This window comes from Marinomonas posidonica IVIA-Po-181 (assembly GCF_000214215.1).
GTDB classification, from domain to species: Bacteria; Pseudomonadota; Gammaproteobacteria; order Pseudomonadales; family Marinomonadaceae; genus Marinomonas; species Marinomonas posidonica.
Window position 1 is genome coordinate 2,821,922 of the sequence record NC_015559.1, and the last position, 57,671, is coordinate 2,879,592.

Sequence of the window (57,671 nt, forward strand, 5' to 3'; positions counted from 1 at the left end):
GCCCATCTTACCATCCATTGATGTGCAACCGGATAAAGATACCTACATTGTTGGGTTAGACGAAACCATTGTTGACGTGGTTGCCAATGTTTCTGATGAATTTCTGTCACAGTTTAGCATTCACAAAGGGCTATCCAATCTAGTGGATACTGATACGGCCTCCGCCATCTATCGTGAACTTGCCGCTCAAGGCTGTATTTCCGATCATTTTGCAGGTGGCACCATCGGCAATACCATACATAATTACTCCGTCCTTGCCGATGATAAGTCTGTGTTGCTCGGCGTGATGTCAGCCAATATCACCTTAGGCTCACCTGCTTACCACTACATTTGTCATACCAGTAGTAAGGTAGACATGAACCATTTACAAGGCGTGTCTGGCGACATAGGTCGAGGCATCACCTTAATCACGCCAGATGGGGAACGCACCTTTGCCATTGCACCAGGAGATATGGATGAGCTCAATGCTGAACACATTCCTGAGAACATCATTGCAGGCAGTGCGGCATTGGTTACCTGTGCCTACCCATTACGTCACCAAGGCAAACCCATCAAACAAGCCATGTTGACCGCATTAGAACACGCCCATCAACATCAAGTACCGACCGTTCTTACCCTTGGCACCAAGCATCTAGTGGAAGAAAATAAAGACGAGTTACTGGATTTGATCAAGCGTCATGTCAATGTCCTAGCAATGAATGAGCTAGAAGCCGAAGCGCTAACAGGTCTATCTGATCCCCTGCAAGCAGCCGATCAAATTCTAGAGTACGTTGATATTGTGTTATTAACGGCCGGTCCTGATGGTATGTATCTATGTGGATATACTGACGATACAGTAAAGCGCGAAACCACAAACCCAATTAAGTCTGGCCGCCTTGCGGATTTCAATCGCTGGGAATTTAGTCGTCCTATGCTACGTTCTGCGTGCCAAAACCCCATCAAGGTCTTTTCTCATATCGACCCTTATATGGGTGGACCTGAAAAAATCCGCAACACCAACGGCGCGGGTGATGGTGCTTTATCGGCGTTATTGCACGATATCTCAGCCAACCACTTCCACAAAGACAGCTTACCGAATTCCAGCAAGCACGCTGCGCCTTTCCTTGCCTACTCTTCGTTTGCCCAGATTTGCAAATATTCGAATCGAGTAAGCTATGAAATCCTTGTGCAAAATGCACCTCGTCTCTCTCGTGGTTTGCCCGAGCGTGAAGACAGTTTAGAAGAAGCGTACTGGGAAAGATAACGGAAAAGTTCAGCCTTTCTAAACGTAAAAAAGCCATGCAGACTCTCATCTGCATGGCTTTTTTCGTTAACAAGCTTTTGCTATTAACTCATTGCTTCAATGCCAAGCGCATCATTACGCTCAAACATACGATCCAATTCCAGCAAGATAACCAGCTCTTCCTCTTTTTGGTAAACACCTTGGATAAACATCAAGGCTTCATCATTACCAACGCTAGGACTCTGTTCAATCTCACCTTGATACAGATAGAAGACTTCTTGCACGGCATCAACAAGCAGACCAATCTGCTCTCCGTCGTGTTCCACTATAATAATACGTGTATCATCTGTGATGGTGCATTCTGGCAGACTAAAACGAACACGTGTGTCCACTACCGTGACAACATTACCGCGTAAGTTAACGATACCAAGCACATAAGAAGGCGCACCCGGGACAGGAGCAATTTCGCTGTAACGCAAAACTTCCTTAATCTGCATGACGTTGATGCCGTACGTTTCGTCAATTAGTTTAAAAGTAAGGTACTGAAGCAATTCACCTTTCTTGCTTTCAGTAACGCCTTTACCCGTTTCGTTAATAGGTGCTAATTCCGACATGGCTCATATCCATATTCAATTTAATAAAGAAATACTCTAGAACTCATCACAAGCTTTGTCTAGCTTAGCCAAATTGCGATGAGTCTTCGAGCTAATTTAAGTAACAATTAGTTGTCTTGTTGTATACCAACGATAACCCAGTTACCGCTTGCAGAAGATAGATTTTTCTCTAAATGCCAAATTTCATTGGTTTCAGAGGTTTCATCTCCCTCTTTAATCCATCCTGAAAATTGCAAAGAAATCGACGCAGTGGATCCTGACATTTCACCGCGCACTAACTCTACCATTAAAGAAACAACTTCTGTGGCTGGCTTATTGTCACCATGTTTAGCACGCTCAGTTACCAACATATTGTAAAGCTCAGGGCTAACATAATCCAAGATGGTATCAAAATTGTTGTCATCCCAGGCTTTTTGCAGCAACACATAATGCTTCTTCGCTTCCGCGACAAAGGCTTGCTCATCGAAACCAGGTGGCAACTGCATGTCTGGCATACCACCAAAACCGGACAAACCAGGCATGGCGGTCGGTTGAGCAGGTTGAGACGCACCTGACATATCACGGTACATGCCACCAGCTTGCGCCTGTGCTTGAGCCGCCTGACGTTTTGGCGCAATGAAAAACTTGTAAATCAAGAAGCCAATCAAGGCAAATAACAAGATATCTCCGAACGAAATACCATCAAAAGCGCCGCTGCCTAACAAGGCTGCAAATAGGCCGCCAGCAAGCAAACCACCCAACAGACCGCCACCTAGACCACCCAAAAAGCCTTTGCTTTTAGTCGAACTATTCGTACTGTTAGTTGCTTTAGAGGTCGAATTAGTCGCACTTTTTTGCTTGGAAATAGAGAAGCTTTTACCAAAGCTTTTACCACCACCAAACTTTTTAGCTTGCACTTCAGCGCTGTACCCACCCGCGCCGATTGCTAAAATAAACGCCATAAACATGGCAAATGCAGTTGTTTTCACAGTTCTTCTCCGATTATTTAAAATTCACTAGACCAACCGCGTTGCGTAGGTCTGAAACCATACGACGTGCACGTGCACGTGCTTTTTCAGCGCCAGCTTGAAGTACGTCTTCGACATACGCTGGATTCGCCATCAATTCATGATATTTTTCACGAGACTCAGCCAGTTGACCATTAATCAAGGCAAAGAGTTCCTTCTTCGCTTCACCCCAAGCAATGCCATCGACAAACTTCTGACGCATCTCAGCGGTTTGTTCAGGTGTCGCAAACGCTTGGTAAATATCAAATACCGTTGAATCGTTTGGATCTTTCGCTTCACCAGGTTCTAACAAGTTGGTTTTAATCTTGTTGATGCCTTTTTGCAGCTTCTTCTCTGTTTCAAACAATGGAATCGTATTGTTGTAACTCTTACTCATCTTACGACCATCAAGGCCTTTTAGGATCGATCCTTCTTCCCCAACCACTGCTTCGGGCAACACAAAATGCTCACCAAACAAATGATTAAAGCGACCAGCAATGTCACGGGCCATTTCGATATGCTGAATTTGATCGCGCCCAACAGGGACTTTGTGCGCATTAAACGCAAGAATGTCCGCCGCCATCAACACAGGATAACAAAACAGTCCCATGGTGATGCCGAAATCTGGATCCTGTTCATTGGCTAGGTTTTCGTCTACTGCCCCTTTGTAAGCGTGTGCACGGTTCATCAAACCTTTCGCTGTCACACAGGTCAGCAACCAATTCAATTCCGTAATTTCTGGAATATCCGATTGACGATAAAAAGTTGCTTTATCCGTGTCCAATCCACAAGCTAGCCAGGTCGCTGCAATTTCCAAACGAGACTGTTTCACACGTTCGGGATCCTGGCATTTGATCAAAGCATGGTAGTCCGCAAGAAAAAAATAAGATTCGGTATTTTCTTGACGGCTTGCTTCGATCGCAGGACGAATCGCCCCCACATAGTTGCCTAAATGAGGAGTGCCTGTAGTGGTCACACCGGTTAAAACAATTTCTTTTGCCATTAGTGTTTACTCTTTTCCTACTTTACAAAGTGTCAAAATGTGCGCTTACCTTATCACAAAACCTTGCCTTAGCACTGCTTGCAATAGAATATTTAATTCAATGTTTTCATACACTTTTTTGCTTTACGTATTGATGGCGTCAAAACCTATAAAATCAAGTCATCCCCAGTCAGGCTTACAACTGTTTACCCCATAACGCTTCAAGCAGTCCCGAATAACGTTTAATACGAGATTCCGCCGCCAAACGAATGAGTGAACGGCGGCCCCACAAGGTAAAACGTTGCTTTGCCCTTGTAATGCCGGTATAGACAAGCTCTTTTGTCAAAACTGGTGACGGTGTCATAGGCAACACCAGTGCGACCTCTGAGAATTCAGACCCTTGAGATTTGTGTACTGTCATCGCAAACACCACTTCATACTCATTTAATCGACTTGGCAACAAGCCAACAAACTCACCATCAGGTTGCATAAACCAAACCCTAAGCCGCTGCTCTTCATCGGCCAGACAAATTCCTATATCGCCATTAAACAACCCCAGTGCCGCATCATTACGGGTCAGAATAATGGCTTTCCCCGGATACCAAAGATGAGGGTCACGCAGCAAACCACGTTGATAAAAATATTGCTCAAAATGAGCATTTAGACGCTCAACCCCAAACTCACCTTGTCGTACCGCCGTCAAGATTTGGTATTGAGAAAACCTATGATAAACCGCCTTAATGTCTGCGCCTTCGCCAACCGCTTGCCAATAATCATCATAGCCTTTGGCCAAACGCGCTATGTCTGGTTTGGTTTGATGATCATCCGGTTCATGCCATTGCACGTCTTGATAATCTTGATCAAGACACGCCATCACATGATTCGCCTCACCGGTGTTCATGGCTTTCGCTAAATGACCAATGCCACTGTTGGCATCAAAGCGATAACTTTTACGCAATAAGGTTAGTACTCGACTGATCGGCGGCGCCGTCGAATTGGCAAAACGCATCACCTCCTCTCCTGTACAAGCAAACAAGTGATCCGCCCAATTCGGTTGAAAATACGCTTGTTCAATACCATAGGACAAATCACCGAGCACACTGCCAGCTTCAACCGAAGCCAGCTGATCTTTATCTCCCAACAAAATCAAGCGAGCGTGGCTTGGTAAAGCATCAATCAATTTGGCCATCATTGGCAAATCAACCATGGACACTTCGTCGACCAGTAACACATCCAGATGCAATGGATTATCACTATGATGCTTAAAACGGCTGCGCCCGAAGTCGCTCCCTAACAAACGATGCAATGTGCTCGCCTGCTCTGGAATAGCATGTTTAATGTCATCACTTAGGGGCAAAGAAGCCTTAGCTCCAGCAATCGATTCGGTTAACCGAGCCGCCGCTTTTCCTGTGGGGGCTGCCAGTTCGATGCGCAGTCTTTGACCTTGTTGCTGAGATTCCGCCACCAGTAAGGCTAATAATTTGGTCACTGTGGTGGTTTTCCCGGTTCCCGGACCACCGCTAATAACGGAAAATGGCAAGCTTGCTGCATTGGCCACCGCCACTTTCTGCCAATCAAGCTCGTGGCTATCAGCGGGAAATAACGAACCAATCAAAGCATGATCGAATGGTCGAGTTGGCGCCGACAGTTGACGATTAATATAACTTAAGACCGACTGTTCATATTGAAAATAACGGTAAAGGTACAAGCGAGTTCCTGCTAACACCATCGGCTTCTCTGTTATGGCTTCGGCTTGGCAAACCAGGTCTGATTGCCATAATTGTTGACACCATTGCTCAACAGAATGCACACCTGACGTCATTAAAACTTGCTGCAACTCATTAGCTCGAATGCCTTCCGGTGGCTGCAACCACACATCGGCTAAATCCATACAGATATGTCCTGCTCCCAATGCCGCACTGGATAATGCGCCAGCCATTAACACCGCCACATGAGATTCACCAGCATGAGTGGCCAATTGCTCAATCCATTGCACGTCAATGGCCTTTAACATACCTCGGTTTCGCCAATCTGCCAAGCAGTGAACCTCATCAGAGAGAAGATCCATATCGGCGTTCAACCAATCCAATTGCTTAGAAGAGTCCATACTGTATTGCCTCTTGAGAAGTCGATTGACCACGTGTGTCATTCTCACCGATAGGTTTCCCTTGAAACAGAGCATCCATGGCATTGACGTGCGCTAGAGTCAAACGCGTACGGAACACACCCGTTTCCTTTTGTGGCGACATACCACGCAAAAAGCCATAAACCACACCACCTATATGGTGCTCATAATCATAGTGAGGCAAACGTTGCCGCAGCAGCCGGTGCAGAGCTAGGGTGTAAAGTTGATATTGCAAATCATAACGATGATCCAGCATCGCATGATTTAATGCTTCTTCACCGTAGTCTTTAAAGTCTTCCCCCAAATAATTGGATTTATAATCCAACACGTAATACCGACCTTGCCATTCAAACAATAGGTCAATAAAACCTTTCAACATGCCTTTTAGGGGGCGATCTTGAATCCTTGGCGCTTGTTTAGACAAAGGGTCATGGGTTCTGGCAAGCGCATCCAATTGCAATGCATTCATATGGCTTACCGGTAAGAAAAATTCCATCTCTTTGCGACAAGCCGACACAGGTAGTGTGGCCAAGGTCGCTCCCGCCTCCAATTCTGTTTGCAAAATATCCGGTAACCACTCAGTTAACACCGACTGCCAATCCTGAAAGCCATTTCGTTGATAATAAGCCGCCATATTAGCCTGCTGATTCGTTCGGATCAGATCCGCAAAGCTAGGCTTATCAATCGTCTCAAGCAGAGCTTTCCCTTCTAGCAAATCATGTAAAAAGGTTCCGGGCGCCGCGCCTCTTGGAAAGCTAAAGCGGTTCGCTTGCGGCTCTACTGTTAACTCAGCAATCGCCTCAGGTAAGGGCACTGACATGGCATCCATTGGTTCAACCGTCACTAACTCATCTAAACCAGGTAAGCTTTCGTCACGAATCTCTTTGTCTTCCACCACCAGTGACGAATAACTGCCAATCCACCAGTCTCGTTCCACTCTTCCCATAAACTCACGTGCGTTGGCTGATTCTAATGGTGCTTGCTGCATTTCAAATCGAGGTAGAACCGAAGGCTCTGATGGTAAGTCGACAAGCTTCATTTGCTTAAGGGTATGCGCTTCACACAATCGCAACAGACTTGGGTATAAATCCCCAGCAGCGAAGGCCTCACCTTCTGCCAATAACGCTCCCACACCACTTAAATGCACATCTAACGACGCTTCTCGACTCTTAGTGGCTTTTTTACCAACGTCCATACAGCCAATAAAACAAGCCTCTTTAGAGCGAGTTAATGCCACATAGGCCAATCGAATTTCTGCAGCATACAATTCTTCTTTGTGTTGCTCGGTTTGCGCCTCATCTGGGTCGATCGCAATCCACAATTGCTGCTGTGCATCATGATAAAGGGCTGACTTTTCCCTATCCTGATAAGGTGTCAGAGCAAAGGGCAAATACACAATGGGATATTCCAAACCTTTACTCTTGTGAATAGTCACAATACGCACCAGTTCAGCATCTGTTTCGAGACGAATTTTTTGCTCATCACTGTTGCCATTTGGCGACTGGATAGACAAACGAAGATAGCGTAAAACACCTTCTTTCGAATCCAATTCCAAGGACTTTTCTTGAAGCTTTTCAGTAAGGTGCAAGAAATCAGTGAGGCGTCGTTCTCCGTCTACATGACGCAGCATGTTGGGGGCTAAGCTCACGTCCTGCATAAAAACGCGCAGCATGGGCAATAAGCCCTGTTGCTCCCACAAGGTTAAATACCCCTGGAAAGCCTGTACCCACTTTTCGTACACCACATCATCATGATTCAATGTGTCTAATTCCAACAAGGACCAATCCACCAAACTGGTCGCCAACGCCGAACGCAACTTGCCTTCTTGGCCGTTAGACAGAATCGCCGTTAAAACGATTAACAACTCTCTGGCCTCAACCGTTTCAAATACCGAACCTTTGTCACTCAAATACACGCTGGCAATGCCACGTTGACGAAGGGCCTCTTTTAGCGCATTGGCTTGGCTGAAATTCGTCACCAACAAAGCCACGTCCTGAGGCCGCACACCTTGACCAGACAACGTCGCTTGTTGTTGCTGCCCCGACAATAAAAGCTCATGCAAATGGGCGGCACAGGCTTCGGCCATTTGCTCGCGATAATCCTTTGGTGAGACCGACTCTTCTGATGCTTGATACAAAAACTGCAATGCCGCTTGTGTCTCACCATGGCGCTGAAATTGCCCCAGTACACCTCGGTCTTGTACCGCTACAAAAGGAATCCCAGACACACGAAACGGAGAGTCTTGCGTGGTAAACAACGCGTTCACAGATTGAATCATGGCGGCGGATGAACGGTAATTGGTGGCCAGTGAATACACAGCGTCCACCTGTTTTTTGGCCGCCAGATAGGTATAAATATCAGCCCCGCGAAAGGCATAAATGGCTTGTTTAGGGTCACCAATCATAATCAAACCAAGACTGGCCTGCGTGGTGCTTGCAGGCTGATAAACCTCAGAAAAAATACGATATTGCACCGCATCCGTATCCTGAAATTCATCAATAAGCGCGATAGGATAAAGCTGTCGAATCCGCTGCGCTAACTTGCCACTGTCATCTTGCGTCAAAGCCTGATCTAAGGAGGTTAGCAAGTCCGTAAAGGTCAGAGATTGAGTGGCTCGCTTCCACTCAGTCATGCGCTCTTTCACCTGTTGCCACAAGGATACTAAGAGCACTGCTTTTAGTTTACCGGCTTCAGGGAAAGCTTGTCGCAATTCGGCCACCAGCCCAAAGAAAGAATGCTGTGGCACCTCCCCTCCTTTGCTGATGCGAGTTGCATGTTCATTGGCATCAAACTTCTCTAAGCATTTATCCAGTTCAAAATGTCCAGATGTCGCCCACTGCTGCATGGCCGATACATCTTTCGCAGGGTCCTTGCGCCAGAAGGTACGCTTAATGCCACTGTGTTCTAATGCATCAATGATATCTTGTGACTGCTCTAACCAAGTTTCACGAACAATTTGTATTTGCTGCTGAGCCGATTGTAAGGCGGCTTCCCAATCATAATCTGACGCCAATATTTTGGCGTCAGGCTGATTATTCAACAGATATAAATCACGCAGCAGAGCGTCCGGCGTCGACCAAATGGGCTTTATCAACGCAACTTTGCTGTCACTCATTGGATAAAAAACACGCCGCCAAACATCCTTCACGGCCATCGCAAGTGGCGCCTGCTCATCCGTTTCAATGGTTTGCTGAAACAGCATACGACTTTCAAAGGCATTTTGACTGAGCATGCGCTGACAAAAACCATGAATGGTAAACACCGCTGCTTCATCCATTTGCTTCTCAGCATAAAGCAGTTTTTCAATCGCATCCGCTTGCTGTTCTGCCGTCATCACACTGAGCCACTGAGACAGAAAAACATCGTCACTCTGCTGCAATATTAAGGCTTTACGCGCGCCGCGAATACGAGCTCGAATTCGCGCTTTTAATTCCGCGGTGGCCGCTTCGGTAAAGGTCACCACCAGAATTTGATCTACCGTTAATGGCTGCTCCAAATCCCCTGGCTGACCCGTCGGCACCAATAAACGCAGATACAGGTTGGCAATGGTATAGGTTTTCCCTGTCCCTGCACTGGCCTCAATAAGGCGTTTGCCAAACAGAGGAAACGACATGGCATCGAGCGTTTCCGGAATACTCTGTAAGTGATCGATGTCGCTCATTCAGCTTGCTCCAAATGTCGATGCATGGGCAACCAAACCTGCTCACAAAGGCAAACAAAATGGGCTTTGTGTGCCGTTAGATCAGGGAAATAACGTTGCCAATAAGCATCCTCTACTTCGCTTGACGTAAACGCACTGGTGCTTTCTTGATAGGTTTTTAAAGCCTGCGACCAAGCCGCATCATGGTCTTCCGCGGTTTTGCTGGCACAATAGCTTTTACACCAAGCATCGGCACTTTTTGCTGGAAGAGGCAAAGGCTGAGACAAACCGGATTGCAATAAGGCAGTCAACTCAAGCAGATGCACTTGAGCCTCATTGGGTGGCAATATCACAAACTCATGTTCAAGCAGCTTGCCCGTTTTCAGCAGATTAATCAGATGATGTTGCTTGGCAGTACCTTGCGCGCACAATGCCAAATGCTCAATCCAAAAGCGCATTTTTTGATTGGCAGACACGTCCCCCATACGATAGGACAAACGCGTTGTAGCCGTCGGCATATCTAACCAAGTTTGCAAGGTCAAAGCACCCAAGGACAAATGCACTTCTAACGGCGGTAACTTTGCCAAATCGTATCCTTGCAGAACTTGATAGAGCTGACGACATTGTTGCTGACTTTGCGCCAAGGATAAGCGGCCAAACGCACCGTATGGCATCACGCCAGTCAGTGCTAAACGCTGTAAAAACACTTGCTCTTCGCCATTCAACATGGCTTGTAATAAGGCATCTTTTAATTGATAACCCGTTAAACCATCAAGTGTAAAGGGTTCGTCTTCCAGCTCTTGCTCTTCTTTTAAGGACAAGTACGCTTTCAGCCGACGCTGAGTAAAATAACGCGTCGGATGACTCATAAAGCGCACTATTTCATCTAAAGCCAATGTATCGGTACCTTGCTCAAACGTGGCTAAAGGTGAAACGTCTCGCTCAACGTCTTGCTTCTTCGTCATCAAGGCTGGCAGCCAATGCTGGTTAAAACTGTAAAAAACGGACGGGCTATTTCCCATTTGATAATACAGTCGGTTGAAAGGCTGTAATGGGTGTTCAGTCACCACTTTATGTAAAAAAGCCTGTTGCGAACTATCTGGCGCAAGGTCTTGATCCTCATCAAAGACACAACTCTGACCTAAGTACTCCAGTAATTCGCTCAATAAGATGGATGGATTTTTCTCGCTGTTGTCCTGAATACTGCGACCGACATAGCTCAAGTAAAACACCTCTCGAGCAGACATTAAGGCTTCTAGGAAGAGGTATTTGTCGTCTTCACGGCGACTACGGTCACCACTGCGATAATGGCCAACCATCAAATCAAAGCCCATCGGCGCCACACTGCGAGGATAATCTCCCTCGTTTAACCCTAAAACACAGATCACTTTAAACGGCACAGAACGCATTGGCATCAGGGTGCAGAAGTTGACTCGGCCGGCTAAAAATCGCTGACTACCTTGCGATTCTTGTAGCCTTGGCGCGAGCAATTGTCTGACCACTAATTGGTCTAAAACGTCGTTATATTGGGCATGCTGCCACTCCGACATTAACGCATCAAGCTGATTCGACAATAACTCTCGAAATGTGTCCTGTTCTTCCAGTAAGAAAAAATCGTCCGCCAAGGCATACAAGGTTTTCACCCAGCCACTCGGTTGCAGTGGTTGCTGTAAACTCTCTTGTGCTTGATGTATCAACGCCAGAAATTCAGCGAGCTTACCAGCGACCACCGCTTCTAATCCTTCGACATCCCCATAACTCAAGGTTTCTTGCCAAATATGATCGTGCCCCATGGCATACCCCAACAACATACGACGGACACCATTTAGCCAAGTATGAGAGACTTGTTTTGGCAGCTGATGTTGTTGTGCCGTTTGTTCATCCAATCCCCAACGAATACCCACTTCCACTGACCATTGACGGATCCGGTCAAGCTCATGAGCGGAAAGATCAAAGCGGGCCATTACCGCTGGCACTTCTAAGACACTGATCAATTCCGACAAGGTAAAGCGACTTTCGCCCAATCCCAACAGATATAAATACGCATCAACAATGGGGTTTTCCATGCCACCTGATTGATCAATCAGCGCGAATGGAATGTGTTTATTGCCTTCAGCTTGACCAAACACAGCACGAACAAACGGGCTGTAAGTATTCACATCCGGCAACATAACAATGATGTCTTTCGGCGTCAGCTGTGGATCACGCTCAAACATATCGAGCAATTGATCGTGCAATACTTCCACTTCTCGTAACGGACTGTGGCACACATGCACACGAATGCTCTGATCATCGGCTGCGATTGGATGTCGATAGCCGCTGTTACTTAAATGAAGATCGGTTTCTTGTTGCGCGCCATGGTTTTCAAGGGTTAAAACATCCTGCTGAACCCATTGTAAAAGCCCTGAGCGATCAGATGTTTGGTAATCTTCGAACACCTCTAATTCATCGTTTGCAATGTCTTGTAGTTGCCCTATGTAATCTCTTCCTAAGCGTCCCCAACTGGCGAGCAAAGGGTTAGCATCAAGGTGTAACGCCTCTAATCGCAAACCCGGCTTTACATTCTGACGCTTAATTTCACGCCCAAGATAATGCTTATCCACTATATCGCCCCAGTAAAAACGACACGGATTCTGTAGAAATAAGTGCATCTCAATCCAACCAGAATCTGCCAGGACACGAAGAGACTCTAGGGTATTGGGCGGTAAGGAAGACACCCCAAAAATAAAGATTCGCTCCGGTACACCACTTGGTCGCACGCCCGATGCACAGGCTTCGGTTAGAGCTTCGATTAAATTACCACGGTGATAAAGAGAGGCACCTTGCTGACTGATGTCTGAGACGAGATCGCGCCATAAAATGGCTTGCCAAGGCTGTTCTAAAAAATGCTGCTGTAAAAATGGATCATCAACATGATTGGCCTCCCAAGCGGCAATCCAATCTGGTCGATACACCAAATATTGATCATAAATATCCGCAATACTGCTACACAGTTGAAAACATCGAACCTGACTGTCATCCTCACTGAGATACCAAGCTAACGCCGCAAACTCAGGCTCAGCCAACCTGAATTCTAAAATGCGCATTAGGCGCCAAACTAAAAACGGCTTATTAAATTCACTTTGTGGCGGTATATCAGATAAAGCTTGTTTAAAGGTATGCCAAACAAAAGTAGACGGCAGAGGAAAGGTTAATCCGGCTGAAATGGAATGAGATTCCGCTAAGCGCATTTTTAACCACTGCGCCATACCAGGGTTCTGCACCAGAATGTGTTCGTCATCAAATGGGTTGTCTGGCGGTGATACCGCCAAGATCTTCGCCAGTAATACAGCCAGATCCTCTAACCGATTACCTGTATATAGCCGAAACATTCTGTGTCCTTAACGACATTTATCGCCACAATGCAAAGTCATAAAGAGATAAGAATACCACAACAAAACACTAAGAATTAAGCCGAACAAAGAGAGTTTGGTGGAGCTAAGCGGGATCGAACCGCTGACCTCTTGCATGCCATGCAAGCGCTCTCCCAGCTGAGCTATAGCCCCACATCACGCGATTGCGTTTTGCAGAAGGTTTTCAAAACCTTAAAGGGAAGTGTTTTATGGTGGAGCTAAGCGGGATCGAACCGCTGACCTCTTGCATGCCATGCAAGCGCTCTCCCAGCTGAGCTATAGCCCCACAAAACAGCGCAGAATTTTATGGGTGCGGATGTTTCCTGTCAATCCCTTATTCTGAATATTTAATGCTATTCTAAATATTCAGAATAAGGGATGCACAAAAAAACATTGATCCCATTAAACAAATCTTAATCAGCCAACTTAGAGCAATATATGATTGACTTTCCAACTGTGTTAGATGACTTAATGATGGCTCAACAACCCATTCTCAAACGCAATAAAGAGATTTTTGGTTATGAACTGTTATTCCGTGGAATGGATGCCCAAAAAGCACAATTCTCAGATGGTGAATTAGCAACCAGCCAAGTACTGGTCAACCTCTGTATTGGAATTACTAAGCTAGAATCACAGTTGAAAAAACCATTTTTCGTTAACATGACCACAGAACTCATGTTATCAGATGCATTTTTACCGATCGACCATGATACGGTTTACATTGAAATCTTAGAAAGCCAGCGACTGACACCAGAATTCTATCAAGCCGTCGAAAAATGGCGAGTGGCAGGTTATCGCTTTGCTTTGGATGATTACCAGTTTAAAGCGGATTACGAAGCTTTATTGCCTTGGGTTTCCATTGTCAAAGTTGATGTTCTTGCCACACCACCAGAAAAATACATGGCTGAGATTGCAGCACTAAAACGTCGCGGTATGGTTTTACTAGCAGAAAAAGTGGAAAACGAAGCCATGTTTAAGCTTTGTAAGAAACTTGGCTTTGACCTCTTTCAAGGGTATTTTTTGCAGCGCCCTGAGCTCATCAAAGGCAAAAAAATTGATTCAGCAACCCATGGTGCCATTGAACTGGTGAACGCCCTCCAAGACAAAGACATTAGTATTGATGAGATTTCTCAATTGGTAGAAAAGAACCCCAAACTGTCTTATCAGTTACTCAGAATTCTAAACAGTCCGGTTTGTGGCATTGCCAAAAAAGTTGTCTCAATCAAGGAAGCGGTTATCTTTTTAGGCCTAGTAAAACTAAAACGATGGGCATTACTAATCACTTTAACATCATCCACATCTCAGCCTAACGCTTTGCTAAAAGTACTGTTAACCCGAGCAAGGTACTGCCAACTTCTGGCTGAAAAAGAGCAAGCATCGCTATCTGAATCCGCTTTTATGGTTGGCCTAATGTCCGGAATAGACGCGGTATTTAATGTTGAGAAGCAAGTAATACTAGAACAAACAGCACTAGAGAACGACGTTCTTGACGCCATTCTTCATCAATCTGGAGAGTTAGGACACTACTTAACACTGGCAATAAGCTGCGAAGAGCAACAATGGCAACACATCGAAACATTAAACAAAACACCTCTCTCTGAGCTAAATCGAGCTTTTCTCGATGCCATGCTTTGGTCAGACGAAGTCATGCGCTCAATTTCTTAATTATTTTTCGTTAAACAATTGACAGTCAAAGAAAAAAACATAGAATACGTGTCACCTTTTTCAAGGCCAGTGTGGTGGAATTGGTAGACACGACGGATTCAAAATCCGTTGCCGAAAGGCGTGGCGGTTCGAGTCCGCCTACTGGTACCAACATTAAAAAAGCGCTTATGTATGACATAAGCGCTTTTTTTATTTCCTACAGCCAAGCTAAAACTCTTCAAACCCCTGTGTCACATAGTCGGGCAAATCTTCTTCTTTAGGAATGGGCATTGAATGTCCAGACTCGTCAATGGCCACAAATTTAAACAGGCCTTCCGTGACTTTTTCTCTGTGTCCAATACGCCCTCTTCGCACCCATGCTTCCACCATGATATTCATAGAGGTGCGACCAACCGATTCAACCCTTGTATAAACACCCAAGATGTCTCCAACTTTTACAGGCCGAATGAAACTCATCCCATCTAAAGCGACGGTGACCACTCGCGACTGTGCCCTCTGTCCGGCACAAATCCCCGCGGCGATGTCCATTTGAGAGACAACCCAGCCACCAAAAATATCACCCGCTGGGTTGGTATCAGCTGGCATAGCCACAGTACGGGTGGTTAAACGACCTTTAGCTTTAATTTCAGGATTCGACATATGGTTTCCTATTAATGCGGCTCATGACATTTGTATCTCAGTCATGACCTTAGTATGGACCGAGTTAGCAATAAAGCATTCTTCATGGGAGAGATGATGCAAATGCTCAAGCATAGCAAAGTCAGCGTGAAGATCCCCAGAAAAAGTCACCCTAGGTCGTAATATCACCTCTGTCATCGCCATTTTTCCAGCATCATTTTTTGCCATAACCCCCACGGCATCATCTCGATATTCATCAATGATAAAACCTTTTTGGGCCGCAATGGATAGAAAGAACAACATATGACAACTGGACAAAGAAGCCACAAATGCTTCTTCAGGGTCAACGTTTTCATCAACAGAATATCTAGGAACAATGTGTGATGATGAAGAAGCGGGAAGTTTTACGCCACCATCAAATAGCCAATAGTGGCCACGGCTGTATCGATTATCGGTAAAGAGTTCATCCTCTTGTCTTGTCCAAACGACCTGTGCCGTATACTTCGCCATATTGCCTCCACTATTAATTATAGGCGATCTACAATGTGACCTCTCCGCTGACGATCTGCTGATTTAAAATCACCAACTCCGCCAGGCTTATCGGTTTAGAGATATAATAGCCTTGCATCAAGTCACAACCTTTTGTCACCAAACGATCATACAGGAGCTTACTTTCCACGCCCTCAGCCACCACATGGTAATCATAAGAATTGGCAATTGAAACAAGCGAATCGACAATCACATCGTGACCTTGTTCATTACCTAAATCGGTAATAAAACTTCTGTCTATCTTTATTTCATCTACTGGGAAGTTGATCAATTGTTGAAATGAGGTATAGCCCGTTCCAAAATCATCTAACGATAAACGACACCCAAGTGCTCGTAAATTCTTAATAGTGTTCACACAAACGGCATCCACATCAATTAAAAAGGTCTCTGTGATTTCAATACACAAACGCTCAAATCGAATACCGCTGCGAGCGACTAACGCACTAAAACGATCCACAAACGAGGTATCCATTAGCTCTTGTGAAGAGACATTGATGGACAGCATAAAGTCATTTTCCAAACCGGATGTCGCCACATCATTCAATGCCATGTTAATGACCATAGAATCAATATCTCGAACCAAACCTCGCTCTTCGGCGACTGAGACATAAACTTCTGGAGACATATTTTTCAAATCGCCAAAATCACTTCTTAACAAAGCCTCGACACCAACAATTTTATGCTGAGACGCACTAAAGATCGGCATATACAAAAGATAAAAAGCGTTCTCTTCAATGGCTTGGATAATTTGCTTCTCTATCGCGCTTTTTTGCTCGGCTAATTGACTAATTTCATTACTAAACAGCTGGATTCTTTCGTCTTTGTTTAGAATGGCTTGACTGGCGATTTCTGCCCTTTCCAACACCAGCTGACTATTAGCGGGAACCGACTTCTCAATAGATGCACCAATTTTAATGTCTAAACAAAGCTCACCTAATCCAACCACAGTAATAGGTGACAATAATGAACGAATCAATTTTTCTTCATCCTCTGCGGACAAGGCTTTGCGTCTTCGAACAAAAATCAGTTCGTCATGACTCAGTCGGGCACTGATGTAAAAATAACTCCGAAAGAAGACCAAATGATTTTGGACGATATCTTGAAGCAAGGTATTCGACATAGTGAGGCCAAAATTACGAACTAAGCTGTTCCAATTTATGATCTTCACACGGTAAAAAATCGCCTGACGCCCTAAGAGTTTTTGATATTTATGCTCAAATCCATTGACGTTAAAAAGAGTTGAATTGTGGTCATGGTAAGCCTGATTTTTTATTCTTTTCGCTTCTCGATATCGAAAAATGCAATAAAAACACAAGCCAAAAATAAGCCAGCTGTAGAACAAGATCATGTAAAGCGTATGCTTTTCAAGGTACATGCCCGATACTTTAAGATCAGTAACACTAAGCCGATAGGTTCGTTGGTCTTGCAATGGCAAATTATGCACAAAAAACTCAAAACTGTGCACACTGCTTAAATCCACATAGGAAAGATCAAATGGAATATTGTGCATGTCTTCCCACCAGGTTTCAACCTTAAAACGGGATAATGGCACCTGAATAAAACCATTACGATCGACTCGAACAGCATGAAATTTATAATCTTTAACAACATCAGGAGAGGCTATACTCTCATCAAGGTAACTCTTTACAAAGATACGTACACGGCCATCAAAACCTTCCGCTGTCGATTCTGCGCGAAGTTTGAAAGAAAGAAAATCATAAGTATCTAAAGGAAATCCCTTATCTTCCACTTTTGGCAAGACTAACACCAAACCACACAAATTATTTTCTGGCTGGTTTAAAGGCTGGCAAGTCACTTGATAGCCAAAAGTCTCACCATCTGTAGTCGACTGAAGTGAAGAGTTTTGCCCTGAAGGCAAAACACGCTCAAAAGCTTTGTTGCTTGAGGCCATCAAGTGTATTTGTTTTATATTCCAATCCGAATTTACAAAGATCAAAAAAACAAGACTTAACACTACGATAAACGAAAACGTAAAGCTAAAAACCCTTCTTAAAGAGAAGAATTTTTTAGTTTGATCCATTTTTTTACCATCGATAAGTTAATGAGTTGAAAAAAGTTTCATTACTATATCTGATTGATATGGAAAAAAGCCAATGTTTCCATTGGCTTTTCAATCATTGACTCTACCTTACGTTGGGCATAAATAGAGGCCGTGCAAAATCTATTTATGAGCCAGTGCTGTATGACGACAGTCATCTTCTATACGGTCTTTTTCCTCCGCTAAGATGTCATCTGTAAACTGCCCCATAAAACAACAACATACTCCTTCCCCTATCATGGTTCTTGGACCAAATGGATGCCCTATATGCTTGTAAACCCCATGTGAATGCCCATGATGTGAATGGCTGTGACCATGTGAATGACCGTGGCTATGATGCTCATGTGAATGACCGTGGCTATGATGCTCATGTGAATGACCGTGTGAATGATCGTGACTATGATGCGCATGACCATGCGAGTGATGATGTTGATGGTCTGACTCAGACAAGCCTTGCGTATCGTCCTGAGGGTCTACAAACTCTGCATGGTGATGATGAACTTCGACTTCCCCTGCAGCAAGACGGCGCTTAAAAGAACTCATCAAGGTTTCTTGACCCGTTTCTAAATCATCTTGGCGTATTTCTTCGATACGATTCACAAAGGCATCAATGACCTTTGGATGATCATTCAGATAAGGTGTCTGAATCAACTCAACCTCAGGATACTCCTTAGCGACTTTATCAACATAACCTTGGATTCGCTTAATCAAACGGCCAGTAAATAAAAAGTACGGTGCCACCACAACACGCTTAAAACCCAATTTCAAAAGTTTTTCCAATCCCACACCAACAGAGGGATAAGTCACACCTGAATACACAGTGTCAGCCCAGCCAAAGCCCATGTTTTCGTTAACAATGCGAGTCAATTTTGCCGCTTCGGCATTGGCTGAGGTATCTGAGGTGCCCCGTCCGACTACCACTAACATAGTATCGTAAAGATTTTCTGGCGGTTGTTCTGGATCCAGCCCTAACGACTCATAAATTCGTGCTTGAAAGGCTTCGATCATATCGTCCTGTAAACCAAGCTCACGGCCATAAGTTACCTTCAAACCTGGGTGTTTTTCTTCATAGGTGGTCAACACGGAAGGAATATCATTTTTCGCATGGGTGGCCGCAAACAACATTCCTGGTACAGCGTAAATCTCTTCCACACCTTGCCTAATGAGACTGTCTAACCCCATATGAATGTTAGGAGCCGAAAACTCCAAAAAGCCATACTCCACAGGCAAGTCTGGATAACGGTTTTTCAAACCTTTTGCGACCAAACCAAATTCACGCTCTGCATCTTTGTCACGACTGCCATGACCACAGATCATAATGCCTTGCTTCTTTGGGAGTGCTGTATTGCTCATTACGTCTCTCTTAATAGTCAATTTGGATAAGTAATCTTCTGCCCAAGACTACTATCTTTTTTGCTCTTGCTGCTGATCTAAATCAAGCAGCAAAGATTGAATCTCGGCCTCGCAGCCATTGTCATCTTGCCACATACCACGCTGAATGGCTTCTAACAAACGCTCCGCCATTTCCTCCAACGCGTGGGGATTATTATCACGCATAAAAGCTTGATTGTCTGGGTCTAATAATAACTGCTGGGTCACCTGCTCGTACTGATAATTTGCCACCAAATCCGTTGTCGCATCGTAAGCAAACAAATAATCGACCGTGGCCGTCATCTCGAATGCCCCTTTGTAACCATGTTCACGCATTGCCTGAATCCATTTTGGATTCAACACTCTAGAACGAACAACCCGATTGAGTTCTTCTTTTAAAGTACGGATTTTAGGAGAACTGGGATTAGAGTGATCATTGTGATAAACGCTCGGCGCTTGACCACGAAACTGTGTCACCGCATTGGTCATACCGCCTTGAAACTGGTAATAATCATCCGAGTCTAAGATATCGTGTTCACGGTTATCTTGATTTTGAACCACGGCTTCCAGTTTTGATAAGCGTGCGATGAAAGCGCCTTTGGCTTCTACCCCATCATGTTTATCGCCATCATAGGCATAGCCGCCCCAATTCACATAAGCTTCGGCAAGGTCACTGCGCTCATCCCAGCAACGCTCATCAATTAAACCTTGGAGTCCAGCACCGTATGCACCGGGTTTACTACCAAACACCCGATAGGATGCCTGTCGCTTTGCACTCTCTGGATCCATTCCATCGGCCAATAATGCTTCCTCACGTTCGGCAATATGGCGGCGAATAACATTGCCAGTACCCGGCTCTTCAAAGTCCGCAATGGCCAATACGGCGGCATCATATAAACGCATGACATTGGCAAAAGCATCACGAAAAAAGCCCGATACTCGAAGCGTCACATCCACTCGTGGTCGACCCAATTGCATACAGGACAAGACGTCGAAATCCATCACCCGATTCGAACCTGGCGCCCAAATTGGACGAACCCCCATCAAGGCAAACGCTTGCGCAATGTCGTCGCCTCCGGTGCGCATTGTTGCCGTTCCCCATACCGACAAACCCAATTCACTGGGGTAATCACCGTGCTCTTGTAAATGCCGTTGCAGCAGAGCCTCTGCCGATGTTTGACCAATGGCCCAGGCCGCAGGCGATGGAATCGAACGGTTATCGACCGAGAAAAAGTTACGCCCGGTCGGCAAGGTATCCAGTCGACCTCGAGTTGGTGCGCCACTTGGCCCCGGGGCAATAAAGCCACCTGACAAACCGGTTAACAAGGCTTGAATCTCTTGCTTAGCACTCTCATGAAGCGCCTTTAATAGCTGCTGCTTAGCGTGTTTCAAAAGCTTCGCTGTGAGAGGCAAGGACGACATTAACGCTTCTGTTTCTGTTGCCCCCAGTAAATACCGCTGTACTAGATCCACCGCCAACAACTCAAGCCTTTCTTTTGTATCAGCATACGTTCGCCATTCACTCGAACTAATGGCTTGCAGTCTCTCAGGCTTTTCTCCCATCCAGATCGAACGAGTCGCCTGCATAGGATCAAAATCCTTTACCGTCAAAGCCAGATCGGCGACCAAAGCATGCAGTAAACCGCGACTGTCATCTTGGTTCCCTCTTGGCAAACGCAACAAAGCCACTAAGGTATCAGCAAGTTTAGAATGCTCTGGCAACTCACCAAGACGGTGCAAACCATGCCGAATCTGTGCTTCTTTGATTTCACACAAATACGCATCCACCCCCTCCAAAACAGACTCTTCATTCTGCGCATCAATACCGCTTAACTCTTCCAGTAAATGCGTTTGTGTTACCTTCTCAAGTATTTTCTCACGCAACCAAGTTTCGCGACGAACATCCATGCCCATGGCTTGGTAATATTCATCCACCAAATTTTCCAATTCGGCCATCTCGCCATAGGTTTCGGCTCGTGTCATCGGTGGCATCAAATGATCAATAATAACCGCTTGCGTTCGACGCTTGGCTTGCGCCCCTTCTCCAGGGTCATTAACAATAAAAGGGTAAAAATGCGGCATCGCACCAAGAGCGATATCAGGCCAACATTGCTCGGACAATGCCGTCCCTTTCCCCGGTAACCATTCCAAGTTGCCGTGTTTACCAACATGCACAAAGGCATCGACTTGATAGACATGTCTTAGCCAAAAATAGAACGCTAGATAACTGTGAGGTGGAATCAAATCTGGATCATGATAGTTCGCTGCTAGATCTAAGTTAAAGCCGCGCGCTGGTTGAATGCCCACGAAAGTGTCACCCAAACGAATGCCCGCCAACATAAGACGATATTGACCATTTTGGAGACGACACTTGTGATCGTTTTCAGGTGGCCCCCAACGATCCCAAACCGCTTGTTGGCAAACCAAGGGCAACTGATAGAAATGCTCTAAATAGTCTTCTAGGGCTAAACTTTGCCAGCAACCTCTTTCATGCAAGGTATTGGGGTTATTGGTTACCGCACCTAATAAAGCTTCTATTAAGGCATTACCATTTTCAGGAATAGCTTCAATCGGATAGCCCTGATCTTTTAAGGCGTTCAATAAATTGACGGTTGAAGCCGGTGTGTCTAAACCCACCCCATTACCAATACGGCCATCTTTGGTTGGGTAATTCGCCAACACAAACGCAATACGTTTGTCCGCATTGGCCTTAGCTGATAATGTGACATAGCGATGCGCTAACTGAGCGACAAACTTAGCCCTTTCTGAGTTCAGTTGATAACGCACCAAATCAATTTGAGCGGCTTGATGAAAATGACTCAAGGCTTTAAAACTGATGGCTCGCGTAATCACTCGACCATCCATTTCAGGTAAAACAATCTGCATCGCCACATCGCGGCTGCGTAAGCCTTGTGTTTGAGCTTGCCAATCCTCTTCTGTGCTAGCAGACAAAATCAGCTGTAAGACAGGAATATTCGCACTAAACGGAGATTGGAAATCACTTGGATTAGACGATAAATCAGGACTGGCCGCCCGATTCGCCGCAAACCCTGTGGTATTCAAAATGACCTTAGCCTGGCTTTTTTCAATTAAGGTGTCCACAAGCTGAATGGCAACATCATCTTTCAGGGAGTTAACCGCCACTGTTAAAGGCTGTAATCCCTGCGCTTTGAGTATGTCGATCAAGTCATCAAAAACTTGTGTGTTGCCGCTTTGCAATAACGAACGATAAAAAACCAATAACGCCACAGGACGTCTTGTTTCTTCCTTTTGATAATCCGCTTGCCACTCAACATAACTCGCGACGTCACCTTGATGGTAAATCACCGCATTTGGTAAGGTACTAGGCTCAGTCCAGCAGACTTGCTTATCAAAAAAGCGCGCACTGATGAAACGCAAGCAGGCCTGAGAGTTGCTTAAACCACTCTCTCTTAAATAACGCCAGATTCGATGATGGTCTTCTAGCTCAACATTGGAAGCTTGGCTTAACGCTGGGTCCTTTGCATCATCGCCAGGCACCATAATCAGTATCCGACCCGGTTTGGCTTGACACCAGGCTTGCAATTGCTGAAAGCCATAAGGCCAATAATGCTCACCACCCAACAAAGACACCACCACGACCTTGGCGTCTTCAAGCACCTTATGTTCATATAAGTCATAGGCAGCGGGTTTCACCAATTGCATCCAATTCGCCAAACGTACACTAGGCAAATCAGATTGATGCCCTAGATGGTCCAATGCTGCGCCGAGTGCACCTAACACAGAGTCTGCCGCCGCTAAGATGACTAAGTCTGCCGGATTCTGCCCTAGGTCAACGATGCCTTCGTCGTCAACAAAACCACCTGGTTTAGCCGCTAATAAGTGCAAGGATGCAACCCTTCTACTAAGCGCTTAACGCATCATTCAACGCGCCTTCAATGGTTTCTTTGTCGATGCCTTTACCGATAAAGACCAATTGCGTCTGACGAATTTCTTCTGCTTGCCACAAACGATCAAAGTAACGATCTAAACGTCGTCCTACGGCCTGAAAAACCTGACGCATGGGTTTACCATGCACCGCAGCAAAGCCTTTCACGCGAAATATATTATGCTCTTCTATTAACTGCTCTAGTGCTTCTTGCAACAGATCAGAGGATACTTCTCCCAGCTTCACCACAAAAGAATCAAAGTGATCGTGAGCGTGTTCATGGTGCTCTCCGTGCGTATGGTGATGATCATGATGATTATGTATGTCATCAATGCGAGACTCGCTCGCCGCATCAATACCCAGCAATTTATCCAGCTCCGCTTCACCATGCTCTATGTATACCGTCTTCACGGTACTCGGTACTTCATTAGCAATCACGGCTTGAACCTTATCCCGTTCAATTTCATCCAATAAATCGTTCTTGCTGACCACAACTAAGTCCGCAGCACTCAACTGATCGTCTAACAGCTCTTGTAAACTAGGGTCATGATCTAAGCTTTCGTCTGCCAGACGCTGTGCTTGTACTTGCTCCTCGTTGTGAGCAAATCGGCCTGCCGCCACTGCGGGACCATCCACAACAGTGATAACCGCATCTACTGTGCAATGTTCTTTAATCCCCGGCCAATTAAATGCCTGAACCAAGGGCTTAGGCAAAGCCAAACCACTGGTTTCAATCAAAATATGATCAATGTCATCACGGCGAGCTACCAACTGCTCCATCACCGGAAGAAACTCTTCTTCCACCGTACAACAGATACAGCCATTCGCTAGCTCGTAAAAACCGTCTTGGCTACGCTGGCTCTCGCTCTGTTCATCATCACAATCCAAGGGGCAAGATCGCAGTAAATCTGAGTCAATGTCCAGTTCACCAAATTCGTTCACAATGACGGCAATGCGTTTGCCAGCTGCCTGTTTTAAAACATTCGACAGTAAGGTGGTTTTACCACTTCCCAGAAAGCCCGTGACAATCGTTGTGGGGATTTTATTTAATTGCATGTGCCATCCTTTTTGTTCTTAGGTCGGTGTATTTTGCGAAAAATATGCGCCTGACCCTTGTCATATAAATACGAATCAGCAAAGTCCTCTGTATCTAGAACCTTACCAACCAAAATTAAACTGGTGCGGGTGAATTTCTTCTCTCGAACCTTGCTGACGATATCGGCCAGAGTGCCGACCACGTAATCCTGATCAGGCCAACTAGTGCGATAACACACAGCCACCGGGCAATCTTCGCCATAATAAGGGATGAGTTCTTCGACAATTTTATGAATACGGGTAATACCGAGATGAATGGCTAAAGTCGCCCCACTTTGAGCTAAAGCCGGTAAACGTTCCCTTTCTGGAAATGGGGTTTTGCCTTCATAACGGGTCATAATCACGGTTTGCGACACACCAGACAGGGTTAACTCTTTTTTTAACAAAGCGGCAGAGGCGGCCACCGCACTGACACCGGGTATCACCTCATAATCTATGTTCAGGACTTCCAAGCGTCGAATTTGCTCACCAATCGCACCGTACAAAGCCGGGTCGCCTGACTGCAAACGAGCCACATCCTTTCCCTCTCGGGCGGCTTGTTCTATTACCGCTGTCGTTTCATCGAGATTCATTTCCGCCGTATCATAAATCGCATCCGCCGAACCACGTACACTGTCAATGACCTGAGTTGGGATCAAAGAGCCTGCGTATAGAATCACTTGGCAAGCCGCAATGGTGTTCACCGCTTTCACCGTCATTAAATCTGGGTCGCCAGGGCCAGCACCAATAAAATACACCGTCATATTGAGTCTCTTAATTACAATTTCTTAGAGTAGCCACGAGGAGTATAAATCCACTCTTTATGACCATTAACAATGTGCTTGCTATCAGAGTTTCCAACGCTCACCATGGTAAACATATCCACATCCTTAGCATCTAATTCGCCTAGAGTAATGCATCGAATCGCTTCTTCAGGGCGGGTCAACTGACGGCCAATCATCACAGGCGTACTAGCCGGTCGGTATTGCAGTAATACGTCTCGAGCATGATTCAACTGCCAATCACGCTTTTTCGATACCGGATTATAAAACGAAACAACAAAGTCCCCTGCACCACAGGCATGCAATCGTTTATCAATGGTTTCCCAAGGGGTTAATAAATCGGAAAGAGAGATGGTACAAAAGTCATGCCCTAACATGGCACCAACGCGACTGGCTCCAGCTTGCATCGCTGAAATACCTGGAATCACTTCAATGTCTACATCCAACCACTCAGGGTGAGATTCTTTCCCTTGCAGCTGCAGATCAAGCAATTCAAATACTAAGGTCGCCATGGCATAAATGCCAATGTCACCACTAGAAATTAGTGCGGTCGTTTTGCCTTCCGCAGCCAATGATAACGCCAAGCGAGCACGACCAATTTCTTCACCTAAAGGTAAGTCATGAAACTGCTTACCTTCACTTAAATCGCCCAATAGGTTGAGATAATAACCATAGCCCACCCAATCACTACAAGCCGCTAGTGCTCGTGTTGCATTCGGCGTTACTAGACCCAAATCTCCTGGGCCCATTCCCATCACAAAAAGTTTGCTCATTTTTACTCTACAAATAACAATTTTGCCGAACAGGCTTGAATAGCAGGTATTGTACACTTAATACCAAAAAGGAGGGATGAAAACAGCGGGATTTAAAGTGAAGTATTCTCAGGCAATATTAATATTAGGACTCTACTTTTAATAACTGACAAGACAAATGAGTACCGTCCTCTAACTCCAGTTCCGCTTCATTTTGATGCGCCCAGAATGAAATAGATTCACCTAGGTAACTGGTACCAGTAGCACTGACAGCCTGAGTCAAATAGTGACTTTTACCCTGCCATACAATCTCAGCATGATTACCATGAAAATAAGCTTGTAAGCTTTGCTTTTCACAACGATAAGAGACCACATTCGTTTGCCCAATATCCTCAAGATTAGACTGAGCAGTTTGGTCTGACTCGCCAGACGGTTGAGAAGAGCAAGCACTTAAAATGATCGCAACACCAAGAATGGCGCAATTTGGCAAGGTAAATTTGCGATGAAACATAACTAAGACTCCATTCTTATAAGCGGAACTGTAAGGCGTTAATATAAAGAAAACCAACCTGAAATGAAGTAAAGCACCACCCACATATGGTTATTTTTTGTTACCAAAGCCTCAGGAATGTGTCATTACGTGACAATCAAAGGCGACAACTTATAAAACCTGTATCTAACCCTATTAAAGTTTTGACAAAACTTGATTTGAGCAAGTATATTTCATGCATCGGAAGAGATTCCGATTTCGTTCTCGGGGCGGGGTGAAATTCCCCACCGGCGGTAAAGAATTCATTTCTAAGCCCGCGAGCGCCTAGTCTACTTTGATTAGGGTCAGCAGATCTGGTGAGACTCCAGAGCCGACGGTTATAGTCCGGATGATAGAGAGCGCGTCAGACAAAACCGCTACTGGTATTGCCCTTTGGCAATGCCAAACTATGGTATGCCGTAATAACATTACGGTGTGTTTGCCTGCCCGTTCGCCCTGATTCACATTTCGCTGTTATAGGATACAAAAATGAATCAGAGCTCAACGAATCAACATGATTTTAATCCAGCTAACAAACGCATTGCGATCTTACATGCTGCTTGGCATGAAGACATCGTAATGAACTGTGTCAATGCCTTCACAGAAGAGCTAAGCGCTCGTGGCTACACAAAAGATTTAATCGATCTTATCTCGGTACCAGGTGCTTACGAAATTCCACTACAAGCGAAACTTCTTGCAAAAAGTGGTCAATATGCCGCTATTGCAGGTACAGCACTTGTCGTCGACGGTGGCATTTATCGCCATGACTTTGTTGCTCAAACGGTTTGCAGCGCACTTATGCAAGTTCAGTTGGAAACAGAAATACCAGTTGTGACAGCCGTACTCACGCCACATAACTTCCATGAGCACGATGAGCACAAAAACTACTTTAGCCGTCATTTTGTCAAAAAAGGAGCCGAGTTAGCCAACGCTTGTGATCAAGCCATCCGCTTGACAAAAAGCGCTAAAAAACTGGCTTAAATAATGTGATTGCTATTCCGCTCTAAAGAAAATTAGAGCGGAATAGCATGCTATAGGGCAAAAATAGATAAAAGTGTAATGGCACTCGGCAAAGCTTGAATATAGAGAATTTTCTTACTCGAACTGATTCCACCATAAATACCTGCAATCAAGACACAAAGCAAAAAGAAAACCACGACCGACTGACCACTCTGGCCTAACCATAACCCCCATAACAAACCTGCACCAAGAAAACCATTATACAGGCCCTGATTTGCAGCCAAGACCTTAGTGGAAGCAGCAAACTCTTCATTTAAACCAAAAGCCTTTCGTCCCTTAGGTTTATCCCATAAACACATTTCTAAATACATGATATAAAAGTGCAACAGCGCAACCGCCGCCACCAGAATCATTGCTACAGTAGCCATCTCCCCTCCTTGCTAATGGGATTCGCTGTTACTAACTTATTCAGCAGCACTCAGCTTATTTTCAAAGTCATTTAACACCAAACGCAATGCCTCAACAGCCACGTCAGGCGCTATTTCATTGGTTTCTAATAATTCAATTAAATCCACCGCCAATTTAACATGGTCCGGCGCTTTCTCTAAGCCCATTTTCTTATCCTTTAAAAGCGGTAAATAGGGGGGCCTGAATTCTAGTACAGCACTCAGCTGCAGACAATAAAACACAAGTTCAGACTCGGGCTCAACAACTAAACTTGGCACATAAATGCCGATGGTGGGGTGTCCATCCCATTTCCCTAAGTATGAAAAAACAAGAGGCTTATAAAGAATACACTTTTTTGATGAAACACAACCCACTTTTTAAAGTAATTTATCAACACTACTTTAATGCAAAACAATCCCTAAAACGAAACTCGTCTGGGGGAGAGTGTATACGGCACTGGTGCTGGAGGCGGCACATAATAAGGAGTTGGCGCTGGAGAATAATATGGTGCTGGAGGAGGCAAAGCGCATGCACCTAAAAGCGTACTCAAGGAGAGGAAAAACAAAATTTTTATGATTAGGAGCTTAATTACTCTCATATATCACCTACTATTTAAAATATGAAATTAGTCACTAGCGTATACGTAATAAAAAAATATTATCTATATAAAAGATATATACTAATATACATAGTTAAAAGACAAAAACATGAAATTTAGTTATATCAGACCTCTAACTTTTGAGGCACAACCAATAGCAAATAATCGATAGCTTTCTAATTGGATAAACGGTAGGAGTCTTTAATGGCATGGCAGAGCGGTTAAACCAAGAGAACTTGGAATTACTTCCAAACACTTTCCATTAGACATAAAAAGCCCTGACAGAGGATACCCTATCAGGGCTTCTTGATTGACGCTGACGACCTCACAGATCTGAAGCTTTGCTTCATCCTTAAATCATCTTGATAACATCGCGCAAGATCCGAAGCAACGTAAGCCGCTGACGACGTCAGTGACACAAGGTGCCGCTACTTCGGATCCTAAGTTTTCTACAGACGTAAAAAAGCCCTGACAGGATAACCTATCAGGGCTTCTTAATATAAAGCTTGACGACGACCTACTCTCACATGGGATCCCCCACACTACCATCGGCGATGGCGCTTTTCACTTCTGAGTTCGGGATGGGATCAGGTGGTTCAACGCCTCTATGATCGTCAAGCAATTCGGTTTGCGTATCGTTCCGGTTCGAGTTCTTCTACTCTGCAACCAAAACACGCGAATACGTTGCTTGGATCTTTAACAATTCATTTTGAAATAACGTGGATCAAGTATTAAACCGGATCGTAATCTATGTGCCTGTTAATGAATCACTCCATTATACAGTAAAACCACTTTGGTGTTATATGGTCAAGCCTCACGAGCAATTAGTATTGGTTAGCTCAATGCCTCACAGCACTTACACACCCAACCTATCAACGTCGTAGTCTTCAACGGCTCTTTAGGGAACTTATGTTCCAGTGAGATCTTATCTTGAGGGAGGCTTCCCGCTTAGATGCTTTCAGCGGTTATCCCGTCCGAACGTAGCTACCCGGCAATGCCACTGGCGTGACAACCGGAACACCAGAGGTTCGTCCACTCCGGTCCTCTCGTACTAGGAGCAGCTCCTCTCAAATCTCAAACGTCCACGGCAGATAGGGACCGAACTGTCTCACGACGTTCTAAACCCAGCTCGCGTACCACTTTAAATGGCGAACAGCCATACCCTTGGGACCGGCTTCAGCCCCAGGATGTGATGAGCCGACATCGAGGTGCCAAACACCGCCGTCGATGTGAACTCTTGGGCGGTATCAGCCTGTTATCCCCGGAGTACCTTTTATCCGTTGAGCGATGGCCCTTCCATACAGAACCACCGGATCACTAAGACCTACTTTCGTACCTGCTCGACGTGTCTGTCTCGCAGTTAAGCGTGCTTTTGCCTTTACACTCTATGCATGATTTCCGACCATGCTGAGCACACCTTCGTGCTCCTCCGTTACTCTTTGGGAGGAGACCGCCCCAGTCAAACTACCCACCACACAGTGTCCTCGATCCCGATAAGGGACCTGAGTTAGAACCTCAAACGTACCAGGGTGGTATTTCAAGATTGGCTCCAATAGAACTGGCGTCCTATCTTCAAAGCCTCCCACCTATCCTACACAAGTAGGTTCAAAGTTCACTGTGAAGCTATAGTAAAGGTTCACGGGGTCTTTCCGTCTAGCCGCGGATACACAGCATCTTCACTGCGATTTCAATTTCACTGAGTCTCGGGTGGAGACAGTGTGGCCATCGTTACGCCATTCGTGCAGGTCGGAACTTACCCGACAAGGAATTTCGCTACCTTAGGACCGTTATAGTTACGGCCGCCGTTTACTTGGGCTTCGATCAAGAGCTTCGCTTACGCTAACCCCATCAATTAACCTTCAAGCACCGGGCAGGCGTCACACCCTATACGTCCACTTTCGTGTTTGCAGAGTGCTGTGTTTTTAATAAACAGTCGCAGCCACCTGGTATCTTCGACCGACTAGTGCTTACGGAGCAAGTCCTTCACACCGGCCGGCGTACCTTCTCCCGAAGTTACGGTACCATTTTGCCTAGTTCCTTCACCCGAGTTCTCTCAAGCGCCTTGGTATTCTCTACCTGACCACCTGTGTCGGTTTGGGGTACGGTTCCTGTATATCTGAAGCTTAGAAGTTTTTCCTGGAAGCAGGGCATCAACCACTTCGTCCAAAAGAGGACTCGTCATCAATTCTCAGCCTTAAAGGGTTCCGGATTTACCTAAAACCCCAGCCTACAACCTTAAACGCGGACAACCATCGCCGCGCTGGCCTAGCCTTCTCCGTCTCTCCATCGCAATATACACGAGTACAGGAATATTAACCTGTTTCCCATCGACTACGCATTTCTGCCTCGCCTTAGGGGCCGACTCACCCTGCCCTGATTAACATGGGACAGGAAACCTTGGTCTTCCGGCGGGGGAGTTTTTCACTCCCCTTATCGTTACTCATGTCAACATTCGCACTTCTGATACCTCCAGGATGCCTTACAGCTTTCCCTTCAACGGCCTACAGAACGCTCCTCTACCATCCAAGATAAATCTTGAATCCGTAGCTTCGGTGTACAGTTTGAGCCCCGTTATATCTTCCGCGCAGGCCGACTCGACTAGTGAGCTATTACGCTTTCTTTAAAGGATGGCTGCTTCTAAGCCAACCTCCTAGCTGTCTGAGCCTTCCCACATCGTTTCCCACTTAACTGTAACTTTGGGACCTTAGCTGACGGTCTGGGTTGTTTCCCTTTCCACGACGGACGTTAGCACCCGCCGTGTGTCTCCCGCGCTCATACTCATTGGTATTCGGAGTTTGCATGGGGTTGGTAAGTCGGGATGACCCCCTAGCCCAAACAGTGCTCTACCCCCAATGGCAATACGCGAGGCGCTACCTAAATAGCTTTCGAGGAGAACCAGCTATCTCCGAGCTTGATTAGCCTTTCACTCCTATCCACAAGTCATCCCCGGACTTTTCAACGTACGTGGGTTCGGTCCTCCAGTTAGTGTTACCCAACCTTCAACCTGCTCATGGATAGATCGCCCGGTTTCGGGTCTATTCCCAGCAACTAAACGCCCTATTAAGACTCGGTTTCCCTACGGCTCCACTATTCGCTTAACCTTGCTACTGAAAATAAGTCGTTGACCCATTATACAAAAGGTACGCAGTCACCGAATAAATCGGCTCCCACTGCTTGTACGTACACGGTTTCAGGATCTATTTCACTCCCCTCACAGGGGTTCTTTTCGCCTTTCCCTCACGGTACTGGTTCACTATCGGTCAGTCAGGAGTATTTAGCCTTGGAGGATGGTCCCCCCATATTCAGACAGGATAACACGTGTCCCGTCCTACTCGTTTTCATTAAAATGGCGTTTTCGTATACGGGGCTATCACCCTCTACGGCGACCCTTTCCAGAGTCTTCTACTAACACCAAATCAACTTAAGGGCTAATCCCCTTTCGCTCGCCGCTACTTAGGGAATCTCGGTTGATTTCTTTTCCTCCGGGTACTTAGATGTTTCAGTTCCCCGGGTTCGCCTCCACACAGCTATGTATTCACTGTGGGATACTCTACAAGTAGAGTGGGTTTCCCCATTCGGACATCTCGGGATCAAAGTCTGTTTATCGACTCCCCCGAGCTTTTCGCAGATTACCACGTCCTTCATCGCCTCTGACTGCCAAGGCATCCACCGTGCACGCTTGGTCACTTGACCATATAACCCAAAATAGTTTCCACTCAGAAGAGTGTCATATTAAGAATCACATACCAAAGAAGCTTTTGTCTCTTCTCTGGATTTACGATAATAGAAAGTCACTAGGTTAAAGTGCTTTCCACCGGTTTAACGCTTGATTCATCGTTATTTCAAAATTCGAATTGTTAAAGAGCAAGTTTAGTGCAAAGCACTAAGTCAGAGACTATAAATCACCTCCGCATAACGAATCATGCAGGGTTAGTAGTATCTTGCTTAAGGCTTTGATTGTGTCGTGTATGTTTTCCAAGAAATGGTGGAGCTATGCGGGATCGAACCGCAGACCTCCTGCGTGCAAAGCAGGCGCTCTCCCAGCTGAGCTATAGCCCCATTTTTTCGTCTTTGTAACCGACTTCAATGATTAAACATTAAAGTATCCACCAAAATTTCAACAACAAGGCTTTTAAGTATGACGTTTAGCCTGCTAAACGAGAACTTGAATAACGCCGTTATTGAGATTTTGGTGGGTCTGGGCCGATTTGAACGGCCGACCTCACCCTTATCAGGGGTGCGCTCTAACCAACTGAGCTACAGACCCATACTTACTAGATTCTCAACCTAGTCGGCTGTGACCTCACCCTGCTCTCTACCTTAGTAAAGGGGGTGCGTTCTAACCAACTGATCAACTAATCCAATCTGTGCTAAATCAAATCGATTCAGACTACGACACTCTAAACTACAGATATCAGATAATTTGTGTGAACGCTCACCAGTGCTTCATATCGTTTAAGGAGGTGATCCAGCCCCAGGTTCCCCTAGGGCTACCTTGTTACGACTTCACCCCAGTCATTGACCACTCCGTGGTAACCGCCATCCCCGAAAGGTTAAGCTAGCTACTTCTGGAGCAATCAACTCCCATGGTGTGACGGGCGGTGTGTACAAGGCCCGGGAACGTATTCACCGTGGCATTCTGATCCACGATTACTAGCGATTCCGACTTCATGGAGTCGAGTTGCAGACTCCAATCCGGACTACGACGTACTTTATGGGATTTGCACACTCTCGCAAGTTAGCTGCCCTTTGTATACGCCATTGTAGCACGTGTGTAGCCCTACTCGTAAGGGCCATGATGACTTGACGTCGTCCCCACCTTCCTCCGGTTTGTCACCGGCAGTCTCCTTAAAGTTCCCACCCGAAGTGCTGGCAAGTAAGGATAAGGGTTGCGCTCGTTACGGGACTTAACCCAACATTTCACAACACGAGCTGACGACAGCCATGCAGCACCTGTCTCAGAGTTCCCGAAGGCACCAAAGCATCTCTGCTAAGTTCTCTGGATGTCAAGAGTAGGTAAGGTTCTTCGCGTTGCTTCGAATTAAACCACATGCTCCACCGCTTGTGCGGGCCCCCGTCAATTCATTTGAGTTTTAACCTTGCGGCCGTACTCCCCAGGCGGTCTACTTATTGCGTTAGCTGCGCCACTAAGTCATTACAACCCAACGGCTAGTAGACATCGTTTACGGCGTGGACTACCAGGGTATCTAATCCTGTTTGCTCCCCACGCTTTCGCACCTCAGTGTCAGTATCAGTCCAGGGTGTCGCCTTCGCCACTGATGTTCCTTCCTATATCTACGCATTTCACCGCTACACAGGAAATTCCACACCCCTCTACCGTACTCTAGCCTGCCAGTATCCGGTGCCATTCCAAGGTTGAGCCCTGGGATTTCACATCAGACTTAACAAACCACCTACGCGCGCTTTACGCCCAGTAATTCCGATTAACGCTTGCACCCTCTGTATTACCGCGGCTGCTGGCACAGAGTTAGCCGGTGCTTCTTCTGGAGCTAACGTCAAAGTAATTTGGTATTAACAAACTACCCTTCCTCACTCCTGAAAGTGCTTTACAACCCTAAGGCCTTCTTCACACACGCGGCATGGCTGGATCAGGCTTGCGCCCATTGTCCAATATTCCCCACTGCTGCCTCCCGTAGGAGTCTGGGCCGTGTCTCAGTCCCAGTGTGACTGGTCATCCTCTCAGACCAGTTAGAGATCGTCGCCTTGGTAGGCCTTTACCCCACCAACTAGCTAATCTCACGCAGGCTCATCTAATAGCGGAAGGTCCGAAGATCCCCTCCTTTCCCCAAAAGGGCGTATGCGGTATTAGCATGCGTTTCCACATGTTGTCCCCCTCTACTAGGCAGATTCCTACGCGTTACTCACCCGTCCGCCGCTCGACGCCTGATAGCAAGCTATCATCGTTTCCGCTCGACTTGCATGTGTTAAGCCTGCCGCCAGCGTTCAATCTGAGCCATGATCAAACTCTTCAGTTAAAAAGTTTGCTTACTCAAAATTCGAAACACTAACAATTACTTAATAAAGCGAATTGACGTGTTTGACTCTCGTAAGACTTCAATTTTTTTGAAGCCCCAGCGAGCGCCCACACAAATTATCTGATTATCTATTTTAAAGAGCGTTGCCGTGCCACTTAAGCTGCTTACCTCTACTAGAGAGTGAAGCCCTGTCCGTGTCAGCGAGGGCGTATATTAAGGATCTACAGATTTTTAGCAAGCTCTTTTTAATTCTTTTTTGAAAAATACTTTCTTACAGTCTGAGTTTGCGGAATACGTATAAGAAGCAATGGAATAATAAAAGCACTGAACCAGACAAGAATGCTGGTATCACTCTTTATTTGCCACCATAAATGCAAGAGTATCAACAGAACAGCGAGATACACCAATCGATGCAATGGCTTCCATCGCTTACCCAATTTCTTAATCATTTTTTTATGACTTGTTATGGCCAGCACCAGTAAGATCAAAAATGCTCCAACCCCAGCATAAATATAAGGTTTCTCAATAAAATCTGACGCAATCCACGTCCAGCTCAACCCTGAAAATAAAACCAAATAAGTCAGTAAATGCAGCAATGTATATAGAAAAGCCCCTAATCCTATAAATCGACGATATCGTGATATCACTTTTATCTTGGCGTATTTCGTTAAAGGTGACATAAATAAAACCAACACCATGGACACACAAGCCCATATACCAGTTAGCTCCATCAATATTTTACCTGGATCAGGAAAATACTGCCCTTGCAGCAATGACACAAACATCCAAATGAAAGGCAAACAAAATACAAAACAAACCAACGGCTTTTCTCGCCTATCCCAAAAGCTCACCATTTAGTAATTCCTAACCAAATCCATGCCCTGATAAAGGCCAGCCACTTCTTCTTGGTAACCATTAAACATCTCTGTCTCAATGACATTCGGAAACAACACGCCACCAGGCAATCGTCGCTCTTGCTTTTGAGACCACCTTGGATGGTCAACTCCTGGGTTTACATTTGCAAAAAAACCATATTCGCTTGGCGCTAACATATTCCAAGTAGTGTTAGGCCGCTCTTCTACAAACCGAATCGAGACAATCGATTTAATGCTTTTAAAACCATATTTCCAAGGCAAAACTAACCTAAGTGGCGCACCATTTTGATTTGGCAATACGCTCCCATACATACCAACCGCCAGAAAGGCCAGAGAATTCATCGCTTCATCAATGCGCAAGCCTTCACGATAAGGCCAATCTAGTGCGTTGCCGCGCTGGGCTGGCATTTGCTCAGGGTCATATAAGGTTTCAAAATACACGTATTTCGCTTTTGAATTAGGCTGGAATTTCTTAAGAAACTCACCCAATGGCACACCAATCCAAGGTATCACCATAGACCAAGCTTCAACACACCTTAAACGGTAAATCCGTTCTTCCAATTGACTGTCTTTTATAAAGTCTTCTACATCAAAATCACCCGTTTTATCCGCTTCACCTTCTACTCGCACTTTCCAAGGAAATGCTTGCATGGAATCAGCATAATCCGCAGGATCACTTTTACCATAACCGAATTCATAAAAATTGTTGTAGGTAGTTGCCACGTCATAAGGAGCCAGTGTTTCGGATTGCCCATAGGATGTTTTGCCTAACTGACTAAAGGCACTCTTAAGAGAAGCTGGTACAGCAAGAGGACTGACATCTTGACCCACTGCAAGCACTCGACCTGACAAGCCTATAGAGCTCGCTCCGATCAGGCCAGCTTGCATAAATTGACGTCGATTTAAGTAAACGGATTCAGGTGTCACACTGTTTTCGTGACAATCTGACGCTTTTGCAATTTTGATTCGCATGGCACACCTCTATTTGGAGACTTGATTAATAGAGTGTGCCTGCAGAGAAAGGTTCAAAACCGACACAAGTCTATTCGATATAGCTTAGTCGGTTTGAGGACGAAGATTATTACCGTAAAGATTTAAAAATAATGCCGCCAATACCCCAAAGGCCATACAAGCAGAATACCGACATCAGTACTAATGAAGGCTCAAGTGCGATCAACACCAATACCAGCACCGCCATCAACAACACCACAAAAGGCACACGACCTTTCAAATTCAAATCTTTAAAGCTACGGTATTTGACATTGCTCACCATCAGAAGACCAACCACAGGTACCAGCAATGCCATTAGGGTTGAAAGCGCTTCACCTGAAATACCACTTTCATTTGCCGCCCATATCACACTCGCCACAATGGCCGCCGCCGCCGGACTTGGTAATCCAGTGAAATAACGCTTTTCTTCTATTCCTAACATGGTATTAAAACGAGCCAAGCGCAACGCTGCACCGACCGCATAAATAAAAGCGGCAATCCATCCTACTTTTCCGAGCGGTGCCAATGACCAAGTAAAAGCCACTAACGCTGGTGCAATACCAAACGACACCATATCCGCCAAAGAGTCATATTCAGCGCCAAAAGCACTTTGCGTATGAGTCAGACGAGCGACACGCCCATCTAAACCATCAAATACCATGGATATAAAGATCGCCACGGCCGCATGACCATAATCCCCATTCATCGCAGCGATGATGGAATAAAAGCCCGAAAACAAAGCAGCAGTTGTGAACAAATTAGGTAACAGGTAAACCTCTTTCCTAGGCTGCTTTTTCTCATCGCAAATTTCAGCTTCATCCATTGAGTCTATATCCGCCTTATCCATTTCGGGGTCTTTAATGTCATCATTAGGCATTCAAAATAACCTTCTTTTCAATATAATTACGTCAGCTTAGCAAACGCTCGTTTTGCCGCTGCGATGGTAAAATCAATGTCTTCGTTTGTGTGCGCCTGAGAAATAAAACCGGCCTCGAAAGAGGCTGGGGCAAAATACACCCCCTCTTCCAACATATAATGGAAAAAGGCTTTAAATTTTTCTAAATCACACTCTTGTACCTGCGCGAAGCTGGTGACCTTTTCAGCTTCGGTAAAGAAGAAACCAAACATGCCGCCCACGCTCACGACACAAAATGGCACGTCAGCCTCGTCCGCGGCAGATTTTAACCCCGTGACCAAACGCGCGGTTTTTTCACTTAGCGATTTGTGGAAGTCAGGCTCGCTGATTTTATTCAGAACCGCCAGACCGGCCACCATAGCAACTGGATTGCCCGACAAAGTTCCTGCTTGATACACAGGCCCTAACGGAGAGATGCATTCCATAATCTCACGCTTACCGCCAAAAGCCCCTACTGGCATGCCAGCACCAATCACTTTCCCTAACGTGGTTAAATCTGGTTGAATATTATAGTGCTGCTGAGCGCCGCCCAATGCCACACGAAAACCAGTCATCACTTCATCAAAGATCAACACTGCACCAGACTCATCACATACTTGGCGCAAGGTTTCTAAAAAACCCGCTACCGGTGGAATGCAATTCATATTGCCAGCCACAGGCTCAACAATGATACAGGCCACGTCCGCACCGATTTCAGAAAAACACTGCTTCACACCTTCAATATCATTGTATTGCAGTGTAATGGTATGCTTTGCCAAATCCGCAGGCACACCTGGAGAATTGGGCACACCCAGAGTCAAGGCCCCCGAACCAGCTTTCACCAGTAAAGAATCCGAATGGCCGTGGTAACAGCCCTCAAATTTCACGATTTTGTCACGACCTGTATAACCTCGCGACAGACGAATCGCGCTCATGGTCGCTTCGGTACCTGAGTTCACCATGCGTACCATGTCCATAGAAGGGACTAATTCACACACCTTCTCCGCCATGGTGATTTCCACTTCCGTTGGTGCACCAAAACTTAAACCATAATCTAGCTGCTGGCGTACCGCCGCTAATACGTCAGGGTGAGAATGACCTAAAATCATTGGCCCCCAAGAGCCAACATAGTCGACATAGCGTTTTTTATCTTCATCATAAACATACGCACCTTCACCACGCTGAAAAAATACCGGTGTCCCACCAACACCATTAAACGCTCGAACGGGGGAGTTAACGCCACCAGGAATACGGTGTTGCGCGCGCGCATAAAGATCTTCTGAACGACTCATAATTTGCTAAATCCTACAACTAATACATTCTCATTCATACAAAACAAAGGCCGACTTTAGTCGTCATGTTTCAGTAAAAAGTGATCCAAGTGATGTTTGGAAACCACACAATAAGTGGCATTCGGTAAACGAATCAGTACATCATTTTGTCTGGTTTCTTGAAACCAATCCAATAAAGCCTCTAAAGAAGATGGCTCATCAATTTGCAAAATGGCTTCAGATGCAACCGCAAGCCTTAGATCCATCATACCCACACCTTGATCGAAGCCAAGCCAAGGTTGTGGGCCAAAGTCTAAGTTCTGCAAAGCATCTAACACATGAGAACGATGTACCCAATACCAACATCCATCGGCTTCAAATGCTACATAGTTTACCACACTTGAAGCCAAATCCTTCACTTGCTCAAGGGGAATCTTAACCGGCAGGAGCAAAGCGGCATCCGATACAGAAGACACTTTATGCTGTCGTAAATGACGACGAAATGGACTAATAGAGGAGGCCATTCCCATAAACTTCAGTCTTTCTACAAAAATGGATTCTTGATGAAACACCACCCTAAGCAAGAGACAAGACAATACAATGACAAACAAGGCAGGAACAATGGAGGCGGAAGATTGCGTCATTTCGATGATGGCCACCAAAGCGGTCAATGGTGCTTGAAAACTGGCCGCCATCATTGCAGCCATTCCCAGTAAGGCGAACAAGGCTATATTGCCTGCTTCTACTCCAAAAACCAAAGCAACAAAAACGCCTGCCAAACCACCAATAACGAAAGCTGGCCCAATCATACCGCCAGGAATACCAAGGCCAATAGTAACAGCCGTCAATACCGTTTTTACTAAGATCAACACCAATAAAGCATAGACAAACACCTCACCTGCCAATAAGCGACTCAAAGAAGCGTAACCAATTCCTAAACTTTCAGGCAGATAAGCCGCCGCAAGAGCCGTTAACAGGGCAACGATTGCAAAGCGCCACCAGACAGAAACCTGGCTAAAGCGCCAAGTTACTTTTTGAATATGGAAAAACAACGCCACCAGCAGAACAATCATCACCACCAATAGCAGACAAGCGGCCAATAATTCGAGCGATAAAGTCACATGATGCAGCGCATCAATATCAAACGCATTCATCGGCCCAATTAGGTAATGACTAACAAAGGTCGCCACCACAGAAGACAGCAATACCGGCAATACAAAACGCTGTCGATACTCTAAAAAGATCACTTCAAAGGCAAACAACACACCCGCCAATGGGGTCTGAAATATTGCCGCTATCGCCCCAGCCACACCACAAGCCAACATGGTTTCGACACCGTATTGGGTCAACTTTGTTCGCACTGCCAACACACTACCTAGCGTCGCACCAAGATGAACAGCAGGCCCCTCTTTGCCCATAGACAAGCCACCAAGCAAGCCAACAACAGCAGAGACAAATTGCACCAGACCATTCCAAACGGGCAAATGACCACCATGGTAAGTCAATCTCTCCACAACATACGGTACGCCAACCTTGTGGTAAGCCTTAGGGATCAAATGAAATAATAAGGCCAAAAGAAAGCAAGCCAGAACAGGCAGAGTCATACGAGTTATCAGCGGAAGAGAAGTAAAGGAATCAAACTCCATCTCAATAAAATAACGAGCAGGCACATACATGACCATATAAAAAAAGGCCATGACCAAACCACACACTAAGCCACATAAGCCACCCAATAAAGACAACTTAAACAAGTCATCATAAGATTTTGCCGTTGCTAGCCACTTTTCCTTTAAATTTAACCCTTTCAGAGCGCCTCCTTACTTTTAACGGGAGCAAATTTCGTGCACTATTCAATCAGTTATATTAAACATTCGCAATCGCCTCAGTACAGGCTAACAGTACAGGCATCAATAGATAGGAAAATATCGTGTATAAAATAGGTATCGTTGGCGGTACGGGTTACACCGGAGCCGAGTTATTAAGACTACTTGCAAACCACCCTCAAGTTGAAGTGGTGGCCATTACTTCTCGTAGTGAAGAAGGCAAACTGGTTTCAGATATCTACCCAAGTTTACGCGGTCATTATAACTTACGATTCACTACACCAAGTGTAGACGAATTGGCACAATGCGATTTGGTTTTCTTCGCCACACCTCATGGCGTGGCCATGGATCAAGTGCCTGAATTAATTGACCGAGGCGTTAAGGTCGTTGATTTGGGGGCGGACTTCCGCATCAAAGACACGGTAGAATGGGCGAAATGGTATGGCATGGACCATAGAACGCCAGATTATGTTGCCAAAGCCGTTTACGGATTACCCGAAATCAATCGTGATGCCATAAAAACAGCACAGCTTGTGGCCAATCCGGGCTGTTACCCCACAGCGACTCAACTTGGTTTAATTCCGTTATTGGAAGCCGGCATCATTGATCCAGCACATTTAATCGCTGATGCTAAATCAGGTGTCAGTGGCGCAGGTCGAGGCGCCAATGTGGGTTCTTTGTTGTGTGAAGCCAGTGAGAGTTTTAGAGCGTATGGCGTAGCTGGTCACCGTCATTTACCAGAAATCAAACAAGGACTACAAGCTGTTACTGACAGCCCTGTTGGATTAACCTTTGTTCCACACCTTGTGCCTATGATACGTGGTATCCACTCAACCATGTATGCCACCTTGATCGATACAACAGTTGATCTGCAAAGCTTATTTGAAGCGCGCTACAAAGGCGACTTTTTCGTTGATGTAATGCCAGCTGGTAGCTTGCCAGAAACCCGTAGCACCAAAGGCGCCAACTTCTGTCGCATTGCCGTGTATCGTCCACAAGGCGGTGACAAAGTTGTTGTACTTTCCGTCATCGACAATTTGGTAAAAGGCGCTTCTGGTCAAGCCATTCAGAATATGAACATCATGTTGGACTTGCCGGAAAATATGGGCTTAACCGCACTGGGCATGATGCCATAAACTCTTTTCCAAGATATAAAAAACGGGCTTCGGCCCGTTTTTTATATTACACGTTCAGCTCAGCAACACGATCAATCTACCAACGATCAATACGTTTCGACAAACACATGTTTGTTACCACTTTATCAAGGTTAGGCCACTCATCCATCTCTATACGAATCTGACTTAAACGCGCCATAGACGATGCCTGCACTAAGAGTATCAAGTCTAAGTCGCCACTAATCGAGTGCGCCATTTTCACTTCTGGAATGGAATCAATTAAGGGCTGAACTAGATCACAAGACATTGGACGAAACGTTAACGCCAGATAAGCCGTCACACCCTCTTCTTTAGAAACCGACGTATGTGCATGATAACCCGTAATGGTACCATTTTCTTCCATTCGTCGAATTCGATCCGTTACCGCTGAACGAGACAAATTCACCTGTCGACTGATATCCGACACAGATAAACGCGCATCGTCGACTAATAACGCCAGAATCTTTTGATCGTACTGATCCGCCACTCAACACCTCTTACTATGCCATCACCAGAGACAATGTGACGGAACTTCCGTCATTTTGCACCTCAATGGCGTCATCTTGTATGGTTTCTTATTGAGCGCCTTATTTTATGCTAGAAGCCATAAAAAAACAGCTTATTCATCAAGGCGCATCATGACTCAATATCAAAAAACACTCGGCCCACTACAGGGCATGGCTATGACAGTGACCACCTTCATCGGCACGGGGCTAATGATTTTACCTGCCATGTCGGTCGCACAAGCAGGCTCTTTTGCTTTTTATGCTTGGTTAATTACCGCCGCGATGATTATCCCCATTGCGTTTATTTTTGCCCTCTTGGGAGCCAAGTACCCTTCTGCTGGCGGGGCGTCTCATTACATAGGGCGAGCCTTTGGTGGTGGCATTGAAAAAGCCGTTGGTTGGCTCTTTCTAAGTATATTATTGGTGGGTCCTGCCGTCGCCATCAAGGTAGCAGCAGCGTATCTCAGCATCATCTTCAATGTTACTGAAAATTGGATTCTCACCTTTAGTTTAATCACCCTAGTTGGCATGATGGTATTTGCAATGGCTGGCATTCAAACCTCTGCTCGCTTTCAAAGTGGCGTGGTCATCGCCATGATTGCCACCATCAACCTGCTATGCCTATTAGGCGATATTCAGTCCAGCACACAAGTGATCACATCCCCTAGTAATCTGGCCGATTGGCAAACCACTCTCTACGCAACAGGCGTCATTTTTTGGTGTTTTTTGGGAATAGAAGTGATGGCACATATGGGAGCCGAGTTCAAAAACCCTACCCGTGACTTTCCTATTGCCCTTCTAGGTGGCATCGCCATAGTAATTCTTGCTTATTTGAGTTTAGTGTTATTGATTGCTTGGCATCAAACTTATGGCGACGAGGTGACCAACAGCCAGTCTCTTGCTTTACTGGTCAGCAAATTACTAGGCGATACCGGCAGCCGAATCTTTGCCCTAGGCGCTTATGTGATTGCTTTCGCCAATGTGGCTATTTACATCCTTGGTTTTTCCCGCATGGTGCAATCCATGGCTCAACAAGGCGCGTTACCATCCAGATTTAATCAGCTGAATGCCCAAGGCGCCCCTGCACAGGCCGTACTTTTGGTATGCGCCATTACCTTGGTGTCTATTTTATTCTCAGAGCTGTCCGGCTGGAAAATGGCTTGGTTTATTGAAATGACCAATGGCAGCTTTCTGCTCATTTACACCCTAACCTGCATCGCGGCCATTAAGCTTTTAAATAAACAGTTAAAGCTATTAGCCTTACTGGCACTCTGCAGCTGTGTTTTTATGGCATTCTTCATCGGTGAGAACATGCTGTTTGCAGCGATTATGTTTTGCATAGCACTCTCCTACGAGTGGATAAGATCCATCAAAAACAGCAGTAAATGCGTCAATCTTAATGTATAATTTGGCTAAGTTAATTTTTACACACGCCATAGCATCGCCCCGTTATGGCTGCAAAGGAGAGAGTTTATGCCACTTTTAGACAGCTTCCGTGTTGATCATACTCGTATGGATGCGCCTGCCGTTCGCGTTGCAAAATCCATGTCGACACCCAAAGGTGACGACATCACTGTTTTTGACCTACGTTTCTGTGTACCAAACAAAGAGATTCTATCTGAAACAGGCATTCACACACTTGAGCACTTATTTGCCGGTTTTATGCGTGATCATTTGAACAGCGATCAAGTCGAGATCATTGATATTTCGCCTATGGGTTGCCGCACCGGCTTTTACATGAGCTTAATTGGCACACCATCCGAAGAGCAAGTTGCGACAGCGTGGAAAAATGCCATGCAAGACGTACTGGGCGTTAAAGCCAAAGCGGACATTCCTGAGCTGAATGAATACCAATGCGGTACGTATGAAATGCACTCTCTAGGTGAAGCACAAAAAATTGCGACGATGATTTTAGAGCGTGATGTTAAGGTCAACAGTAACGATGAGCTTTACCTAAGCGAAGAATTTCTGAACGAGCACAGTTAATTCGAATTCATGCTTAGTGAGAAATAAAAAAGGTGGCTCAAGCCACCTTTTTTATTGAGGTTTAAATGCTCGAAGACAAATGATTTAAGAACGGGTTGCTGTGGCCAAAAAGATGCTGGCGAGGACAAACACCCCACCCATTCCACGATTTAGATTTTTCATACCACTTGGCTTTTTAATCAAACGGCGAATCTGTTTGCCACCCAAGGCATAGACATATGCAGCAATACATTCAGTCACACAGAAGGTCACGCCAATCCATAAGAATTGCATTGGTACCGGCTGAGTCAAATCCAACATCTGCGGGAAAATGGCCGTAAACAACAAAATGGCTTTGGGATTACTAATGGCAACTAGAAACTCCTGACGCATTCTGGCAAGGTGATTGGATTTTGCTCGCACACCATTTTCCGATTCATGCTCCTGCAGCGCCGTTGCAGCACTTCGCCAGGTTTTCACACCAATGTAAAACAGATAAACCACACCTAACCACTTGATGACACCGAACCAAAACACCGACGATACAATAATGGCCCCTAAACCCAATGCCGATACCAACATCAAGATACTGAACGCCAAATTACGTCCAAATACGGCGATCACCGCAGGCACAGCGCCATACTGCATACCATTGTGCATAGCCGTAAAATTGTTGGGGCCAGGCCCAAGGGATAACAGCATAATCAAAGGTGCGATCGTCAACCATAAACTCAAGGTCACTTCAGCTTACTCCTACACTACAGTCTGTTCAGAAAATCATCAAAAGGGGCGCAACTTTACCCTGAGTATCATCTTCTGCCAACCGTTTTATTGCATTCCAAAAGCGTTTTTTAATCCGTCGAAGAGTAGCCATCTATTCGTAAGTCAGCATGCATCATTTCTTTCGAATCCAAAGCCAACTGCTTACCTTACTTTGTCTTCGTTATGTTGCAAAACACAACTTAATCCTACAATTTCCCCTCATACAAAAAGACGATTTATCCACTTTTTAAACAAGAGAAAAAAGATGACGATTTCCCATTTATTTCTGTGGCTAACGGCCACCATTTGGGGCTTTGCCTTTGTGGCGCAAAGTGTTGGGATGGAATCCCTTGGCCCATACAGTTTCAACGCCGCTCGCTTTACCTTAGCCGCTTTATCCATGTTGCCATTGGCCTATCTGTTTGAACGTCATCGCAAGGCAGACATTGGCTTAACCATAAAAGCTGGTGCCATCGCAGGATTAATCCTGTTTTCAGGTGCGACTTTGCAACAAATTGGCCTGCTTTACACTACGGCGGCCAACGCAGGTTTTATCACCACCATGTACATGTTGATAGTACCGATTGCTGGCTTGTTTCTAAAACACACGATTGAACGTCATACTTGGCTGGGTATTGTTCTCGCAGTAGTAGGACTATACACGCTCACTGTTGGGCCGAACTTAAGCATCCAAAAAGGCGATGCCATTGAGCTAGCGGGGGCTTTTTTCTGGGCAGGGCACGTTTTAGTGGTAGGTTACTACTCGCGTAAAGTCCCTATCATTAGTTTCTCAATCGTACAGCTAGTCATTGTTGCGGTATTTTCTTGGATTCTTGCCTTGATAACGGAACAGCCAACTTGGCAAAACATCCAACAAAGCTGGCTTCCATTGGTATACGCCGGCATCGCCTCTTCCGCCATCGCGTATTCTTTGCAAACCCTAGGACAAAAGAATGTTGCACCAAGTTCAGCGGCATTGATCTTATCAACAGAAGCCGTTTTCGCGGCTATTGGCGGTTGGCTGTTAATGGACGAGTATTTATCAATGCGAGAACTCATGGGCTGTGGCCTGATTTTTGTCGGCATGATCATCAGTCAATGGCCACGTCAAAATAAACCAACAGCGAGTTTAGCTCAGTAAGTCTCAGGTGCTTTTTCAACGTCCGCCGGCATCTCGCGGGAGACCGGCGTCGACATAATCATCATAGTATTGGTATCACTTAGATCAATTAGCCGCTCTAGTAATTGGTCGAGTTTTGACATGGAACGAACACCAACACGAAGCACAAAAGCATAAGGTCCAGTCACGTTATAGCAATCCAACACCTCATCTAAACTCAATACCAAGGCTTTAAATTCTCTTTCCTTAGTACGATAGACCTGACACTCCACCAAGGCCGTGATAGGAATACCAACTTTTTCTAGGTTCACTTGCGCGCGATACCCTGTAATCACGCCAGCTTCTTCTAGCTTACGAACCCGCTCCGCAACAGCGGGGGCAGACAAATGCACTAATTTGCCCAGCTCCGCATAAGTTAGTCGCGCATTTTCCTCTAACGCTTTGAGTAACTTCCAATTCGTTTTATCCACATTGTTTTCCTATCAAAGGGCTTCGAAACAGAAAAGCCGCGATAAATCGCGGCTTTTAAGGATGACAAGCTGTTGTGCCTTTAGTCCACTATCAAAGAGACAGCGTCTTCTCACCACGAGCAATACCAGAAACACCAGTTCGCACCACCTCAAGCAGGTGTGTTCCACCTAATGCTTGTAGGAAACCATCCAATTTATCGGACTCACCCACAATTTGAACGGTATAGATAGACGGCGTCATATCCACAATATTACCACGGAAGATATCAACCGTACGCTTCACTTCTGCTCGCTGAGCACCCGTTGCACGTACTTTCACCAGCATCATTTCACGTTCAATGTGCTGCCCTTCGGTCAAATCCACCAGCTTAACCACATCAATCAACTTGTTTAGCTGCTTTGTAATTTGCTCAACCACTTGATCCGAACCAAATGTTGTCAAGGTTAAACGAGACAAGGTTGGATCGTCCGTTGCGGCAACGTTCAAAGACTCGATATTAAAGTTTCGCTGAGAAAACAAACCCACTACGCGCGACAAAGCACCAGGCTCATTTTCCATTAGTACAGAAATAATATGTCGCATAATTAGGTTCGCTCCGTCTTACTCAAGAACATATCGCGCATAGAGCCGCGTGGCACTTGCATTGGATAAACGTGCTCTTCTGGATCCACATAGCAATTGATGAAGACCAATTGATCTTCCATTGCAAAAGCTTCTTCCATTTTCGCGTCTAACTCGTCTTTACTACGAATTTCAACATACTTATGACGGTATGCGTCCATCAATACTTTGAAGTCCGGTAATGAATCCAAGTAAGAATTAGAATAACGACCTTCATAGTTCATATCTTGCCATTGGCGAACCATGCCAAGATAACCATTGTTAAGACATAAAATCTTCACTGGCAAACCGTATTGCAAACAAGTAGACAGCTCTTGAATATTCATTTGAATACTGCCTTCACCTGTCACACAAACCACGGTTTCTTTAGGGAAGTTCATTTTGACACCCATAGCCGCTGGCAAACCAAAGCCCATGGTGCCCAAGCCACCTGAGTTTACCCAGCGATTTGGCTTGTCAAACTTGTAATACTGAGCCGCAAACATCTGGTGTTGACCCACATCCGAAGCCACAAATGCGTCTCCTTTTGTGGCACGCCAGCAAGCTTCAATGGCCGCTTGCGGCTTGATTTGCTCACTACTAGTGTCGTATCGACCACCGTGTACCGCACGCCATTCATCAATCTGCTTCCACCAAGTTTCCAAGGCTTCAGTATTGCTCTGCTCACCAGCGACTAAGGATTGCATTTCTTCTAGCACCTGAGTAACAGGTCCAACAATTGGCACATCCGCACGAATGGTTTTCGAAATCGCTGCTGGATCAATATCAATGTGAATGATTTTTGCACCAGGGCAGAATTGATCTGGATCGTTGGTGACACGATCATCAAAACGCGCACCGACGGCTAAGATGACATCACTGTGGTGCATGGTCATATTGGCTTCATAACTACCGTGCATGCCCAACATACCGACAAACTGACGATCTGTTCCTGGGTAAGCACCCAAGCCCATCAAGGTATTTGTCACTGGTACATTCAAGGATTTTGCTAGATTGACCAATAACTCCGACGCCCCACCCATGATGACACCACCACCAGCATAAATAACCGGACGCTTAGCGGCTAACAACAACTCAACTGCTTTTTTGATCTGGCCACTGTGACCTTTGGTAGGTGGCGTATAAGAGCGCAACGCAACCGACTCAGGGTATTTGTACTCGAATTTCTCACCCGGCATGGTCATGTCTTTCGGCACATCGATAACGACAGGGCCAGGACGACCACTGGACGCGATGTAATATGCCTTTTTCATGATGGCTGGAATTTCAGAAGGATGCTTTACCGTGAAACTGTGTTTTACGATAGGGCGCGAAACGCCAACCATATCGGTTTCTTGGAAGGCATCTTCACCGATCAGATAACTCATCACCTGACCACAGATAACCACCATTGGGATAGAGTCCATGTAAGCGGTCGCAATACCAGTGACCGTGTTGGTTGCACCAGGGCCTGAGGTCACCAGCACAGTGCCAGCTTTACCTGTTGCGCGCGCATAACCATCTGCCATGTGGGTAGCCGCTTGTTCATGCCTAACCAGAACGTGCTTAACATCAGATTGACGATGCAAAGCATCGTAAATGTGAAGTGCGGCACCACCTGGATAACCATAGATATATTCAACTCCCTCATCTTTGAGGAAGCGGGCGATCATTTCACCACCGGATAATAACTCCACCTTGTTACCCTCTATAGTATTTATCTGCTGTTAAAATTATTAGTGCGGCTATTGTAACCGCATACGACAAACAGATTAAAGTTGATAGAACGAAGTTTGCTGAACTAACTGAGGTAACTTTAAAAAAAGAACACTCGAACGCAATAAATCGCAGTTTTTACACTGCCCGCGTCTTTTCGCGAGGAGAAGCATAAAATAACGATATTGCGTCACGTTATGCTTGTGCTTATCAGACTGACTCTGATTGAAATGAGCTAGTGGCTCAAAGATATGACCTTATCGACTGGATGGTGTCGATTTAATAAGAGGACGATTCTCTCTTTGAGGCGATATATTGTCAACAGCAATACACTAAAACAAACAGAAAAACTTGCTCTAATACCCGCTTCATGGTGTCATACGAAGATTATTTGATTAGGAGCTTTACCATGGCTAACGAACTAAACCAACAACGCATTATCGACGAGTTCTTACGCTGTTTTCGCAAATTGTTAATGGACCCAAAATTGGCCTCTGAATTAGTTCGCATTGCCAAAGAATACATCAATGAGCCAAATGCCTACCAACGCATTGCGGAAGAAGTGTCTAGCCAGACAACATTGAAAATCCCAGAAGAACATACTGAAGCGGATCGTATGTTTATCAAGCTGTTAATGGACGTCGTAAAAGGCGATGCTCTGCTTTACTAATCAAACTGACTTTCGCTAGGCAGTATTTGCCTAGCGTCAATATGGATTCCCCTTGCTACCTTCTTCTCTTTCCAACCCAGACGACCTTGCACAACTGGCCGTTGATATTAAAGCCTGGGCAACAGAATTTGGCTTTGCAGAAGCACGCATTGTGGACCCAGATCTAGGCCAACACAAAGACCAATTCAACAACTGGTTAGACAAGGGCTACCACGCTGGCATGGATTACCTCGCCAATCATGGCGACATGCGCTTCTACCCAGAACAGCTTCACCCTGGCACACGCCGAGTCATCTCGTTACGCATGCACTATCTGCCGCAATCAGTGGAAACCGTTAAACGTCTGCACACTAAGGAAAAAGCCTATATTGCCCGTTATGCACTGGGCCGTGACTATCATAAATTGATCCGCAAACGTTTAACTCAACTGGCTAAAAAGATCGAAGCAAAAATAGGTGATCATGGTTATCGTGCTTTTGTCGACAGCGCCCCGATACTAGAACGACAAATAGCGGAACAAGCTGGCATGGGGTGGATAGGGAAAAACACCTTACTGTTAACCCCCAAAGCAGGCAGCTGGTTTCTATTGGGAGAAATTTTTACCAATTTACCCTTGCCCGTGGATGGAGCAACGAAAACGCGTCATTGCGGCAGCTGCGATGCTTGCTTAACTCAATGTCCAACGGACGCCTTTGTAGAACCTTGGGTACTGGATGCAAGCAAGTGCATTTCATATCTAACCATTGAACATAAAGGCCCCATTCCAGAAGAACTTAGAGACAAAATGGGCAACCGTATTTTTGGCTGTGATGATTGTCAGCTGGTGTGCCCTTGGACCAAATTTGCCAAATACACGGAAGAAGAAGATTTTCAGCCAAGACACAATTTGGACTCGTCCGATCTAGTCGAACTCTTTCAATGGAATGAAGAAACCTTCCTAAAAAACACCGAAGGCTCACCCATTCGCCGCACCGGCTATGAAAACTGGCAACGCAACATTGCTGTGGCCTTAGGGAACGCCAAGACCACTGATGATATTCTTGATGCGTTAAAAAAAGCGCTTAAACACAGCTCGCCATTGGTTCAAGAACACATTGAATGGGCTTTGAAGCAGCATAATCACTGACCACATCACTACTCATTCAATTTATTTGCCAGAATATCGAATCAAACCTTCTTGCGCTATTGATGCAACCAATTCACCTTTTTGGTTAAAGATTTGTCCTCGTGCAAACCCTCTCGCCGAACAAGCTGATGGCGAATCTGCAACGAACAACAACCATTCATCCAAACGGAAAGGACGGTGAAACCAAATGGCATGATCCAAGCTCGCAATATTCAAATAAGGATTCCCAATGGATAAACCATGGGGCATCAAGGCCGTTTCAACAAAGCCATAGTCGGTTGTATAAGCCAGCATGGATTGATGAATTAATTCATCATCTGGCAAAGGTGCCACACTGCGAATCCACATATGACGCTTGGCGATGCCAGGACGAGGGCGAAACGGGTTTTGGTTTTCCACTATACGATATTCGATCGGGCGATCCGCAGTAAAGAGTTCGCGTACTTTCTGAGGAATTTCATCAGCATGGGCACGATATAAAGATAACTCAGACTTAAAGGCCTCTGGTCCTGGAACATTTGGCATCGCTTCTTGATGATCTAAACCGCTTTCCGTCAAATGGAACGACACCATCATTACCAAAATACTCTTACCAAACTGAGACGCCACGACTCGGCGCAAACTGAAACTGCCACCATCTCGCACGATTTCCACGTCATATTGAATTGGTTCAGCTGCATCACCTGGGCGTAAAAAGTAACAATGCAATGAGTGGGGAAAGCGCCCTGCTACGGTTTGAGTGGCGGCACTTACCCCTTGGCCGATAACATGGCCACCAAACAGTTTAGGAAAGCCCAAGTCCTGACTTCGACCGATAAATTGGGTGTCGGATACTCGTTCTAGTTTCAATAATTCAATGAGGTTAGTTACCACAGGGTTCAAGATGCTACTCCTCGACAACAATAATTGCGTCTTATTATGACGCTTTTTGCGTCATCCCACGATCCACAAATTCAGATAAAATATGAATTCCTCGAATTAATCTCGCGAAAACCACCTTGCTACTTTACTAACACTGGTCTTTTTTGCTTTTATGACAGTCTGCAAGTGGGGAAAATGTCTTGGCTATGTCTGAATTGATCGATCCTTTTGGTCGCAAAATTGATTATTTACGCATCTCGGTAACCGATCGATGTGATTTTCGCTGCACCTATTGTATGGATGAAGACGTTTCTTTTTTGGCGCGCGAGCAGATATTGTCTTTGGAAGAAATTGTCTTTGTGGCGCAGACCTTTATTGCCATGGGCACCAAGCGCATTCGAATCACAGGTGGTGAGCCGCTAGTTCGTAAAAACATTCTTTGGGCAATTGAAGTCATTGCAAATACTCCTGGCTTAGAAGAACTGACCATTACCACGAATGGTTCACAACTTTATAAAATGGCACCCGCTTTGCTCAACGCTGGCGTGTCTCGCATTAACATCAGTTTGGACACTTTAAAAGCAGACCGCTTTTACGAGCTCACTCGTCGCGACAAATTTCAGCAAGTTATTGATGGCATTGACGCTGCTGCTCAACTGCCTTTTAAACGACTGAAAATCAACAGTGTCATCTTAAAAGGCCGTAACCATGATGAAGTGCCAGATTTGGCAAAGTTTGCTTTAACACGTGGTTTGGACATCAGCTACATAGAAGAAATGCCCCTCGGTGTGATCCATGACCACGACAGAGCGGCCACCTATATGTCCAGCGATGATGTGATCGAAGCGATCTCGGAGCATTACCAATTAAGCCCTAGCACGATGACCACAGGTGGCCCGACTCGATATTATCAGGTAGCAGGATATGAAAATCGCATCGGCACGATTTCCCCACACAGTCATAATTTTTGCGACACCTGTAATCGCGTACGCTTAACCGCAGAAGGTCGCCTGTTACTTTGTCTAGGCAACGAACATTCGAAAGACTTAAAAAGCCTGTTACGAGCCAATCCAAATAATGCTCTTTTGCTCAAAGAACGCATCATTGATGCCTTGGCACTCAAGCCTCAACAACATCATTTTAACCTAGATGAACCGCCGCAAATATTACGTTTCATGAGCGCAACTGGCGGCTAAGAAGGAACCACATGGCAAAAATTCCAACTCCATTCCGACCATTAAAGATTAGTGTTTTAACGGTTTCAGACACTCGAACCCTTGCAGAAGATACTTCTGGCGAGGCTTTGATTGACATGCTTACTCGCTCAGGCCATACCTTACAACAGCGCCAAATTGTTAAAGACGATGTCTATCAAATGCGTGCGGTAGTATCACAATGGATTGCCGATGAAGACACTCATGTGGTGCTGATTACTGGTGGTACAGGCTTTTATGCTCGCGACAGCACACCTGAGGCTATGACCCCCCTGTTCGATAAAACCATTGAAGGCTTTGGGGAACTATTCCGCCAAATTTCCTATGATGAAATTGGCACTTCTACAATCCAATCTCGTGCCATTGCAGGCTTAGCCAACCAAACCTTAATTTTCTGTTTACCAGGCTCTACGGGCGCTTGTCGCACTGCCTGGAATGGTATTTTAAAGGAGCAATTAGACGCTTCTCATAAACCCTGTAATTTCGTTGCCATGCTGCTTGGTCCATTGACCTCAGATGCGACTCATGGAGTCACATCTTAATGTCCAGTTTGCTTGCTTTTGAGGAAGCTTTAACCGCAATCGAACAGGCGGCTTCTGTGCGTGTTAAAACAGAAACATTACCCTTAACAAAGTCATTAGGACGTATCTTAGCCAATAATATCGTGGCCCCCATTAACGTACCACCACAAGCGAATAGCGCGATGGACGGTTATGCCATTGCCTATCAAGACTGGCAAGATGGCAAAGCCTTTACAGTCAGCCAACGCATTGCAGCAGGACAAGCGCCTACCCCATTACAAACTGGCACCTGTGCACGCATCTTCACTGGCGCTATTTTACCGGCTGGGGCAGATACCATTATCATGCAGGAAAATGCTCAAATCGAAGCGGAGCAAGTCTGTTTTCATCCATCACCACAACAAAGTGATAATGTCAGACCAAGCGGCCAAGACATGAAACAAGGTCAAACTATCGCTTTCGCTGGACAGAAACTGAGCGCCATGCAAATTGGTCTGCTCGCCAGTTTGGGAATCACTCAAATCACAGTGTTTACACCTCTTAAAGTCGGCATTCTGACCACAGGTGACGAATTAATTCCGGCTGGATCATCGTTAAAAAGCGGACAAATCTATAATTCTAATGGGCCTATGCTAGCGGCATTGGTCTCTGAAGCTGGACATAAGGTCACCTGCTCATTGCATGCGGCCGATACTCCAGAAGCGACAGAGCAAGCGTTGCAACAGCTGATCAAAGAATGCGACGTGATCTTATCATCTGGCGGCGTATCGGTCGGAGAAGAAGATCATGTAAAAGGTGTACTGGAAAAGCTTGGCACATTGCACCTATGGAAAATCGCCATCAAACCCGGGAAACCATTAGTTCATGCAAGCTTAGAAGGGATTCCCTTTTTAGGATTACCCGGCAATCCAAGCTCAACCCTAGTGACTTTTCATTGGTTCGCTCGTCTATTACTCTCTGTATGCGCTGGCGCTCAAGCCACCAGACCAGAGGCTTATAAGATTAAGGCTGGCTTTAATCGCCACAGAGCCATTCAACGAGATGAATTCTTACGAGTGACGATCCGACAGGGTAAAGCGCACCCTCACGCTCAACAAAGCTCCGGTGCTTTGTTAGCAGCATGCGAAAGCCAAGGTTATCTACACATTAGAGCGCAAGAGTTAGTAAAAGAAGACCAAGAGTACGATTTTTACCCTTTTCACAGCTTCTAATCTTTTCAAAATGGCCAATGCTCACCTAAACTGATGAAAGCACACTAAAAAAGTGTGCTTTCATCTACTGGAGAGGTGCTTAAATGAGAGACTTAAATTGGGAAAATGCTCTTTATGATCATCAACACAGCATGATTAAAAGACTCGACTCATTTCGTAAGCAAACCAAAAACGGGGAATACAGCCGTGATGAAATCATGGTCATAGAACATTCATTTCAACTTCTCGTTGCTTCCATGTTAGATCTGGCAAAATACGTGTTGAAGCATCATTACCAAACCGAGGTGCAAGCTCGTAAAGATGTACTAGAAGCGCTTATCAGCCATAAAGATGTAACTTTCGAACAAGCCGAGCAAATCAAATACCTAATCCAATTAAGAGACTCCATACTGCACGACTATCTGGAAGAGAATTTTGACAATTTAGCCGAAGCCATGACGTTAAAACGCTACAGTTTAGTAGAAGTATTAACAAAAGAATGGGTCAGTCGCTTAACCAACTTGGAAAAATAAAGCAGACTTAGGGGCTTGCTTTAAGCAGATTGTGTTGCATCAATAAACGCTTGCCTCAATAAACCACGAAACCACATGTGTGCCGAATCATGTTGATAACTTTCATGCCAGATCATCGAGTAATCAAAACTTCGCGTTTGAAAAGGTAGCTCAAACAGCTCTATGTCTGATGCCGTCTGCACCATGTCCTCGGCAAACAATTTTGGGACAGTTAACAACAAATCACTGTTCATAACGGTTCTTGCCGCCGGCACAAAATTCGGTAAATGCACAGAAACATGTCGTTTGTGCCCCAGCTTATCAAGTTCTCGATCCACCGCAAAAAATTCACGTCGTCCCAGTACAACCTGCACATGGTCCGCCTGCAAATAAGCGTCGAGCGTTAAGCCTTGGTTAAGAAGAGGATGTCCCTTACGCGCCAAACACACCATATGATCACTTTGCAGACGCATCGCACGTATGCCTGATGGCGGCTCCTTTGATAAAACCGACACGGCCAGATCAATATTACACTGATCTAGCTCGGTGACCATGTCTTCATTCCAGGATTTCACATCCAATACCGCATTAGGTGCTGCCTGACGAAATTGATCAAGTATCTTAGGTAAGACAGTTAGCGTACCAAAATCGGTAGTTGATAAGGAAAAACGTCGCTTGCTTTGCGCCGGATTAAATTCGATGGGCTGTATTAGGTTCTCAAGATTTTTCAGGGTATCGGCCAAATAAGGTGCTAAACCTTGCGTTTTCGCCGTTGCAGACAAACCATGAGAAGTTCTAATAAATAAAGGGTCATCAAATACATCTCTTAAACGAGACAAAGAACGACTCACAGCTGGTTGAGAAACATTTAAACGAGATGCAGCTTTGGTAACATTCAGCTCTTCGATTAGCACTTGAAGCACATAAAGCAAATTCAGATCGATGTCCGATAACTTTATTTCTGACACACCCACACCTCATTTAGACTTATTATAACTGATGATCATAACAAGCTTTTCCGGAAGACCATAGCATTGCCCTCGAATCAGACCTATTTCATTTATTGAACAATAACCTCGGTAAGCTTAATTAGGCTTCAAGGCGTTTTATTTCCACAGAAGTCATACCTAAAAGATATAATATTCCATCTAAACCGAGCTGATTCATCGGACAAGGTGCTTGTTGACGAACGAGTGGCTTGGCATGCAAAGCAACCCCAAGTGCCGCCTGATTAAGCATCAGCAAATCATTGGCACCATCACCACAAGCAATGGTTTGCGACCAATCCACTTGCTGTTCATCCACTATTTTAGACAATAATAACTTTTTACGCTCGCCATCAACAATTTCGCCAAGGTGCTTACCAGTTAACACACCATCTTCAATTTCCAAGACATTGGCATGCACTTCACTCATCTGATATTCGGCTTGAACTCGGTCAGCAAAGTAGGTGAAACCGCCTGACAATATCGCCGTATGCCAACCAAAGTGGTTAAGTACAGACATTAGTCTGGCAATACCATCCATTGGTTGAATGCGTTGATAGACACCATCCATCACATCACTGCTCAATCCTTTTAAAAGCGCTAATCTTTGCACAAAACTTTCCACAAAATCGATTTCGCCTCGCATTGCACTGGCTGTCACCGCTGAGATTTGTTCACCTATCCCGACTTCAACAGCTAATTCGTCCATGACTTCTGCTTTGATTAACGTCGAGTCCATATCAAAGACCGCCACACCACCCGCTTTGATGTCCAATTTAGAGGTTTGCAGAATATGATCTATGCCAGTGTCATCTGCCAATTTCAATAATTCAGCTCGAAACGAATCAAGCTCAGGAAGGTCATCGACTAACGTCACTTGAGCAACCCTTATCGCATCGCGATCATCCGATAACAAACGCGTCTCAGCAGAGAGGTTTTTGCGATTTAACCATGCATGGAACTGCTTTAAATAGTCTGTTCCAAACGATCCAATAAGCGTGATACAAGCTGACATAGGGGCTCCTCAAATAATGTGCTGCCTACTATAGCAAATCGTTTTCTTTTCTCTAAGCAGGATTTATCTCGCAAGACCGATAACATGAGTAAGAATAAAAGCCTTACTGATTGTTTAGAAAAATGAAAAACTTATTCGACTTGCTTTAATGCCGCTTAAAGAATTCAGAAAACGGCCGTTATCATGTGTATACTTAAGTCATTGTTCTGTGTATAAGCCCAAAGGAAGTGAATGGAAACCCAATCAAAAAAGAAGGTCTTCTCCGCGTTCATACGTAAGCGACTCAGCGCCTCTACGATCACGGTCGCCACGTTCCTTTCATTGATGGTTCTAACCGTGTGTATTTTTTGGTACACCATGACACACGCGTTGAGTAATTACCTTTCCCAACAAACGGAAGTGTTAGGAAGCAGTTTGGCGACACAGGCCGCCTTCAATGCCACCCAATCCATTTTGACCAACGATCTACTGAGTTTAAATGTCCTGTTAAATCGTCTAGTGGTCGATGAAAATATTCTCAGCGCACGGGTCTACAATAAAAAAGACGAGCTATTGGCTGAAGCTGATAGCAGTGGTGCTGGTATCAGTTCCGAACAAGAACTGAGGCCCAGTGAAAAACGCCGGGTATACAGCTCTAGTATTAAATTCCGTGATGAAATCGTCGGGCATGTCCTTATCACACTAGACAAGACCCCCGCTCAAGCCACGTTACAACACCTTAATAACTTATTAATAGGTGTGGCTATTTTTATCTCTACCATCGCCCTGCTCTTCATTGTTATTATCACCCGCTGGTTATTTAACCCCATTAATGACATCCGTGATGCACTCGTTAATCTGGATAAAAAACAAAGAAAGTCGACGCTCGTTGAACCCATCTATAAAGAAGCTCGTTTGCTGCATAAAGCCGTGACCGAAACTCGCCCGAAGAAAAAAGTGGTCAAAGCCGCTACCGATGTAGAAGCCAACGTCGCTGAAAACTTAACAGAAGAAATCAGTCGAGTGGAAAAAGCCCAATTTGAAATTAACTTTGATGCAATCTTTGAAGAATCTAAACAACGTAGCTGCCTACTGTACTTTGACATTCTCAATCTAGAAAAATGGCATGAAGACTTATCGCCACTTCAAGTCGCGAATTTATTAACCCCTATCTACCGTGC

General features: G+C 45.4%; 44 protein-coding genes, 5 tRNA genes, 3 rRNA genes and 1 riboswitch (2 of these 53 running past the window's edge). Of the genes, 15 read left to right on the plus strand and 37 right to left on the minus strand.

The window, feature by feature from the left end; translation table 11 throughout:
* Positions 1 to 1,243, plus strand: partial view of an inosine/guanosine kinase gene (locus MAR181_RS12985; protein WP_013797056.1) — the 3' portion only. Its footprint begins 56 nt before the window's first position; only the last 1,243 of its 1,299 coding nucleotides appear in the window; the start codon falls outside the window, past its left edge; its stop codon occupies positions 1,241 to 1,243.
* 83 nt (positions 1,244 to 1,326) lie between these two features.
* Here MAR181_RS12985 and MAR181_RS12990 read toward each other — a convergent pair whose 3' ends face one another.
* The 8 genes from MAR181_RS12990 to MAR181_RS13025 form a co-directional block, all read right to left on the minus strand.
* Positions 1,327 to 1,836 (minus strand): chemotaxis protein CheW, encoded by a 510-nt coding sequence (locus MAR181_RS12990; RefSeq protein WP_013797057.1) that lies wholly within the window; start codon positions 1,834 to 1,836, stop codon positions 1,327 to 1,329.
* A gap of 107 nt (positions 1,837 to 1,943) precedes the next feature.
* On the minus strand, positions 1,944 to 2,804 hold the full coding sequence (locus MAR181_RS12995; RefSeq protein WP_013797058.1) for a Tim44 domain-containing protein: 861 nt from the start codon (positions 2,802 to 2,804) through the stop codon (positions 1,944 to 1,946).
* Between the two features lie 13 nt (positions 2,805 to 2,817).
* A complete protein-coding gene (locus MAR181_RS13000; RefSeq protein WP_013797059.1) occupies positions 2,818 to 3,825 on the minus strand; it encodes a tryptophan--tRNA ligase in 1,008 nt (335 codons plus the stop codon).
* Between the two features lie 175 nt (positions 3,826 to 4,000).
* Positions 4,001 to 5,911 (minus strand): exodeoxyribonuclease V subunit alpha, encoded by a 1,911-nt coding sequence (gene recD, locus MAR181_RS13005; protein WP_013797060.1) that lies wholly within the window; start codon positions 5,909 to 5,911, stop codon positions 4,001 to 4,003.
* Complete coding sequence (gene recB / locus MAR181_RS13010) at positions 5,898 to 9,590, minus strand: exodeoxyribonuclease V subunit beta (RefSeq protein ID WP_013797061.1); 3,693 nt, start codon at positions 9,588 to 9,590, stop codon at positions 5,898 to 5,900. The genes recD and recB overlap by 14 nt, the downstream gene beginning before the upstream one ends.
* Positions 9,587 to 12,940, minus strand: a complete 3,354-nt coding sequence (gene recC, locus MAR181_RS13015) for an exodeoxyribonuclease V subunit gamma (RefSeq protein ID WP_013797062.1) — start codon at positions 12,938 to 12,940, stop codon at positions 9,587 to 9,589. Before recC ends, recB begins: the two co-directional genes overlap by 4 nt.
* A 98-nt stretch (positions 12,941 to 13,038) precedes the next feature.
* A tRNA-Ala gene (locus tag MAR181_RS13020) sits at positions 13,039 to 13,114 on the minus strand.
* 57 nt (positions 13,115 to 13,171) lie between these two features.
* Positions 13,172 to 13,247: transfer RNA gene (locus MAR181_RS13025), tRNA-Ala, on the minus strand.
* Positions 13,248 to 13,399: 152 nt separating this feature from the next.
* Here MAR181_RS13025 and MAR181_RS13030 point away from each other — a divergent pair.
* Together MAR181_RS13030 and MAR181_RS13035 are read left to right on the plus strand one after the other, a co-directional pair.
* A complete protein-coding gene (locus tag MAR181_RS13030) occupies positions 13,400 to 14,626 on the plus strand; it encodes an EAL and HDOD domain-containing protein (RefSeq protein WP_013797063.1) in 1,227 nt (408 codons plus the stop codon).
* A 65-nt stretch (positions 14,627 to 14,691) separates the two neighbouring features.
* Positions 14,692 to 14,776: transfer RNA gene (locus MAR181_RS13035), tRNA-Leu, on the plus strand.
* A gap of 57 nt (positions 14,777 to 14,833) precedes the next feature.
* On the opposite strand, the gene MAR181_RS13040 is transcribed toward MAR181_RS13035, so the two are convergent.
* The 9 genes from MAR181_RS13040 to MAR181_RS13080 all read right to left on the minus strand — a co-directional run bounded on the left by MAR181_RS13040 (position 14,834) and on the right by MAR181_RS13080 (position 26,249).
* Positions 14,834 to 15,265, minus strand: a complete 432-nt coding sequence (locus MAR181_RS13040) for an acyl-CoA thioesterase (protein ID WP_013797064.1) — start codon at positions 15,263 to 15,265, stop codon at positions 14,834 to 14,836.
* 21 nt (positions 15,266 to 15,286) lie between these two features.
* Positions 15,287 to 15,754 (minus strand): OsmC family protein, encoded by a 468-nt coding sequence (locus tag MAR181_RS13045; RefSeq protein WP_013797065.1) that lies wholly within the window; start codon positions 15,752 to 15,754, stop codon positions 15,287 to 15,289.
* 28 nt (positions 15,755 to 15,782) lie between these two features.
* Positions 15,783 to 17,672 (minus strand): EAL domain-containing protein, encoded by a 1,890-nt coding sequence (locus MAR181_RS13050; RefSeq protein ID WP_171810323.1) that lies wholly within the window; start codon positions 17,670 to 17,672, stop codon positions 15,783 to 15,785.
* 303 nt (positions 17,673 to 17,975) lie between these two features.
* The gene (locus MAR181_RS13055) at positions 17,976 to 19,205 is read right to left on the minus strand and encodes a sirohydrochlorin chelatase (protein ID WP_013797067.1); all 1,230 of its coding nucleotides are present in this window, start codon (positions 19,203 to 19,205) and stop codon (positions 17,976 to 17,978) included.
* 51 nt (positions 19,206 to 19,256) lie between these two features.
* On the minus strand, positions 19,257 to 23,090 hold the full coding sequence (gene cobN / locus MAR181_RS13060) for a cobaltochelatase subunit CobN (RefSeq protein WP_013797068.1): 3,834 nt from the start codon (positions 23,088 to 23,090) through the stop codon (positions 19,257 to 19,259).
* 16 nt (positions 23,091 to 23,106) lie between these two features.
* Positions 23,107 to 24,186, minus strand: coding sequence for a cobalamin biosynthesis protein CobW (gene cobW, locus MAR181_RS13065; RefSeq protein ID WP_013797069.1), 1,080 nt, complete (start codon positions 24,184 to 24,186; stop codon positions 23,107 to 23,109).
* Positions 24,177 to 24,968, minus strand: coding sequence for a precorrin-4 C(11)-methyltransferase (gene cobM, locus MAR181_RS13070; protein ID WP_013797070.1), 792 nt, complete (start codon positions 24,966 to 24,968; stop codon positions 24,177 to 24,179). Before cobM ends, cobW begins: the two co-directional genes overlap by 10 nt.
* 14 nt (positions 24,969 to 24,982) lie before the next feature.
* The gene (cobJ, locus tag MAR181_RS13075) at positions 24,983 to 25,759 is read right to left on the minus strand and encodes a precorrin-3B C(17)-methyltransferase (RefSeq protein ID WP_013797071.1); all 777 of its coding nucleotides are present in this window, start codon (positions 25,757 to 25,759) and stop codon (positions 24,983 to 24,985) included.
* A 124-nt stretch (positions 25,760 to 25,883) separates the two neighbouring features.
* Entirely contained in the window at positions 25,884 to 26,249 is a 366-nt protein-coding gene (locus MAR181_RS13080) for an MliC family protein (RefSeq protein ID WP_013797072.1), read from the minus strand.
* 235 nt (positions 26,250 to 26,484) lie between these two features.
* Positions 26,485 to 26,632: riboswitch (FMN riboswitch) on the plus strand.
* A 124-nt stretch (positions 26,633 to 26,756) separates the two neighbouring features.
* On the opposite strand from MAR181_RS13080, the gene MAR181_RS13085 reads away from it, so the two are divergent.
* Positions 26,757 to 27,248, plus strand: a complete 492-nt coding sequence (locus MAR181_RS13085) for a 6,7-dimethyl-8-ribityllumazine synthase (protein ID WP_013797073.1) — start codon at positions 26,757 to 26,759, stop codon at positions 27,246 to 27,248.
* Positions 27,249 to 27,298: 50 nt separating this feature from the next.
* On the opposite strand, the gene MAR181_RS13090 is transcribed toward MAR181_RS13085, so the two are convergent.
* The 12 genes from MAR181_RS13090 to MAR181_RS13140 all read right to left on the minus strand — a co-directional run bounded on the left by MAR181_RS13090 (position 27,299) and on the right by MAR181_RS13140 (position 40,050).
* Positions 27,299 to 27,655: a DUF1304 domain-containing protein gene (locus MAR181_RS13090; RefSeq protein WP_013797074.1), complete on the minus strand. Its 357-nt coding sequence runs from the start codon at positions 27,653 to 27,655 to the stop codon at positions 27,299 to 27,301.
* A 36-nt stretch (positions 27,656 to 27,691) separates the two neighbouring features.
* Entirely contained in the window at positions 27,692 to 27,841 is a 150-nt protein-coding gene (rsmS, locus tag MAR181_RS18260) for a pleiotropic regulatory protein RsmS (protein ID WP_013797075.1), read from the minus strand.
* Positions 27,842 to 28,776: 935 nt separating this feature from the next.
* Positions 28,777 to 28,891 (minus strand): 5S ribosomal RNA (rrf, locus tag MAR181_RS13095).
* Positions 28,892 to 29,075: 184 nt separating this feature from the next.
* A 23S ribosomal RNA gene (locus tag MAR181_RS13100) occupies positions 29,076 to 31,965 on the minus strand.
* Between the two features lie 290 nt (positions 31,966 to 32,255).
* Positions 32,256 to 32,331: transfer RNA gene (locus tag MAR181_RS13105), tRNA-Ala, on the minus strand.
* A gap of 131 nt (positions 32,332 to 32,462) precedes the next feature.
* Positions 32,463 to 32,539 (minus strand) — tRNA-Ile (locus tag MAR181_RS13110).
* Positions 32,540 to 32,728: 189 nt separating this feature from the next.
* Positions 32,729 to 34,268: ribosomal RNA gene (locus tag MAR181_RS13115) — 16S ribosomal RNA — on the minus strand.
* Together the 16S, 23S and 5S rRNA genes with 2 tRNA genes alongside form the textbook arrangement of a ribosomal RNA operon.
* Before the next feature lie 245 nt (positions 34,269 to 34,513).
* A complete protein-coding gene (locus MAR181_RS13120; protein ID WP_245546245.1) occupies positions 34,514 to 35,053 on the minus strand; it encodes a protein-methionine-sulfoxide reductase heme-binding subunit MsrQ in 540 nt (179 codons plus the stop codon).
* A 69-nt stretch (positions 35,054 to 35,122) separates the two neighbouring features.
* Positions 35,123 to 36,115, minus strand: coding sequence for a protein-methionine-sulfoxide reductase catalytic subunit MsrP (gene msrP, locus MAR181_RS13125; protein ID WP_013797077.1), 993 nt, complete (start codon positions 36,113 to 36,115; stop codon positions 35,123 to 35,125).
* A 109-nt stretch (positions 36,116 to 36,224) separates the two neighbouring features.
* Positions 36,225 to 37,010, minus strand: coding sequence for a CDP-diacylglycerol--serine O-phosphatidyltransferase (gene pssA, locus MAR181_RS13130; RefSeq protein WP_013797078.1), 786 nt, complete (start codon positions 37,008 to 37,010; stop codon positions 36,225 to 36,227).
* A gap of 26 nt (positions 37,011 to 37,036) precedes the next feature.
* A complete protein-coding gene (gene hemL, locus MAR181_RS13135; protein ID WP_013797079.1) occupies positions 37,037 to 38,320 on the minus strand; it encodes a glutamate-1-semialdehyde 2,1-aminomutase in 1,284 nt (427 codons plus the stop codon).
* Positions 38,321 to 38,376: 56 nt separating this feature from the next.
* Positions 38,377 to 40,050: a chloride channel protein gene (locus MAR181_RS13140; RefSeq protein ID WP_245546160.1), complete on the minus strand. Its 1,674-nt coding sequence runs from the start codon at positions 40,048 to 40,050 to the stop codon at positions 38,377 to 38,379.
* A 176-nt stretch (positions 40,051 to 40,226) separates the two neighbouring features.
* Between MAR181_RS13140 and argC the strand changes: the two genes are divergently transcribed.
* Positions 40,227 to 41,258, plus strand: coding sequence for an N-acetyl-gamma-glutamyl-phosphate reductase (argC, locus tag MAR181_RS13145; RefSeq protein ID WP_013797081.1), 1,032 nt, complete (start codon positions 40,227 to 40,229; stop codon positions 41,256 to 41,258).
* Between the two features lie 76 nt (positions 41,259 to 41,334).
* Here argC and MAR181_RS13150 read toward each other — a convergent pair whose 3' ends face one another.
* Positions 41,335 to 41,763 (minus strand): Lrp/AsnC family transcriptional regulator, encoded by a 429-nt coding sequence (locus MAR181_RS13150; RefSeq protein WP_013797082.1) that lies wholly within the window; start codon positions 41,761 to 41,763, stop codon positions 41,335 to 41,337.
* A gap of 151 nt (positions 41,764 to 41,914) precedes the next feature.
* Here MAR181_RS13150 and yjeH point away from each other — a divergent pair, with 151 nt between their 5' ends.
* Positions 41,915 to 43,189 carry an L-methionine/branched-chain amino acid transporter gene (yjeH, locus tag MAR181_RS13155; RefSeq protein WP_013797083.1) on the plus strand — a complete coding sequence of 425 codons (1,275 nt, stop codon included), beginning with the start codon at positions 41,915 to 41,917 and terminating at the stop codon, positions 43,187 to 43,189.
* A gap of 66 nt (positions 43,190 to 43,255) precedes the next feature.
* A complete protein-coding gene (gene luxS, locus MAR181_RS13160; protein ID WP_013797084.1) occupies positions 43,256 to 43,768 on the plus strand; it encodes an S-ribosylhomocysteine lyase in 513 nt (170 codons plus the stop codon).
* Positions 43,769 to 43,852: 84 nt separating this feature from the next.
* Here the strand turns inward: luxS and MAR181_RS13165 are convergent, their stop codons facing one another.
* Positions 43,853 to 44,488, minus strand: a complete 636-nt coding sequence (locus MAR181_RS13165; protein WP_013797085.1) for a LysE family translocator — start codon at positions 44,486 to 44,488, stop codon at positions 43,853 to 43,855.
* 286 nt (positions 44,489 to 44,774) lie between these two features.
* Here MAR181_RS13165 and MAR181_RS13170 point away from each other — a divergent pair, with 286 nt between their 5' ends.
* Positions 44,775 to 45,650: a DMT family transporter gene (locus MAR181_RS13170; RefSeq protein WP_013797086.1), complete on the plus strand. Its 876-nt coding sequence runs from the start codon at positions 44,775 to 44,777 to the stop codon at positions 45,648 to 45,650.
* Here MAR181_RS13170 and MAR181_RS13175 read toward each other — a convergent pair.
* The 3 genes from MAR181_RS13175 to MAR181_RS13185 form a co-directional block, all read right to left on the minus strand.
* Complete coding sequence (locus MAR181_RS13175; protein ID WP_013797087.1) at positions 45,644 to 46,099, minus strand: Lrp/AsnC family transcriptional regulator; 456 nt, start codon at positions 46,097 to 46,099, stop codon at positions 45,644 to 45,646. The two genes, MAR181_RS13170 and MAR181_RS13175, sit on opposite strands and share 7 nt — an antisense overlap.
* Positions 46,100 to 46,190: 91 nt before the next feature.
* A complete protein-coding gene (ilvN, locus tag MAR181_RS13180) occupies positions 46,191 to 46,682 on the minus strand; it encodes an acetolactate synthase small subunit (RefSeq protein WP_013797088.1) in 492 nt (163 codons plus the stop codon).
* Positions 46,683 to 46,684: 2 nt separating this feature from the next.
* The gene (locus MAR181_RS13185) at positions 46,685 to 48,397 is read right to left on the minus strand and encodes an acetolactate synthase 3 large subunit (RefSeq protein ID WP_013797089.1); all 1,713 of its coding nucleotides are present in this window, start codon (positions 48,395 to 48,397) and stop codon (positions 46,685 to 46,687) included.
* A 428-nt stretch (positions 48,398 to 48,825) separates the two neighbouring features.
* Between MAR181_RS13185 and MAR181_RS13190 the strand changes: the two genes are divergently transcribed.
* Positions 48,826 to 49,086: a hypothetical protein gene (locus tag MAR181_RS13190; RefSeq protein WP_013797090.1), complete on the plus strand. Its 261-nt coding sequence runs from the start codon at positions 48,826 to 48,828 to the stop codon at positions 49,084 to 49,086.
* A gap of 52 nt (positions 49,087 to 49,138) precedes the next feature.
* Entirely contained in the window at positions 49,139 to 50,212 is a 1,074-nt protein-coding gene (queG, locus tag MAR181_RS13195) for a tRNA epoxyqueuosine(34) reductase QueG (protein ID WP_013797091.1), read from the plus strand.
* A 21-nt stretch (positions 50,213 to 50,233) separates the two neighbouring features.
* On the opposite strand, the gene MAR181_RS13200 is transcribed toward queG, so the two are convergent.
* Entirely contained in the window at positions 50,234 to 51,094 is an 861-nt protein-coding gene (locus tag MAR181_RS13200; protein WP_013797092.1) for an acyl-CoA thioesterase, read from the minus strand.
* A 185-nt stretch (positions 51,095 to 51,279) separates the two neighbouring features.
* Here MAR181_RS13200 and moaA point away from each other — a divergent pair, with 185 nt between their 5' ends.
* The 4 genes from moaA (at position 51,280) to MAR181_RS13220 (ending at position 54,531) form a co-directional block, all read left to right on the plus strand.
* On the plus strand, positions 51,280 to 52,269 hold the full coding sequence (gene moaA / locus MAR181_RS13205; protein ID WP_013797093.1) for a GTP 3',8-cyclase MoaA: 990 nt from the start codon (positions 51,280 to 51,282) through the stop codon (positions 52,267 to 52,269).
* Positions 52,270 to 52,280: 11 nt separating this feature from the next.
* Positions 52,281 to 52,829, plus strand: a complete 549-nt coding sequence (moaB, locus tag MAR181_RS13210; protein WP_013797094.1) for a molybdenum cofactor biosynthesis protein B — start codon at positions 52,281 to 52,283, stop codon at positions 52,827 to 52,829.
* On the plus strand, positions 52,829 to 54,019 hold the full coding sequence (locus MAR181_RS13215) for a molybdopterin molybdotransferase MoeA (protein ID WP_013797095.1): 1,191 nt from the start codon (positions 52,829 to 52,831) through the stop codon (positions 54,017 to 54,019). The genes moaB and MAR181_RS13215 overlap by 1 nt, the downstream gene beginning before the upstream one ends.
* Before the next feature lie 83 nt (positions 54,020 to 54,102).
* A complete protein-coding gene (locus MAR181_RS13220) occupies positions 54,103 to 54,531 on the plus strand; it encodes a HepT-like ribonuclease domain-containing protein (RefSeq protein WP_013797096.1) in 429 nt (142 codons plus the stop codon).
* Positions 54,532 to 54,551: 20 nt separating this feature from the next.
* On the opposite strand, the gene MAR181_RS13225 is transcribed toward MAR181_RS13220, so the two are convergent.
* Together MAR181_RS13225 and serB are read right to left on the minus strand one after the other, a co-directional pair.
* Complete coding sequence (locus MAR181_RS13225; RefSeq protein WP_013797097.1) at positions 54,552 to 55,478, minus strand: LysR family transcriptional regulator; 927 nt, start codon at positions 55,476 to 55,478, stop codon at positions 54,552 to 54,554.
* A gap of 121 nt (positions 55,479 to 55,599) precedes the next feature.
* Positions 55,600 to 56,511, minus strand: coding sequence for a phosphoserine phosphatase SerB (gene serB, locus MAR181_RS13230; RefSeq protein ID WP_013797098.1), 912 nt, complete (start codon positions 56,509 to 56,511; stop codon positions 55,600 to 55,602).
* A gap of 231 nt (positions 56,512 to 56,742) precedes the next feature.
* On the opposite strand from serB, the gene MAR181_RS13235 reads away from it, so the two are divergent.
* Positions 56,743 to 57,671 carry the 5' portion of a YtjB family periplasmic protein gene (locus MAR181_RS13235; RefSeq protein WP_013797099.1) on the plus strand. The gene runs 520 nt beyond the window's last position, so the window shows 929 of its 1,449 coding nt (coding positions 1-929); the start codon lies at positions 56,743 to 56,745; the stop codon falls past the right edge of the window.

Excerpts from the sequence above, each read along its gene's own strand:
- MAR181_RS12990 (WP_013797057.1), bottom strand. The coding sequence starts at position 1,836 with ATGTCGGAATTAGCACCTATTAACGAAACGGGTAAAGGCGTTACTGAA.
- MAR181_RS13000 (WP_013797059.1), bottom strand. The coding sequence starts at position 3,825 with ATGGCAAAAGAAATTGTTTTAACCGGTGTGACCACTACAGGCACTCCT.
- recD (WP_013797060.1), bottom strand. The coding sequence starts at position 5,911 with ATGGACTCTTCTAAGCAATTGGATTGGTTGAACGCCGATATGGATCTT.
- recB (WP_013797061.1), bottom strand. The coding sequence starts at position 9,590 with ATGAGCGACATCGATCACTTACAGAGTATTCCGGAAACGCTCGATGCC.
- recC (WP_013797062.1), bottom strand. The coding sequence starts at position 12,940 with ATGTTTCGGCTATATACAGGTAATCGGTTAGAGGATCTGGCTGTATTA.
- MAR181_RS13030 (WP_013797063.1), top strand. The coding sequence starts at position 13,400 with ATGATTGACTTTCCAACTGTGTTAGATGACTTAATGATGGCTCAACAA.
- MAR181_RS13040 (WP_013797064.1), bottom strand. The coding sequence starts at position 15,265 with ATGTCGAATCCTGAAATTAAAGCTAAAGGTCGTTTAACCACCCGTACT.
- MAR181_RS13045 (WP_013797065.1), bottom strand. The coding sequence starts at position 15,754 with ATGGCGAAGTATACGGCACAGGTCGTTTGGACAAGACAAGAGGATGAA.
- MAR181_RS13055 (WP_013797067.1), bottom strand. The coding sequence starts at position 19,205 with ATGAGCAATACAGCACTCCCAAAGAAGCAAGGCATTATGATCTGTGGT.
- cobW (WP_013797069.1), bottom strand. The coding sequence starts at position 24,186 with ATGCAATTAAATAAAATCCCCACAACGATTGTCACGGGCTTTCTGGGA.
- cobM (WP_013797070.1), bottom strand. The coding sequence starts at position 24,968 with ATGACGGTGTATTTTATTGGTGCTGGCCCTGGCGACCCAGATTTAATG.
- cobJ (WP_013797071.1), bottom strand. The coding sequence starts at position 25,759 with ATGAGCAAACTTTTTGTGATGGGAATGGGCCCAGGAGATTTGGGTCTA.
- MAR181_RS13080 (WP_013797072.1), bottom strand. The coding sequence starts at position 26,249 with ATGTTTCATCGCAAATTTACCTTGCCAAATTGCGCCATTCTTGGTGTT.
- MAR181_RS13085 (WP_013797073.1), top strand. The coding sequence starts at position 26,757 with ATGAATCAGAGCTCAACGAATCAACATGATTTTAATCCAGCTAACAAA.
- MAR181_RS13090 (WP_013797074.1), bottom strand. The coding sequence starts at position 27,655 with ATGGCTACTGTAGCAATGATTCTGGTGGCGGCGGTTGCGCTGTTGCAC.
- rsmS (WP_013797075.1), bottom strand. The coding sequence starts at position 27,841 with ATGGGCTTAGAGAAAGCGCCGGACCATGTTAAATTGGCGGTGGATTTA.
- MAR181_RS13120 (WP_245546245.1), bottom strand. The coding sequence starts at position 35,053 with ATGTTTGTGTCATTGCTGCAAGGGCAGTATTTTCCTGATCCAGGTAAA.
- msrP (WP_013797077.1), bottom strand. The coding sequence starts at position 36,115 with ATGCGAATCAAAATTGCAAAAGCGTCAGATTGTCACGAAAACAGTGTG.
- pssA (WP_013797078.1), bottom strand. The coding sequence starts at position 37,010 with ATGCCTAATGATGACATTAAAGACCCCGAAATGGATAAGGCGGATATA.
- hemL (WP_013797079.1), bottom strand. The coding sequence starts at position 38,320 with ATGAGTCGTTCAGAAGATCTTTATGCGCGCGCGCAACACCGTATTCCT.
- yjeH (WP_013797083.1), top strand. The coding sequence starts at position 41,915 with ATGACTCAATATCAAAAAACACTCGGCCCACTACAGGGCATGGCTATG.
- luxS (WP_013797084.1), top strand. The coding sequence starts at position 43,256 with ATGCCACTTTTAGACAGCTTCCGTGTTGATCATACTCGTATGGATGCG.
- MAR181_RS13170 (WP_013797086.1), top strand. The coding sequence starts at position 44,775 with ATGACGATTTCCCATTTATTTCTGTGGCTAACGGCCACCATTTGGGGC.
- ilvN (WP_013797088.1), bottom strand. The coding sequence starts at position 46,682 with ATGCGACATATTATTTCTGTACTAATGGAAAATGAGCCTGGTGCTTTG.
- MAR181_RS13190 (WP_013797090.1), top strand. The coding sequence starts at position 48,826 with ATGGCTAACGAACTAAACCAACAACGCATTATCGACGAGTTCTTACGC.
- moaA (WP_013797093.1), top strand. The coding sequence starts at position 51,280 with ATGTCTGAATTGATCGATCCTTTTGGTCGCAAAATTGATTATTTACGC.
- moaB (WP_013797094.1), top strand. The coding sequence starts at position 52,281 with ATGGCAAAAATTCCAACTCCATTCCGACCATTAAAGATTAGTGTTTTA.
- MAR181_RS13215 (WP_013797095.1), top strand. The coding sequence starts at position 52,829 with ATGTCCAGTTTGCTTGCTTTTGAGGAAGCTTTAACCGCAATCGAACAG.
- MAR181_RS13220 (WP_013797096.1), top strand. The coding sequence starts at position 54,103 with ATGAGAGACTTAAATTGGGAAAATGCTCTTTATGATCATCAACACAGC.
- serB (WP_013797098.1), bottom strand. The coding sequence starts at position 56,511 with ATGTCAGCTTGTATCACGCTTATTGGATCGTTTGGAACAGACTATTTA.